The sequence below is a fragment of the Taibaiella lutea genome (assembly GCF_008629695.1).
GTDB classification, from domain to species: Bacteria; Bacteroidota; Bacteroidia; order Chitinophagales; family Chitinophagaceae; genus Taibaiella; species Taibaiella lutea.
On sequence record NZ_VWSH01000001.1, the window covers coordinates 1 to 57,671 of the forward strand.

The 57,671-nt window shown below is 38.8% G+C and carries 48 protein-coding genes and 2 riboswitches (1 of these 50 running past the window's edge); of the genes, 20 read left to right on the forward strand and 28 right to left on the reverse strand.

The features are described from left to right. Positions 1-609: 609 nt before the first annotated feature. Positions 610-1,491 carry a helix-turn-helix domain-containing protein gene (locus tag F0919_RS00005; RefSeq protein WP_150030664.1) on the forward strand — a complete coding sequence of 294 codons (882 nt, stop codon included), beginning with the start codon at positions 610-612 and terminating at the stop codon, positions 1,489-1,491. A 75-nt stretch (positions 1,492-1,566) separates the two neighbouring features. On the opposite strand, the gene F0919_RS00010 is transcribed toward F0919_RS00005, so the two are convergent. Then, on the reverse strand, positions 1,567-2,583 hold the full coding sequence (locus tag F0919_RS00010) for a Smr/MutS family protein (protein ID WP_150030665.1): 1,017 nt from the start codon (positions 2,581-2,583) through the stop codon (positions 1,567-1,569). 62 nt (positions 2,584-2,645) lie between these two features. Then, positions 2,646-2,836, forward strand: a riboswitch (cobalamin riboswitch). A gap of 137 nt (positions 2,837-2,973) precedes the next feature. Between F0919_RS00010 and F0919_RS00015 the strand changes: the two genes are divergently transcribed. The 5 genes from F0919_RS00015 to F0919_RS00035 all read left to right on the forward strand — a co-directional run bounded on the left by F0919_RS00015 (position 2,974) and on the right by F0919_RS00035 (position 8,013). After that, positions 2,974-4,215, forward strand: coding sequence for a DUF4465 domain-containing protein (locus F0919_RS00015; protein WP_150030666.1), 1,242 nt, complete (start codon positions 2,974-2,976; stop codon positions 4,213-4,215). A 54-nt stretch (positions 4,216-4,269) separates the two neighbouring features. After that, the gene (locus tag F0919_RS00020; RefSeq protein WP_150030667.1) at positions 4,270-5,262 is read left to right on the forward strand and encodes a T9SS type A sorting domain-containing protein; all 993 of its coding nucleotides are present in this window, start codon (positions 4,270-4,272) and stop codon (positions 5,260-5,262) included. Position 5,263: 1 nt separating this feature from the next. Beyond that, positions 5,264-6,355 (forward strand): YncE family protein, encoded by a 1,092-nt coding sequence (locus F0919_RS00025; RefSeq protein WP_190277186.1) that lies wholly within the window; start codon positions 5,264-5,266, stop codon positions 6,353-6,355. Positions 6,356-6,466: 111 nt separating this feature from the next. Beyond that, entirely contained in the window at positions 6,467-7,000 is a 534-nt protein-coding gene (locus tag F0919_RS00030; protein WP_150030669.1) for a hypothetical protein, read from the forward strand. 74 nt (positions 7,001-7,074) lie between these two features. Beyond that, a complete protein-coding gene (locus F0919_RS00035; protein WP_150030670.1) occupies positions 7,075-8,013 on the forward strand; it encodes a MauE/DoxX family redox-associated membrane protein in 939 nt (312 codons plus the stop codon). Between the two features lie 65 nt (positions 8,014-8,078). Here the strand turns inward: F0919_RS00035 and F0919_RS00040 are convergent, their stop codons facing one another. From F0919_RS00040 to F0919_RS00050, 3 genes are all read right to left on the reverse strand, one after another. After that, entirely contained in the window at positions 8,079-10,718 is a 2,640-nt protein-coding gene (locus F0919_RS00040; protein ID WP_150030671.1) for a M1 family metallopeptidase, read from the reverse strand. A 70-nt stretch (positions 10,719-10,788) separates the two neighbouring features. Continuing rightward, positions 10,789-11,220 carry a hypothetical protein gene (locus tag F0919_RS00045; RefSeq protein WP_150030672.1) on the reverse strand — a complete coding sequence of 144 codons (432 nt, stop codon included), beginning with the start codon at positions 11,218-11,220 and terminating at the stop codon, positions 10,789-10,791. A gap of 94 nt (positions 11,221-11,314) precedes the next feature. Continuing rightward, complete coding sequence (locus tag F0919_RS00050) at positions 11,315-11,815, reverse strand: NADPH-dependent FMN reductase (RefSeq protein WP_150030673.1); 501 nt, start codon at positions 11,813-11,815, stop codon at positions 11,315-11,317. Between the two features lie 177 nt (positions 11,816-11,992). On the opposite strand from F0919_RS00050, the gene ccsA reads away from it, so the two are divergent. The 4 genes from ccsA to F0919_RS00070 all read left to right on the forward strand — a co-directional run bounded on the left by ccsA (position 11,993) and on the right by F0919_RS00070 (position 15,508). Continuing rightward, the gene (gene ccsA / locus F0919_RS00055; RefSeq protein ID WP_150030674.1) at positions 11,993-12,694 is read left to right on the forward strand and encodes a cytochrome c biogenesis protein CcsA; all 702 of its coding nucleotides are present in this window, start codon (positions 11,993-11,995) and stop codon (positions 12,692-12,694) included. Then, a complete protein-coding gene (locus F0919_RS18780; protein WP_394349697.1) occupies positions 12,651-12,893 on the forward strand; it encodes a CcmD family protein in 243 nt (80 codons plus the stop codon). The genes ccsA and F0919_RS18780 overlap by 44 nt, the downstream gene beginning before the upstream one ends. A gap of 47 nt (positions 12,894-12,940) precedes the next feature. Beyond that, positions 12,941-14,386: a Glu/Leu/Phe/Val family dehydrogenase gene (locus tag F0919_RS00065; RefSeq protein ID WP_150030675.1), complete on the forward strand. Its 1,446-nt coding sequence runs from the start codon at positions 12,941-12,943 to the stop codon at positions 14,384-14,386. Between the two features lie 273 nt (positions 14,387-14,659). Further along, positions 14,660-15,508, forward strand: a complete 849-nt coding sequence (locus F0919_RS00070) for an NAD(P)-dependent oxidoreductase (RefSeq protein WP_150030676.1) — start codon at positions 14,660-14,662, stop codon at positions 15,506-15,508. 89 nt (positions 15,509-15,597) lie between these two features. Here F0919_RS00070 and F0919_RS00075 read toward each other — a convergent pair whose 3' ends face one another. From F0919_RS00075 to F0919_RS00140, 13 genes are all read right to left on the reverse strand, one after another. Next, complete coding sequence (locus tag F0919_RS00075) at positions 15,598-16,149, reverse strand: ferritin (protein ID WP_150030677.1); 552 nt, start codon at positions 16,147-16,149, stop codon at positions 15,598-15,600. 141 nt (positions 16,150-16,290) lie between these two features. Continuing rightward, positions 16,291-17,019, reverse strand: a complete 729-nt coding sequence (locus tag F0919_RS00080) for an alpha/beta hydrolase (protein WP_150030678.1) — start codon at positions 17,017-17,019, stop codon at positions 16,291-16,293. 1,281 nt (positions 17,020-18,300) lie between these two features. Beyond that, positions 18,301-19,284, reverse strand: coding sequence for an HmuY family protein (locus F0919_RS00090; protein WP_190277188.1), 984 nt, complete (start codon positions 19,282-19,284; stop codon positions 18,301-18,303). A 10-nt stretch (positions 19,285-19,294) separates the two neighbouring features. Further along, the gene (locus F0919_RS00095) at positions 19,295-21,565 is read right to left on the reverse strand and encodes a TonB-dependent receptor plug domain-containing protein (RefSeq protein ID WP_150030680.1); all 2,271 of its coding nucleotides are present in this window, start codon (positions 21,563-21,565) and stop codon (positions 19,295-19,297) included. Positions 21,566-21,576: 11 nt separating this feature from the next. Next, on the reverse strand, positions 21,577-22,017 hold the full coding sequence (locus tag F0919_RS00100) for a hypothetical protein (protein ID WP_150030681.1): 441 nt from the start codon (positions 22,015-22,017) through the stop codon (positions 21,577-21,579). A gap of 61 nt (positions 22,018-22,078) precedes the next feature. Continuing rightward, entirely contained in the window at positions 22,079-23,002 is a 924-nt protein-coding gene (locus tag F0919_RS00105) for a DUF6607 family protein (protein ID WP_150030682.1), read from the reverse strand. 42 nt (positions 23,003-23,044) lie between these two features. Continuing rightward, a complete protein-coding gene (locus F0919_RS00110) occupies positions 23,045-24,343 on the reverse strand; it encodes a T9SS type A sorting domain-containing protein (protein WP_150030683.1) in 1,299 nt (432 codons plus the stop codon). Between the two features lie 241 nt (positions 24,344-24,584). Beyond that, positions 24,585-25,247, reverse strand: a complete 663-nt coding sequence (locus F0919_RS00115) for a LuxR C-terminal-related transcriptional regulator (protein ID WP_150030684.1) — start codon at positions 25,245-25,247, stop codon at positions 24,585-24,587. A 186-nt stretch (positions 25,248-25,433) separates the two neighbouring features. Further along, entirely contained in the window at positions 25,434-26,771 is a 1,338-nt protein-coding gene (locus F0919_RS00120) for a glycosyltransferase 87 family protein (protein WP_190277193.1), read from the reverse strand. 75 nt (positions 26,772-26,846) lie between these two features. Then, a complete protein-coding gene (locus tag F0919_RS00125; RefSeq protein WP_150030686.1) occupies positions 26,847-28,208 on the reverse strand; it encodes a glycosyltransferase 87 family protein in 1,362 nt (453 codons plus the stop codon). Positions 28,209-28,282: 74 nt separating this feature from the next. Then, the gene (gene atpG, locus F0919_RS00130) at positions 28,283-29,164 is read right to left on the reverse strand and encodes an ATP synthase F1 subunit gamma (protein WP_150030687.1); all 882 of its coding nucleotides are present in this window, start codon (positions 29,162-29,164) and stop codon (positions 28,283-28,285) included. A gap of 69 nt (positions 29,165-29,233) precedes the next feature. Continuing rightward, positions 29,234-30,499, reverse strand: a complete 1,266-nt coding sequence (gene kynU / locus F0919_RS00135; protein ID WP_150030688.1) for a kynureninase — start codon at positions 30,497-30,499, stop codon at positions 29,234-29,236. Between the two features lie 116 nt (positions 30,500-30,615). Then, the gene (locus F0919_RS00140) at positions 30,616-31,293 is read right to left on the reverse strand and encodes a lipoprotein signal peptidase (protein WP_150030689.1); all 678 of its coding nucleotides are present in this window, start codon (positions 31,291-31,293) and stop codon (positions 30,616-30,618) included. A 163-nt stretch (positions 31,294-31,456) separates the two neighbouring features. Between F0919_RS00140 and F0919_RS00145 the strand changes: the two genes are divergently transcribed. The 6 genes from F0919_RS00145 to F0919_RS00170 all read left to right on the forward strand — a co-directional run bounded on the left by F0919_RS00145 (position 31,457) and on the right by F0919_RS00170 (position 38,821). Continuing rightward, entirely contained in the window at positions 31,457-32,023 is a 567-nt protein-coding gene (locus F0919_RS00145) for a zinc ribbon domain-containing protein (protein WP_150030690.1), read from the forward strand. A 68-nt stretch (positions 32,024-32,091) separates the two neighbouring features. Further along, positions 32,092-32,194: riboswitch (SAM riboswitch) on the forward strand. Between the two features lie 157 nt (positions 32,195-32,351). Next, a complete protein-coding gene (locus F0919_RS00150; RefSeq protein ID WP_150030691.1) occupies positions 32,352-33,527 on the forward strand; it encodes a trans-sulfuration enzyme family protein in 1,176 nt (391 codons plus the stop codon). A gap of 354 nt (positions 33,528-33,881) precedes the next feature. Continuing rightward, positions 33,882-34,337, forward strand: a complete 456-nt coding sequence (locus tag F0919_RS00155; protein ID WP_150030692.1) for an OsmC family protein — start codon at positions 33,882-33,884, stop codon at positions 34,335-34,337. Between the two features lie 137 nt (positions 34,338-34,474). Further along, positions 34,475-35,737: a homoserine dehydrogenase gene (locus F0919_RS00160; protein WP_150030693.1), complete on the forward strand. Its 1,263-nt coding sequence runs from the start codon at positions 34,475-34,477 to the stop codon at positions 35,735-35,737. A 184-nt stretch (positions 35,738-35,921) separates the two neighbouring features. Further along, a complete protein-coding gene (locus F0919_RS00165; protein WP_150030694.1) occupies positions 35,922-37,871 on the forward strand; it encodes a KUP/HAK/KT family potassium transporter in 1,950 nt (649 codons plus the stop codon). Positions 37,872-37,897: 26 nt separating this feature from the next. Next, positions 37,898-38,821, forward strand: coding sequence for a bifunctional riboflavin kinase/FAD synthetase (locus F0919_RS00170; RefSeq protein WP_150030695.1), 924 nt, complete (start codon positions 37,898-37,900; stop codon positions 38,819-38,821). 11 nt (positions 38,822-38,832) lie between these two features. Here the strand turns inward: F0919_RS00170 and F0919_RS00175 are convergent, their stop codons facing one another. From F0919_RS00175 to F0919_RS00225, 11 genes are all read right to left on the reverse strand, one after another. Then, on the reverse strand, positions 38,833-40,017 hold the full coding sequence (locus F0919_RS00175; RefSeq protein ID WP_150030696.1) for a M20 metallopeptidase family protein: 1,185 nt from the start codon (positions 40,015-40,017) through the stop codon (positions 38,833-38,835). After that, on the reverse strand, positions 40,010-40,462 hold the full coding sequence (locus F0919_RS00180; protein WP_150030697.1) for an SPOR domain-containing protein: 453 nt from the start codon (positions 40,460-40,462) through the stop codon (positions 40,010-40,012). Before F0919_RS00180 ends, F0919_RS00175 begins: the two co-directional genes overlap by 8 nt. A 17-nt stretch (positions 40,463-40,479) precedes the next feature. Further along, positions 40,480-41,133: a deoxyribose-phosphate aldolase gene (deoC, locus tag F0919_RS00185; RefSeq protein WP_150030698.1), complete on the reverse strand. Its 654-nt coding sequence runs from the start codon at positions 41,131-41,133 to the stop codon at positions 40,480-40,482. A 109-nt stretch (positions 41,134-41,242) separates the two neighbouring features. Then, positions 41,243-42,538 carry a phenylacetate--CoA ligase family protein gene (locus tag F0919_RS00190; RefSeq protein WP_150032061.1) on the reverse strand — a complete coding sequence of 432 codons (1,296 nt, stop codon included), beginning with the start codon at positions 42,536-42,538 and terminating at the stop codon, positions 41,243-41,245. A 66-nt stretch (positions 42,539-42,604) separates the two neighbouring features. Beyond that, positions 42,605-43,006 (reverse strand): helix-turn-helix domain-containing protein, encoded by a 402-nt coding sequence (locus F0919_RS00195; protein WP_150030699.1) that lies wholly within the window; start codon positions 43,004-43,006, stop codon positions 42,605-42,607. Positions 43,007-43,117: 111 nt separating this feature from the next. After that, positions 43,118-43,582 (reverse strand): response regulator, encoded by a 465-nt coding sequence (locus F0919_RS00200; protein ID WP_190277195.1) that lies wholly within the window; start codon positions 43,580-43,582, stop codon positions 43,118-43,120. A gap of 250 nt (positions 43,583-43,832) precedes the next feature. Beyond that, complete coding sequence (locus F0919_RS00205; RefSeq protein ID WP_150030701.1) at positions 43,833-45,968, reverse strand: sensor histidine kinase; 2,136 nt, start codon at positions 45,966-45,968, stop codon at positions 43,833-43,835. Positions 45,969-45,986: 18 nt separating this feature from the next. Further along, positions 45,987-46,751, reverse strand: a complete 765-nt coding sequence (locus F0919_RS00210; RefSeq protein ID WP_150030702.1) for a methyltransferase domain-containing protein — start codon at positions 46,749-46,751, stop codon at positions 45,987-45,989. A gap of 94 nt (positions 46,752-46,845) precedes the next feature. Then, on the reverse strand, positions 46,846-47,655 hold the full coding sequence (locus tag F0919_RS00215; RefSeq protein ID WP_150030703.1) for a hypothetical protein: 810 nt from the start codon (positions 47,653-47,655) through the stop codon (positions 46,846-46,848). Between the two features lie 275 nt (positions 47,656-47,930). After that, positions 47,931-48,575 (reverse strand): response regulator, encoded by a 645-nt coding sequence (locus tag F0919_RS00220; protein ID WP_150030704.1) that lies wholly within the window; start codon positions 48,573-48,575, stop codon positions 47,931-47,933. Positions 48,576-48,587: 12 nt separating this feature from the next. After that, positions 48,588-50,630 (reverse strand): ATP-binding protein, encoded by a 2,043-nt coding sequence (locus F0919_RS00225; protein WP_150030705.1) that lies wholly within the window; start codon positions 50,628-50,630, stop codon positions 48,588-48,590. Positions 50,631-50,810: 180 nt separating this feature from the next. Between F0919_RS00225 and F0919_RS00230 the strand changes: the two genes are divergently transcribed. The 4 genes from F0919_RS00230 to F0919_RS00245 all read left to right on the forward strand — a co-directional run. After that, entirely contained in the window at positions 50,811-53,627 is a 2,817-nt protein-coding gene (locus tag F0919_RS00230; protein ID WP_190277197.1) for a DUF7948 domain-containing protein, read from the forward strand. 308 nt (positions 53,628-53,935) lie between these two features. Beyond that, positions 53,936-56,365 (forward strand): outer membrane beta-barrel family protein, encoded by a 2,430-nt coding sequence (locus tag F0919_RS00235; RefSeq protein WP_150030707.1) that lies wholly within the window; start codon positions 53,936-53,938, stop codon positions 56,363-56,365. A gap of 44 nt (positions 56,366-56,409) precedes the next feature. After that, positions 56,410-57,315: an ABC transporter ATP-binding protein gene (locus F0919_RS00240; protein ID WP_150030708.1), complete on the forward strand. Its 906-nt coding sequence runs from the start codon at positions 56,410-56,412 to the stop codon at positions 57,313-57,315. Positions 57,316-57,318: 3 nt separating this feature from the next. After that, positions 57,319-57,671: the 5' portion of an ABC transporter permease gene (locus F0919_RS00245; RefSeq protein ID WP_150030709.1), read on the forward strand. The gene runs 415 nt beyond the window's last position; only the first 353 of its 768 coding nucleotides appear in the window; its start codon is at positions 57,319-57,321; its stop codon lies beyond the right edge, outside the window.

The following is a 57,671-nucleotide window of genomic DNA, read 5'->3' on the forward strand; positions in this document are numbered from 1 at the left end:
ACTGAACTCTTAAACTAAGAAAGTAGCAGCGACGCGGCTTTCAGGATGAAATTCCTACCATTTTCTAAGAACTTTGTCCGCTGCCTTTATCTCTCAGCGGGGTGCAAAAGTAGGACCTCATTTCCAATCGGCAAAATCTTTTTGTTAATTATTTGCATTAATAAACATCGACAATCCAGTGAAATGCAATGTCACAGCCATTCTCAGGCCAGATATTTATTTAAAACAATCTGTAGACTCGTTTGTTACCGCCTGATTAGCAGGCATATCATCGACTTTTGGCAAGGTTTATGAAAAGAAACTTTCAGCGCAGGAGCATTATCTTCCCCGCAGAGGCACCAAAGCGCGGGAGGAAGGTGGTTTGAAGGTAAAAAACGTGAAGGGGTTAGCGTAAGGGATAGCAGTGTAAATCCTTTTTTGGAAGGCAACGAACCCAAAAAGATTGAAACGGATAGCCCGACCCCTTGCGTAGCTTGGGGCTACGTCAAAAAACAAAAAGATGATATTGATTAACAACCATAAATAAAGCTACTATTATGATACAATATCATCCCAACGAGCAACCTGTATTTTGTCGTCTTACAATAAACAGACAGATACAAAAGCATTATGATTCCTATTCATGATTTTGCGACAGATACGGTAGAAAAAACGCCTTTTAAATTTATTCCATTAAATCAAAGGTCGGATTATGATACAACAAAGGCACATCGTCACAGATACTATGAGATATTTCTGTTTGCAAAAGGCGGAGGTTACCATGAAATTGACTTCAATGCTTATAATATAACAGATTGCAGTATCCATTTTGTTTCTCCAGGACAGGTGCATAAGGTAAGGAGGGAGCCTGATTCTTTCGGTTCCATTTTGTTATTTTCAAGCGACTTTTATTATTTTGGCACGAAGGTGAATTTGCCATTATATGAATTTTCATTTCTGAATACACATACACAAGGCTCTCCCATTGTTCAACTTAATGAACATCAATTTGATGAATTGTTAAATCTATCAAGGATGATGGGAGCAGAAAAATCATTGAACGATGTTTCGGGAAGAGAGGTTATCCGGACTTATCTTCATGCTTTCCTCCTGAAATGCCACCAATACCAGTCTCATCAAAATCCGCAACAACATCTGGATGGTCATGGTTTGTTTCTGAAATTTAAAAGTCTGCTGGAAGATTCTTATACCAAGGAGCATTTGTCCTCTTTTTACGCAAATGCACTTTATGTCTCAAACAAAAAATTGAATGAACTTTGTAAGACTTTTGCGGGCTCAACGCTTAGTGATTTAATTAAGGAAAGGTTATTACTGGAGGCTAAACGGCTGTTGCTTCATTCCAATAATAGTGTAAAGGAAATAAGTTATCATCTTGGATTTGAAGATCCGGCTTATTTTAATAGATTTTTCAGGAAACATCTTGAAATGTCTCCTGTTCTTTTCAAGAAAAGCCATTTAGAGCCTGAGAGGATGGAAGATGAGTTAGCTTAATCTTTACAAATACACGAAACAATAAACAATATAAACCCTGTCAGATATCTGGCAGGGTTTATTATTTAGGTAAAGCTATTGTCTGAAAAATATTTCAGTGGCTCCATAACCATATCTCGGATTCCATTCGCTTTGGAAAAAATCTACTTCGTGAACAGACTTTAACAATGAATGAATTTCTTCTTTTAGCCTTCCTTTTCCAACACCATGAATAACTACAAGAGATTGTTGATGGTGGCGAATTGCATTATCCAATGCATCTTCAAAGGCGTTCAATTGAATACTCAGCATTTCGTAATTGCTAAGACTATTGATATCATCTACTAATTTCTCAATGTGCAAATCTATTTCCTGCTTTGGTTTGGAGGTTTTTGAATATTTCAATTCTTCTACCATTTTTGCCAAAGATTCTTTTGACTTATAGTCTTCCTGAATATCTTTAATATCCGATTCGTTTGAAAAATCATCAGCGAGCTTGATATGGAACATCGGATGGTTTTCCTGTTGCAGTTTATTGATAAACCCAAACAGCTTCTTCGGTTTGATTCTTATTGTGTCTTTTAAAGGTTTGGCGGGCGACAAGACACTTGTCTGCTCTATAACCCATGAAAAGCGTGGCTGTTCATGCATTTCACTAAATGGAATATCATGAAGGTAGAAATGTGCAAATGGCTGCAATGTTGCTTTATGAGAAAATAGAGAACCGGCATGGCCTGTGCACTCGTAATGTAGTGTGATGTTATAATTGGTTTGATTAATGAAATAAGCTTTCAGTTTATCAACCACGTCTTCAAACTCATCAAATTTAAAAACAGGCAGGAAAGAAAGATGAAAACCGGAGCTAACACCGTGTTCGACTTTTTTCTTATGTTTTTCTACAGGGATATCATCAATATGTTTAATCGTAGCTGGTTTTGCTTTTCTCTGTTCTGTAAACCATTTTAAATACGGATGGTCCACTTCGTCCAAAAAAACAGGAAAATGCGTGCCGCCAACTTCAACTTCCACCATATCATTATTCAAAATACCTACAACCCTGCCCTCTTCGCCGGTCCTCTTCAGTAAAACAATATCTCCAATCGAAAATTTCATGAATGTCCTTTCTTTTATAAATCTGTGATATAAGGCCACGACTTACAAATTTCGCTACATTTTTTTATTATGCGGCCATTTATATTTTTTTTACCTTTGCTCCGCAATCAGAACAGGGAATCCGGTGTGAATCCGGAACAGTACCCGCTGCTGTAAGTTCCATTATATTATTACAAATCATGCCACTGTAAAGTTTTACGGGAAGGCTGTAATAAAGGGAACGAGTCAGAAGACCTCCTGGTCGCATTTTAACAATCCATCGCTTTCGGGAATAAAAGTGAAGATAAGAGACGTTGATGGCTGTATTCCGTGAGCCAAATTCCAACTTATTTTTCCTGCATTGCTCAAAAGGGTCGATTTTATTCATTTTTAAAATTGTCAATCTTTTTTATGCAACAAAAATTACAAAGATTTTTCGCAGTAACGGCGTTAACATTAGGCAGCGTATCATTACAGGCACAAACTATTTCAACTTTAGACGACCTTATTTTACCGTCTCCAAACAGCGATTTTGCGGGCACGCAAACTGCGGCGGGAGATTATGAATTCCAGAGCGGGCATGTAAAATTCTTTGGAACACTTGAAAGCTGGGGGGGATACGGAAGATTCAATTATACCAATGTAGTTGACAGTACCAATCCGTCATTTACAAATGACAAAGCAGCCATAACCGGCAAAGGTTATGACAATTCAGATAATTACGGTGTAGTTTACCTGACTCAGGACTACCCTGCACATCCAACACAAAGCCTGCTGATAGGCGCAAAGTTGCAGGGGGCAGCAGCCGGAAGCAAAGTACTTGGAACATACCTGACCAATACTACTTATGCTTACTTGTATATGAAAGACAATTACACAACCGGAGATTTTCTGAAATTAGTTATCAGAGGTTACTTAAATAATGTAAAAACTACAGATAGTGTAATATTTGATTTGGCAAAATATACTGCAACAGATACTGTTCTTGTAAAAAACTGGGAATGGGTCAACCTGCTTCCTTTAGGCAATGTAGATAGCATCAATTTCCAGATATTATCTTCAGATGACTTTACGCCTTATTATGCTGCGTTCGACAATTTCACTACTCTGGATGGTGTATGCCCGCACGCTGCAGGCATTATCGCTTCCACATTGAATGAAAACAGTGTGACCATTACCTGGAACGGAAGTGTAGAAAACCTTACAACTGATTATGAAGTTGCGGTGGATGTTTCCAATACATTAGCTCCTACAGCAACTGCCGTAACGGTTACTGCCCCAACATATTCAAAAAATGCATTGGTTCCCAATACAACTTATTACGCACATATAAGAGCTACTTGTCCTGACGGTGGGTTTTCTGACTGGGATACTGCAAGTTTTAAGACATTACCGGTTACCGGCATTTCAAATGCCAACGGCAATGAAATGAAGATCGTTTTAAGTCCTAATCCTGCAAATGATTTCATTCATTTACAAACAGCTATTTCTGTTGATGCAGATATTTATAATCTGGAAGGCAGATTATTGCGGCATATTGAAAATGCAAAACAAGTTGATATCCGTAATTTAGCAGCGGGCACTTATTTGTTAAGGGTTGTAAATGATAAAAATGCAAGCCAGCAATCAACTTTACGGTTCATAAAGAATTAAATAACCAACAAACCCGCAGGCCATTTTTGCGGGTTTGTTTCATTAAGATAAGCTATGTATAGATTTCTATCTTCAACTATTTTATTGTTTGCAATGCTATCTGCAAAGGCTCAGTATGCTCCGCAAACTCCCTTGCAAGGCAACACAGCTATTCCTCAAAACGACAGCAGAATTGTTGACTGGGCGGCGACCTGTTCTATAGAAAGAGGCTGGCTGGACATTGCGGATACAAGCCTGGGGCATCCGACATTGGGTTCAGAATCTGATGCCGTCGGCATTCCGGGTAGTGGTGTTGTAAGTCTGGGCGACAGCGGCGTTGCTGTATTGACATTTAATTACCATATTTATAACGGAAGCGGAGCTGATTTTGCTGTATTTGAAAACGGATTTTCCAATCCTGAAAATGATTCGTTTGCCTATCTGGAATTGGCCTTTGTAGAAGTGAGTTCTGATGGTATTCACTATTTCCGTTTCCCTGCTTCATCTGCTATGCAGGATACTGTTCAGATTGATAATTTTACTTATTCCCTTGCTTCCAAGTATCATAACCTTGCAGGTAAATATGTAAGTGGTTACGGCACTCCTTTTGATCTGGAAGATTTAAAAAATATACAAGGTTTAGACATTAATAATATCAGCCACGTTCGCCTTGTGGATGTAATCGGTTCTATTAATCCTTTATATGCCAGCATGGACAAAGACAATCATATTATAAATGAAGCTTACCCTTCTCCTTATCCTTCGGCCGGTTTTGATTTGAATGGCGTTGGCGTCATTAACAGCTTAAAACCAACATCTGTAAAGGAACTCAATAACTCTGTTTCAATAAAAATTTATCCCAACCCTACTAATGATATAGTTTATATAATCAGTGAAAACGGGAATAAGGTTCATTATTCATTAAAGGATATAACGGGTAAAGAAATTTGTAATGGTTCTTTTTCAGGACAAACATTTTTATCCTTAAAAGAAAGAAACAAAGGGTTTTATTTCCTTTATCTTGAGTATGGGAACGAACATTTTGTTCAAAAAATCATCAAATATTAGCATGTTCGCATTGCTTCAAAAGAAAAGCTTTTTAATATTACTATTGTCAGTTATGATGATGGATATTGCCTGTGTCAGAGATAAACCGGAACCGTCCAATCCAGGCAATAATAACTCTGAAGGGAGAAAAGTATTCATTGCAAATGAAGGAAGCCTTGGCAATGGCAATGCTTCTTTTTCATTCTATAATATTGATAAAGACAGCGTATATAACAATATTTATGAAACGGCAAACGGACAAGGACCGGGTGATGTTTTACAGAGCGTATTAATTGATAATGACCGCATTTACCTGGCTGTTAATAACTCTGACAAGGTGGCTGTCATCGATAAAAGCAATTATACATTATTGGGCAATATTCAGGTGCCTAAACCGAGATATTTATTAAAATTAAGCGCTGATAAAATGTACGTCAGCAGCCTTTATAATGCACAAATCAATATCGTGAATCCATCAAATTTCCAGGTAACCGGAAAGATTGATGTTGATTATAAAAATTCTGAAGGATTAACAGCTTTGAATGACAAAGTATATGCCTGCAACTGGGATACGGCTTGTAATTACATTTATGAAATTGATGCTGCAACAGATGCCATTACTGCAAGAATCCATATTGCGGGAAAGGCATCGCAGCAGGTATTAGTAGATAAAAATAAAATGCTTTGGGTATTGGCAGGTAATGTTTACAAAGGAAAAACGGCTTCGTTAACCCAAATAAATCCTGCTACAAAAACTATAATCAAAAGTTTTTTATTTCCTGCGGGCGCGGATATTATGAAGCCTTGCTGGAATCCGACAAATGATACTTTATATTTTCTTGGTGTGAATTATAATGGAGGAACGGATTATAATGGTGTTTACAGAATGTCTATAGATGACAATGCCATACCTTCTGCTCTCTTTATTCCCGCACAACCGTTACAATATTTCTGGGGGTTGGCGGTCGATTCTGTTAAAAATCAGATATATGTTGCGGATCCGAAAGGCTTTATTCAAAACGGCACCATTTCTATATACCAAACCAATGGGATTCAATTAAAGTCTTTCAATGTGGGAATCGGGCCGGGTTTTTTTAGTTTCGATAACCGGTAGCGATAAAAATAATTTCATTTTTTTGAAAGATGTGTTTTGAATTTAGCGGCTAAATTATATCTTTACGCTAATTCTGAAAATTCATTCAAAGACAAAACATCATATATTAGCATGAGAAAAATTCTTCAATTAGGACTTGTATGTGCAGGTATCGGAATTATTGCTGCAGCATCTTCCTGCTCAAAGCCTTATAATTCGGGGCCATATCCTGGTCAGGATACTACAAAAAACAGCTTTAGGGGAACGTTTACAGCCACTATTGACGGAGAAGCTTTTTCTGCTGAAAATAAATGGGCAAGCGACAAAAAAGATGACAACGGCATCAGAACTGTAACTATTTCAGGTGTTATGGATAGTAAAGCTAAAGATCCTTCTACTAATCAGAGCATTTCACTTTCTATTTATGATTATAAAGGCCCGGGTTTTTATCCAATTCAATTTGGTACAGCCGGCAGCTATATTATGCTTAACAAAGGAACTGCAACCTCTTATCTGGCTAAAACAGGCGATACGCTTGCCCTGATCCAGATTACAAATGATGCAGGCACACTGGACGGTACATTCAATTTTGTAGTTGCTCCGGGTGGCATTGGCGAATCTGACAATCATAATATCAACAACGGTGCGTTCAGCGTTCCGAAATAAGCATTATAATATTTAACACTGTAATTAACATACAGCCGGCATTCATTTACGAATGCCGGTTTTATTTTTGACCCATGAACGAAACCAATAAACTAAAGAAAATCCTGTTAGTATCCTTATCGGTAATTTTAGGAGCCCTTTTCATTTTTTCAGCGTGGAGCAAAACCCAACCTAACCTTCAGCTTTTTGAATTTATAATAGAAAGCCAGGTACATTTGTCAAAACAGCTTTCTGCAGTTCTTGCAAGGTTTTTTATTGGTATTGAAGGCGGGTTAGGACTATTATTATTTGCCAATATTTTCGGTTATGGCAGATGGGTCTTAAAAGTTTGCATCGGGCTATTAATTGTATTCTCCATTCATCTTTTGTATCTTCTTATATCGCATGGAAATGATGTCAATTGCGGATGTATGGGCGATATTGTACCAATGACTCCTGTTGAATCTTTATTGAAGAATGTTGGCTTGCTTGCAGGTTTACTGGTTCTTCTTAAATGGCATAAAACGAAAGATGGCGTTCTTCTTGATTACGGTTCGTTTATCCTGTGCGGCATAATTGTTGCAGTGCCGTTTTTTATTTTCCCGTTTACAAAAGAAACGCAGATGCCTTTGTCGAAATTATACACAACAACAAGGTCAGAACATCCAACGGTAGAATTAAGAAAAGGGAAACATATCCTTTGTTTCATGAGCTTAAGCTGCTCGCATTGCAGAGATGCTGCCAAAAAAATCGCCATCCTTAAGAAGGAAAACCCTACGCTGCCATTTTATTTTGCATTGGCTTCCGGCACTGACAGCACAAGGGCTAAGCGTTTTAACGATTTCCTTACGGATACAAAAGTAAAAGACATTCCTTATCATTTCCTTGAACAAAAAGATTTTGTGGATATGGTCAAAGCAGCGGGAAATATGGGTGTTCCTGTTATTCTTTGGATGCAGGATACAACGGCAGTAAGAAATGTAAATTTAGATGAATTAAATATGGCAGATTTAAATGCCTGGCTGTCTCAATAAAAGTACAAAAAGCAAAACGGGCATTATTTTCTTCAGATAATGCCCGTTTTTATATAATAGCATCGTCAATCTTCTTTTTCGACCTGAGCAGCAGCTTCTTTTAGATCTTCATCAGCAATGGCAGATTTATAGGAAGCCCATGCATTTTGTGCTGTAAATGCCCTTAATTGCCATTTTTCCATCTGTTCTTTGTCTGTAGCAATCTTTGCCTGACTTTGGGCATATTTCTGAAGATTACGGATAATTTCAGCGTAATAAAGTCCATCAATAGCAGCTATATTCTTTATGGCGTATTCTTTTATAAAATCAATGCCTGCAGTATATGTTTCATTCTCTTTTGCTTTTATAAGATAGGACTGGAATGCATTTAAGAAAGTTTTTCTGTCTCTTTCAAAAACATGCATTGTTTTGTCTTTGAAGAATTCAAAATCATTTGTTTCACCATCCATACTTATTACAGTAGCTGCGCTGAAAAGCAGCGCATTGGCTTTTGAATTTTCCGGATGCAAAGCTCTGGCGAAGGTTACAGCTCTTTTGTGGTTCACTTTATTCAAAGCATATAAAGCGTCGGCGGCAACTCTGTAGGAACTATCATTAATGCTTATCTCATAAGTGTTGATAAATTCTTTTTCTTCCAAATCCCCTAATGCATGCAAAGCTTTAGAACGCACTTTTGAATCAGCATCGTTTGCCGCCATTCTACCAAGAAGGTTTTTCCATGAATCTGAAATTTTTGGTTTGTTTTCATACTGATATAAGCCTATTGCAAGCGCCCTGATAACAGGATCTTTATCTTCCAAAGCCATTTCATAAACCATCTTTGTGGTATCGCTTCCTTTATAAGCAGCTAATGCAGTCAATGCAAAACGTTTACTGATATGGTCTCCGGCATTTTTATATTGAATATACCATTCGCGCGGCTGTTTGTTTTCCTTCCATTCGCCTAAAATCCAGTGCGCTACGTCTGGCACTACTACAGGCTTTTGTCCGTTTTTATAATCGACAGTAAATGTATCGATCTTATGCTGGCTGATCCACCATGTTTCATTTGTTTCATTGTCATTTATAATAAGCGTTTTCATCGGCAATATATAAAGGCCTATAGAATCAGGCTGCACCTGAGATATAACCACTTTTAGCTTTTGGCCGGGATCATCATATAAATATTCGACATTGAGTACAGGATGGCCGCCTTTATAATACCACTGATTGAAGAACCAGTTCCAGTCTTGCCCTGTAACTTTTTCAAATGCCATTCTTAATTGCGGTACTTCTGCATTCTGGTAAGCATTTTGACTAAGGTAAAGATGCAGGGCATTGTAAAAAGCTTTGTCGCCTGCCAAAGACCTCAGATAATGCAAGATCAAACCGCCTTTTGAATAGCTGATTCTATCAAATAAATCTTCCTGAGACATATAATGGAAGCGCAATAAAGCAGGATCGTTATATTTTGCCTGCTTCATATATTTTGCCAGCCCCTGCATCCAGTATGCTGCGCGCGCATCTTCACCGTATTTATATTCTGTCCAGAGTTGTTCGCTGTAATCTGCAAAAGATTCATTTAAAGTCAGGTTGCTCCATGATTCTGCCGTTACATAATCGCCAAACCATTGGTGAAACAATTCATGCGCCACAATGAAATCATTGTTATCATCATCCAATTCTCTTCTGTCTTTCAGATTAAAAGCGCCGAACAAACTTGCAGAGACATTTTCCATTGCACCGGAAACATATTGGTAACCTATAACCTGCGCATATTTATTCCAGGGGTAATCGACACCTAATTTATTTGAAAAGAATTCCATCATTTCGGGTGTGTGCTGAAAGATATCTTTAGCATAAGCACCGTATTCCTGCGGCACATAATAACTTACTTCCCGGCCCCTCCAGCTTTCTTTGGATATGGCGTAATTGCCTGCAGCCATCATTGCCAGATAGGTGGATATCGGCAAGTCCTGTTTCCATACATCTTTACGCATATCACCGGCTTCTTTTACAGATTCGACCAATGTGCCGTTGCTTAAGGTTTTGAAAGAATCGGGCACATGCATGGTTATGGAAAAGGTGCTCTTAAAGACAGGGTTATCAAAAGTGGGGAACCAATGACTGTTAGCTTCCGATTCGCCTTGCGTCCATATCTGAACAGGCAAATAAGGCTCTTCATGATTAGTGTTGATAAAATACAAACCTCTGTCTTCATTTATGGCACTGCTTCCGCCGGCTTTGCTCAGGTAGGGCATTGCTTTATACGCAATTGTCAAGAACAAAGTGTCTGATTGGCTATACACTTTCGGAAGATGAATCGTCAGCTTTAAGCTATCATAGGAAAAAGCAAGCTTGTTGTTTTTATTGTCAGAAACACTATGAATCAACATGTCTTTTGCATCAAGCACCACGCTGTGCACACTATAAAAATAAGGATGCAATGAAAGCCGTGTGGTGGCATCAGCGGTTCTTTCCGGCAAATTGAAATGAATATCAATAGCAGTATTAACCAGTTCCCATTCTTTGGTTCTTGATGCACGATAGAGCTTCAATGCACTGTTTGAATCCGTTTCAGCGGCTTCTGAAACTGCAGTAGGCGCCGGGGTTGTATTGTTTTTAAAAAGCTTGCAGGAATTAAAAATCAATAAAACCGGGCATAACAATACTGATAAAACATTTTTCATCGACATACCTGCAAAGTTGGAAATTATGTGGAGCATTTCAATAACCCATGACGGGTGAATTTGTTGAAAGCGAAAAGCAAAAGGTAAATTCGATTTTGAAGATAGATCACTTATCGTTTTGTCGTTTCCAAATTCCGGCTACTTTTTCAACCTGGATATTTGTCATACTATTAATTCTGTTTATTGTCCTTACGCCATGTATCATAACCATTGATGCTTTGCCTGTTTCGATGAAGTATCTTAATATAGCTCCATTGGGCAATTGAATGCGTCCGAATGTATGTAATGAATCTTCGTATCCCTTGAAATCACCATATGATTTATCTACTGAACCCATTATTCTTCCTGAAATCAAGATGCTATTTTCATTAGTGATTAACCTTTGTGTTGTCAATATAGAATAGTTGGCCAAATCAATAATAGTAGAACAAATAATTAGTTCTTCTTCAAAAAGATCAATTGAAATATTAGGATATAAATCATTAAAACCGGCATTTGTATCATAAAATTTTGTCCATTTAAAATCATACGGTTTCATAGTGCTCCTTTTTATCGAAGCAATACAAATATTGTGTATTGATTTATCAGACTTCTTCATTGAATCTTTATTAGTAGTAACTTCTTTTTCTTTTTTAATATTCTATAAAGCCATTCAACTGCTCTTCAATAGCTTTGAGGGTCAATTGATTAATGAAATGCCCTTCTGCATCCATTTCTTCATTGATTCTGGAAAGGGGCAATTTGTTATAATGTACATTCATTCGCAGGTAATGCAGGATATTGGTCATGTGTTCTATGCCACGCAGATTGCCGCCACGGCCGTCTGCAACACCAACTAATAACGCTTTTTTATACCACCAGCATTTTCTGATGTCGGTATTATCAAGGAGTGCTTTTAAAACGCCGGGGAAGCTTCCGTTATATTCCGGCATTATGAAAATGATTTTCGGGGAAGGTATCAATAAGTCATTTTCAATTTGTAATATTTGCTCATTCCTGCTTAATACATTCAGGCCTTCCAGTGAAAACATATAGACATCCTGTTGCTGCTGCTTTAAAAAATTGTAATAATAATTTGCAACCTGCAAAGTTCTGCTGTCTTTTCTGTTTGTTCCTGAAATGATAGTTATCATGCTTTGAAATGAAAATTGGAATGTACAAATGTAATCCTCAGAATGATGAATTAAGGTGATTAAGGTTATTTTTTTTATGACTCAAAAATGACGATGCCATAGTATTTATTTCGATAAAGCCATTACCTTTGCGCAAAATTAACAGGTAGTATTTTCACTATCATTTAAAAATTGCCAATGCAGAAGTCCTGGTGGAAAATTCTTTGCGTTTTATTATTGGGATACTCCATAGTCGGGGGATTTCTGTTTACCGCTCCTCACCTTCCCATCATCCACGAAACTATCCGGAATTTGTATTTCCATGTCCCCATGTGGTTCTCGATGATGACGATGTTTACCGTAAGCCTTGTTTATTCCATTAAATATTTAAGAAGCAATAACCTTAAAGACGATTTGTTTGCCGTTCAGTTTATCAATATCGGGTTGCTGTTTGGCACTCTCGGATTAATAACCGGCATGGAATGGGCAAATTTCACCTGGGGTGAGCCCTGGAGTAACGATCCGAAACAATTGGGTGCTGCCCTGAGCATGTTGACTTATTTTGCATATATAGCATTAAGGGGTTCCATAGCTGACTATGACAAAAAAGCTAAAATAAGCGCGGTCTATAACATTTTTGCTTTTGCACTGATGATTCCGTTTATATGGATTCTACCAAGCCTTGCAGATTCTTTACATCCCGGAAGCGGTGGCAACGCAGGCTTCAATGCTTATGATCTGGATAATCACATGCGCCTGGTTTTTTATCCGGCTGTAATAGGCTGGATATTGATGGGTGTCTGGATAAGCTCATTGATGATACGCTTAAATTTAATCGACAAAAAAGATATATTTAATGAAGAACAAAACCTCAAAAATCAATTCGATATCACTTTGTAAGTATTTACTTACTTTGTTGTTATTTTTACCATTTTTAGGTCATGCCCAACAAAATGTGGAGATGGCTGACGCTTTCAGATCGAATGGTAAAATTTATGTTGTGGTATTGGTAATTTGCACTATTTTTGCGGGCATTATTTTATTTCTGGTCTTTTTGGAACGTAAAATCAAAAGATTAGAGAGAAATCAACTGAATTAAAATCCAAATACAAACAAGAAAGTAATTCATCACTTATTTAAAGTTTTATGGCTTCTACGGCAACTGTAACGACCACTTCAGGTCACACTGAGTACAGCTTCTTCCAAGGCGTTGAACGCAATTTCGACAAAGCTGCTAAATTCACTCGCTTCGAGAAAGGTATTCTTGAACAAATCAAAGCTTGTAACTCTATTCTTCAGATTAAGTTTCCGGTTCGTATCGGTGATGGCGTTGAAGTAATCGAAGCTTACCGTGTACAACATTCTCATCATAAATTACCATGTAAAGGCGGTATCCGTTTCAGCATGGACGTGAACCAGGATGAAGTTATGGCGCTTGCTGCTCTGATGACTTACAAATGTGCTATCGTAAACGTTCCGTTTGGTGGTGGTAAAGGTGGTATCAAAATCGATCCGAAGAAATATTCTCCGTTCGAGCTTGAAAAAATCACCCGTCGTTACACTTCTGAATTAGCTAAGAAAAACTTTATCGGACCCGGCATCGATGTTCCTGCTCCTGATTATGGTACAGGCGCACGTGAAATGAGCTGGATCGTTGATACTTATGCTTCTCTGAATCCGGGCGAATTGAATGCTCAGGCTTGCGTTACAGGTAAACCTGTTGCTCAAGGCGGTGTTCGCGGACGTACAGAGGCTACAGGTCTTGGTGTTTATTATGGTATCCGTGAATTGTGCAATGTTGCTGAAGATATGAAAAACCTTGGCTTGACTACAGGTCTTGCAGGTAAAAAAGTGGTTGTTCAGGGTCTTGGTAATGTTGGTTATTATGCTGCAAAATATTTCCAGAATGCCGGTGCATTGCTGGTAGGTCTTGCTGAATATGAAGGTGCTATTTCAAACCCTAATGGTTTGGATCTTGAACAAGTAATTGCTCACCGTAAAGAAACAGGTTCTATCCTTAACTTCCCTGGTGCTACAAATATACCTGTCAGTGCACATGCATTGGAACTGGAATGCGATATCCTGATTCCTGCTGCACTGGAAGCGGTTATCCACGGTGGAAATGCTGCTAACATTAAAGCAAAAATCGTTGGTGAGGCTGCAAACGGTCCATTGACTCCTGATGCGGATGTTATCCTGAATCAAAAAGGTGTTATCGTTGTTCCTGACATGTATTTGAATGCAGGTGGCGTAACAGTATCTTATTTCGAGTGGTTGAAAAACTTAAGCCACGTTCGTTACGGTCGTTTGGAAAAACGCTTCAGCGAGAATATGTATGGTGAAATCGTTCACGCGATGGAAAGCATGACCGGCAAACGCGTTACAGAAATGGAACGTAAAGTATTGTTGCATGGTCCTGATGAAGTTGATTTGGTTTACTCAGGTCTTGAGGATACAATGATTACTTCTTACCATGAAATCCGTGAGGCATTAAAATCACATTCAGGTGTTGAAGATATGCGTACTGCTGCTTTCATTTGCTCTATCAACAAAGTTGGTTCTGCTTATGAAGAATTGGGTATCTTCCCTTAGTAGTAGATTTGCAAGTTCAGGAAAATGCCGGTTTCACCAGAAGCCGGCATTTTTTGTTTTCCAGAGGCGTCCCACACTTTAGTATAGATGTCCCACACTTTTGAAGTGTGGGACATCTATACAGCTTTCTATCTACAAATTGTAATAAACATTTCACGTTCTCTCCATCTTTGTAAATAGTATCTTTACGCAACAATCAAATACACAAGTACCCTGTATGACACATTTTCAAAATGTGTCATACAGGGTACACACTCAAAACAATCAAACCAAATGAAAGCATTTTTAGGAATGGGGCACTTAGGCTCCAATTTTGTAAAGGCCATGATAAACAAAGGCGAAGAGGTGCAGGTGTGGAACCGTACGGCTTCAAAGGCCCAGGCATTGGAAAGCGTTGGTGCAAAAGCTTTTGAAGAAATTACCGATGCCGTAAGGAATGCAGATGTCATCCACCTTACTTTAAAAGATGATGCGGCCGTAAACGAAGTACTGGATAAAGCAAGCAGCGCCTTTAAGCCGGGCGTTATTATTATGGATCATACAACCACATCGGTTGAAGGCTCTGTTGAAAGAACAAAAGAATGGAAAGCGCGTGGTTATACTTACCTGCATGTACCGGTTTTTATGGGGCCGCAAAATGCATTGGAAAGCACCGGAAGTATGTTGGTTTCGGGGGATCAGGAACTGATTCAATCCGTTCAGCCACAGCTTGAAAAAATGACGGGAAAGGTTATCAATTTCGGGGATAAGGCGGGCATGGCTGCGGGCATGAAATTATTAGGCAATCATATGCTTATTGCTATTACCGCAGGATTGACAGATACATTTGCGTTGGCTAAAGCGATGAATATTTCAAAGGAAGATTTAAGCGCTTTGTTTGATTCCTGGAATCCTGCCACATCTTTCCCTGCAAGGTTAAAGAAGATATCAGGCGGTGATTTTGATAACCCTACCTGGGAATTGTCAATGGCAAGAAAGGATGCGGGGCTTATGATGGCTGAGGCTAAAGCAGGTGATACCGATTTGATGGTGCTACCACATGTAATTGCATCAATGGACAACTGGATTAGTAAAGGTCATGGAAAAGATGACTGGACTATTATAGCTAAAGATGCTTTATAATATTTAAACCGGGAGTTTAATATAAAATAGATTTGACAACTTTTAAAGGTTGTCAAATCTATAAAATTTTCAAATTTATATTGAACAAACTAAGGTTTTTCTACGGTTTTGTTTTCCGCAAGCTCTGCTTCGTCCGGTTCTTTTTCCATATCTCTGTCCAGGGTGTAAAGCGCTTCGGGTGTTGCACTTGTACCGCCTGCAATTTTTATTTTATCCAGCAGGTTCAATGCCAGTGTTTCTTCTTCCGTTTGTTCCTTTACAAACCATTGCATGAAATGCCATGTAGCCCAATCTCCTTCATCGTGGCTCAGTTTCACTAACCTGTAAATGCTTGTTGTATTATCTACTTCCTGCTTAAACACTTGTTCAAAACAGTCCTGGACATTGGACGGATCTTGCGGAGGTTTGGCAATGGCATCAATATTTACTTTGCCGCCTCTTTCCAGGATGTATTCCAGGAATTTCATCATGTGGTTACGCTCTTCATTGGCATGCCTGAAAAGAAAATTAGCAATGCCGTTGTATCCTTCGCTTGCAGCCCATGCAGCATAGGATAAATAAACTTGTGCGGCCCAAGCTTCCTGGGTCATTTGTTTATTTAGTCCCGATTCCATTTCGGGAGAAAGCCTGTTTCTGTTCATGATTGTGATTTTTTGATTATTATAACAATCTAAACACAGAAAAAAGATAAAAGATTAATAACGAACTGCTTTTAAAGAGTTTTTTGAATACCTTAACTTATTGACATAAAGATTTCAGGGGCGGATTATTGATAAGAAAAATCAATCCCGAAAGTAATTCATGATTATTTTACTGATCGTATCGGCTTTATTATAAACCATCAGATGTCCGCCGCCTTTAATTTTATAATCAGGATGAGAAAGCCTGCAGGCGATGATCTTGTCGGCTGTTCCATGAATCTCTATGGTGCGCTCCGGCATTTCCACATTATCCCAAAAGGCTATGCTTTTCAATGCCCAGCGAAAAAGCTTTATATCTGTTCCATTCAATAAATGTGTGAGGGCTTTTTTATCCGTTGGCGTATGGGTGCCGAAATAGGTATAGGTGAGAAAATTAGTATGTCTCAGGAAGGAACCGGGAATGATTTTATATAAACCCAATCTCATGAAAAAAGCCTGAAACCGGCTCAAATCATCCTTTGTTCTGGCCGAGGAAATCAATACCATTTTCTCTACTTCTATTTGTTTGGAGACTTCTACGGCTACCATACCCCCGAAGGAAAGCCCGATTATATAAGGATTTTTAACTGTAATCTGCTCTTTTAACCTTCCTGCATAGTGTGCCAATGTTTCATCGGGCAAAGGCGGAATCCAGGAAATGTAAACTTTATTATAACCGGGCAGATCCAGGTTTGAGAATGGACTTGAATCGGCTCCGATACCGCTAAAAAGATAAATAGTTTTTTGATTTTGCTGAATTGTGTCCTCCGGGGTTTGGGAAAAACACAAAAAGCCACTTAATATTAATATAATAGAAAAACACGTTTTCATTCTGTACGCTATAAATTTCATTTGCTTTTTACCGGTATAATACTCGTATTGGTTTATGAGTTTACGATATTGATGCAAAAAAGTTCAATTATTAAGGTATAAAATTCAACTTTTTAATGCCGGGGTTTTGACGACGCAATATTAATATGGTTTAGTTTCCCGCACAAATTATATTGGCTGAATTATAGGTAAGGTTGAAATTGTCTTTTCCTTAAAAAGGAGATTGGGGTTTGACTGAAATTATTACGGGGCAGCAAAAAAGTACACGGGAGTTGATAAGTGTACAGAGGTGTTTGATTTTGCGTCAAAGGTATTTGATTTTGCATCAGAGGTGTTTGATTTTGTGTAAGAGGTGTTTGATTTTGTGTAAGAGGTGTTTGATTCGGTGTCAGAGGTCTTCGATTCTGTGTCAGAGGTGTTTGATTTTGTATCAGAGGTGTTTAATTCTGTGTAAGAGGTGTTTGATTCGGTGTCAGAGGTCTTTGATTTGGTGTCAGAGGTCTTCGATTTTGATTATATTAAAACCGATTATATGCATGAGGGGTTCGCAGGGATGCATGGGAGGTTCGCAGAGATGAATGAAAGTCTTACAGAAAATTGCGGGAGTTTAGATTTAATGTAAATGACTGATTATTAATCATTTTACATTATAGATTGATGTAAAATGATACTCGCGTGTACGAATAAGAGATTTGCAAATGAGAATATATAATTGAATTAATGACAAGGGGGTTTTGAACTTTTGAATCACTAATTAGATTTTCATCCTATTATTAGTGGATAGGGTTTTACGGAATTATTAGTGGATAGGGTTTCACGGAATTAAGCAGATAGGGTTTCACCCTATCCTATTTTCTTTCGCCCTTTCAGGGCTTGTAGAGAAAGGTATAATCAACGGAAGGGGGTTTCTTTATGTTGTTAACTTAGGCGTTTAATTAAACCCTATGAGGTTTTTAAAACCTCATAGGTTCCTAAATGCAATCAGCGGATAGGGTTTAAGTAGATAGGGTTGCACCCTATCCTATTTTCTTTCGCCCTTTCAGGGCTTGTAGAGAGGGAGTGTGTACAGTTAATTAAACCTGTGAGGTTTTGAAAACCTCACAGGTTTCCTGAAATAAATCAGCGGATAGGGTTGCATTCAATTATTAGCGGATAGGTTTTCATCCTATCCTGTTCTTTTTCGCCCTTTCAGGGCTTACCGGAGAGCTATTGCATTTGCCTTAGAATAAAAAAAGGCGCTGTAAGAATACAGCACCGTTGGTCAGAAAGTGTATGAAAAACTTATAATTGCTGATATTCAAAAGAGGGACTTCCTTTTTCGCCGCTTGTATTGAAGAAGCTAATGAAATGCATTTTATAGTAAAGTCCTTTTCGGTTACGGATAATGTAGTTCCAGCTTTTATTCACTACATATGTTGAGCCGGTATAGGTTTTCCAGTCATATCCGATAGTGTTAATGGCATTGGAAAACGTTGCGCTTTCTGCATTTTGCAGATTAATATCGGAAAACGAGCTTAGAGTATCTTTAATCGCAGTAGTTTTATATCTGTTCAGCAGGCAGCCTGTTACAAGATATGGTAAGGGCCCCGATTCTTCTTCAAAAACGTGTGTGTACTGTGTAAAAGCGATATCCCATGTATCCTTCGGCGGCTCCACGGCAACGGTTGCTCCATCGGTCAGGGACATAAAGATAAAGTTGTAGTCGTCGTTTTTTGTAATGGTTTTTTCCACCAGATTACTGCCATTGATGTCTGCCATTTTCAGGTGATAGGTATTGGCATCTACCTGAATGAACTGCACTTTTTTATGGCCTTGCTGATTGGCATCTTCATCGTAGCCGCGATCGATAATATACACTTCACCTGCAGTACGCCAGTCGCCGACAGCAGTGGAATCGAGATTGCCCGATGATGCATCCCAAAGCTTCGCACCCAATTTTCCGACGGTATCTGTCAATGATGCAAAATCAGTTACATGGGTATTATAGGCAAACATTGATTTTGAAGAATTGAGTATAATATGGAAACCGTCTGCACCACATTCAAATCCCAAATCCCAGACTTTCTTGGCGTTTTGAGCAACGGCTTTGTTTGTTTCAAGATCGAAGAAGATCTGATATTTATAATTATTGCCCATTGCTACTTGGTTGTTGGCAACTCCGGGTTTGACAGCAGGTTTAGGCACAGCTTTTTCATCTATCTCGCAGGAGCTTAGGAGTGTGACAAATAAAGACAAGCAACCTATATATAAAATACTTTTTTTCATTACCATAAATTTATTTTGATGCAAAATGAAAAGCTAACCTTGCAAAATAGCTTCTGCCGGAACCAATGGAAGACGAGCCTCCTGCCAGTGAATGGGCTCCGGAAACTGCGCCGGAAGTAATAGTTGTAACGTCAAATATGTTTTTAACGCCAAGGGTAAGGTCTATTTTCTTTTGAAAAAGGGATTTGGAAACAGATGCATCGGCCCAGCTATATGCGCTGTTGTCTGCCTGCACTATATTCCCTTTATCATCTACTCTATAGCTTGGTATTCTTCCATTGTATTTATAAAAGGCGGCGAAGGTCATACCTTGCTCATGCCAGTCATAATATACATTGAACCTGAAGTCGGGGGAGTATAAAAACGCGCCGGTGTTGTTTTCTTTGCTGAAAGAATTGTAACGGCCTAAATAATACAAGCCTGCTGTCGCTTTTATATGTCGGAAACCAATAGATTGCTGAATCTGGAAGCCTAAGGTTTTAAAATTATCCAGATTAAAATAAATAAAAGCAGTTCCGCTGGAATCAGTTGCAGCCAAAGAAATCTGATTATCTATATTGTTGTAGTAAGCTAATACTTCTGTTTTAAGGCTGAGGTCGCCGCTTGTATGAATATAATTTGCAGAAAAATCAAAGTAATCGGAATTTTCTGCTTTTAAATCTTTGTTACCTACAATGTTGTGATTGATGTCCACAAAATCGAAATAGAGCTCTTTTAAAGAAGGCGCCCTGAATCCTTTTGAATAAGAGGCCCTGAATGTAACCATATCATTTGCCGAGGTATGGACACCATATTTTAGATTTAATGAGGGTATCAGCGGCGCATCAAATTTGCTGTTGTATCCTGCACGCAAACCGGGGCGGATAGTCAGGTCTGCAAGAGGCGTCCATTCGGCATTGGCAAATACAGCAATATCATCCATACTTTGTTTTAAATCTTCGATACGGGCCCCACGCGAATAATCATGCCGCAGGTCATACCCGAATTCATAATTCAATTTAGAGGATTTATTTACATTGCTGATGGTTGCTCTTGACATCAACGATGTAAAAACGGAAGTATCCTGCGAGCCATCACTGATGGAAAGTGACTCCTGTAAATCGGTAAGGTCTTTTACATAAGTATTTTTATTTCTTTTGAAATAGTTGAATGCTACCACTCCATTTATCCGGAAGTTCTTGCTTAGCATACCGGAAAGCGAAATACTGTTATTGACTCTGTAAGTATTGTAATAATCATCTAAAGCGACAATGGTGGTGGGGGAAGAATCTGGCAATCCTTTATTATGAATGGATTCGTAAAAATAATCGAGGTTGTAATCGAATTTCAATTTCTTAAAATCATAACCATAATTAAACCCGCCAAAGTATTGCTCTTTTGGTTTCCAGGTCTGCACTCTTGATGCATCGGCTACCGGATTGAAATCGAAATAGAATTGCTTGTCTCCGGCACTCCAGCCGTCAAAATAATTACGTCCGCCGTTAACCTGAAAACGATGGTTCTTCAGGGCAAATCCTGCATTTGCATTAAGGTTATACTTACCGATACTTTCGTAATAGCCTTCGGTATTAAATGTAAAACTGCGGTTGGTATTCTTCTTGGTAATAATATTGATAGTGCCGGCTAATGCATCTGTACCATAACTTACAGCCAAAGGCCCCTGTACAATTTCAATGCGTTCTACGTTGTTCATGTTAATCTGCGAAGGATCGACATTATCTGCCGTACGTCCGATAACGGGTACGCCATTAATCAGTATCTTGACATTCTGTCCTTGTATGCCTTGTAAACTAAAGCCACTGCCTAATACAGCATCTTCCGTAACGGTTACGTTGGCTTCATTCATCATTACATCGCGTAAATTAACAGCGCCCATGGCTGCTATTTTCTTTTGATCGATGATTCTGATATTGTGTACTGCCTTTTCGGGGCTGTTAGGTGCAAACTGTGCTGTAACGACAACTTCATTTATTGAAGTCTGCTCTTTAGTAAGAAAATAGGTTTTGTTTACATTCCCTTTTACGGTCTCTGTTATTTTCCGGAAGCCAAGTTGGTATATAGTAATCTCATAGTTGTTGCCTGCAACCATTTCAGGGAAGGCAACCTTTCCGTTTAAATCTGTAAAATAAATCTTCTCTGCTTTCGTAAGTATATCACGGCAGAAAACATGTGCACCGACTACAGCAACTGAATCTTCTTCAAAAACCGCTATTGTCTGGGCCGACACATCTGAACAGGTAAATAAAAATGCTGATAATAATATGGCGTAAATAAATTTCATTCAGGTATTGTTTAATTGATTCGGGCATTGAATAATGTTCCTATTTTTTTACTGTAAGCCAGCAGCAGTAATAGGTTCAATGTGAAGAAAATGCCTGTTTCTATGTTTTCATCCATTCTGTTATCCATAAATAAATGGATGAAAAATATATTGAGTGTGACAGGCAATAAGAAAATCAGGCCTCCCAATCGTGTTTTAGGAAATAATATTAAAAGGCCGGAGAGAATCTGTAATACACCGACCATTTTCAGGAATCCGGAAACCTTCAGCATCTTCACGGCAAGTTTAAAGGGAACAGGGCTTGCATAATGGTCGTTCTGAATGGCGGCTACCAATTCCGACTTTGCCGAGGGATTGGGCGTCTGTTCTTTAGGCAGAAACTTCTTTACACCTGCATAGATAAAAAACAAGGCCAGACCTGCACTTAGTATGAAGTGTATTATACTTTTCATCTTTGATATTTTAAAAAAGCCAAAGGAATTTGAATTTCAAACCTTTGGCTTTTTTATAGGATTATTTTGTCATAAATGACTCAATTACTTTCCTGATTTCATCCTGTGCAGCTTTGTGGTCATAGCTTTCAAGCGCAGAGTATTTATCGTCAATGGCAAAAAGCTTTTCATAGAGAGATTCGTTATCGACTTGCTTTTTCAGATTCAGCACATTTACTTTGGCATAAATATCAGCCCAGACGGTGCGGACATCTTTCCAGTAACTTTGATGTTTCTTCCACCAGTCTTCGCCTTCTTTACAGTCATAATCGCCTTTAAAGAATTTCTCATAACCCTTTTCTCCGCATAATAGCTGATCACCGGCATTAGTTCTGATGGTCTTGTCATTATCTTGTTCAAGCATCCAGCCAAAATTGGTGATTTCCATTTTACTGTGTCTTACAAGCACATTATAATCATCACGTTTGGTGTACTCTCTTCTTGGTAAAGGTGCGTCTGCAACGCTTTCCCAGAAATGGCGGCCATCTACATGGTTCCATGTTCCGAAGCCTTCGTAGCGGGGACTGTCGTCAACCTGATAAACTTTTTGTGTCCAGGTGCCCTTAGCGGTTTTGCTGTCAATTGTTTTTTTCTTCCAGACATTATCTCTGTCATAAACCAACAGGTTTGTTTCTTCGTAAACCCAATCCTGCCTCCAGTGTTTGACGATCATACCACCACCGACTAACAATAAATGTTGAAAGGAAATTTTCTTGTCTGTTGCTTCAAGAAGAATTACATATTCGATGCCCCATTCTGTTTTGCGTTCATGATATTTGTAATTAGAATCAGGCGCAAAGGTTTCGGCAAAATCAAAAGTAACTTTATAGCAACCTGCCATAGATACGATAGCTGCTTTATCTTGTTCAAACTTGCTTGTTGGCGCTGCATTTGCAGTAAAAGACAATAAGAATACTGCACAAATGGCGCTCAATAAATGTTTCATTTAAAATGGTTTGTTTATGATGAAATTTAGATGTTGGGAAAATTACCGGATACTTACTTTCTGAATGGCAGTGCTTCCATTTACATCCAGGGCAACAACGTACAATCCTGCTCTAAGTCCGGAGGTCGGTACAGCAAAAGCTTTCAGGCCTGTCTGGTTATTAACTTTGGTTTTGAAAACCTGTTTGCCTGTAATATCATACATAATAACATTTACAGTTGTGTTTGCCTGCATCAGGTTTACTACGACGTTAAGGTCCGTACCTTTTGCAATCGGATTAGGATACAATGATAAAGTAGCAATGTTATTCATTTCATTGATACCTGTCGGAGGCGGAGGTGTTACAGGAGCACTTTTCAATTTTTCTTTAGAGAAAATAAAGTTACCATTTGTGCTACCGCCAAAACCTGTCATTACAACTTTCCAGATAGCGCTGTCTTTTGCCTGAACAAAGAAAACGGTGCTGTCGTTTACAGTATATACACCGGCTCCCATATCATAGGTTTTCCAATTCCAACCGATAGTGTTGATTTCAGATTTATAAGTCTGCGTCTGATAGTTATCATAATTGTCAACATCAGCTACATTCTCAACTTTTGCAGTCAATACACCACTATTAGCAAGAATACCGGTAGCAGTGCTCATATAGCCACCGCCAAGATCTGCCGTATATTGAGTGAAAACCAAATCCCAGTTAGTATTTGCTACCGGCTCGTGGTCAACTGCTGCATTACCGGATAAAGAATAGTAACCAAAGTTTTTAGTTGCATAAGCTGATTTTGCAAGCGCAACAGTTTGTTCGCCTGTACCGTCCAGATTAGCATAAACAAAATTGTAAGTGCCATTGGCAAGATTCTTAACCCATAATTTTTTGAAATCGCCGTTAACCAATTTAACTACAAACATAGAATCACCTGTTACGAAGTGGGTATTCAGGTCATAAACGCCCCAGCCCAAATCGAAATCATTTGTAAGGTCTGCGTTCTGATTGAAAGCGCCCCAGCTCCAGGTAGTTTCACTGTTGTACATTTTAGGCCATGTGCTTAAACCTGCGGTATCAAAAGTTACAGCCCAGTTCGTGGCATTTGCAGTCGCATTAGGATAAGTGTATAATGCAGCACCGGAATAAGAGTTAATACTTATGGCATAGCCCATAGAGCCGCCTGTCTGAAAGGCAATATCCCATTCGTTTTTAGGAGCGGTAGTTTCAGTGCCTGTGCTTAATTGGTAGTAATTCTGATTAGCATAACCTGCGCCGACAGAAACGGTATCAGTTACCTGAGCGTTGGCTTGCATATTAAGAAGGGAGATTACGGAACCAAGTAGAAGTATCCTTTTCATTTGAAATATATTGTTAGGTTGAGATTTGAAATGCAAAATTGAGACTTAATGCAGCATCTGACAATCGCTGTTAACATGTAATTTCAAGTAACGCAAATAAGGTATTGCCTGATACCGCTTTCATGAATTGCAACCTTCATTGCGCTATAGATAATTATAGCCACCGGAAATATTTCTCCGATGGCTATAAAATGACTAATAGGATTTACACCCTATTCTATTTTGTGTATAGTTGTCAAACTTAATTCGCTTTGGCAGTGATAATACCTTTTCTAAGGGAATGAATAATAAGTTCGGAGGAATTCCTGACATTCAGTTTCCTGAAAATATTCCTTCTGTGTGTACCAACGGTATGGAAGCTTAAATATAATTGCTGGGCAATATCCTTAGTGGTAAAACCGTCTGCTATAAGCTGTATAATTTCAATTTCGCGTTCACTAAGGGTGGAAGAATTCAGCAACTCTTCTTCAACTTCATCTTTTCTGATAACCTTATGCAGCAATGCGCCCATTACATGTCCGCAGTAAAATTTTTCATCTTTTTTTACTGCTTTCACTGCATTTAAGAATTCGTCCTCATCGCATTCGTTTAATAAAAATGCATCTACTTCATAGGCCAGTACATCCATTAGTTTCTCATTGGACAATAATGAAGAAAGTATGATAAGCCTTATATGAGGATAATTTGATTTAATCTGCGCTATCTGTTCCAAATCAAAGTTCCCGTCTTCCTGAAAGCTTAAAACCACCACATCGGGTACTTCAAATTGCAATTGCTTACTTAGTTCCTGTTCATTTTTGGCAACACCTATAATCTCCAAATCCTCTCTTTTGAGCAAAATGGCTTTAATTCCTTCACGTCTTAATGTTTGTGCGTCTGCAATCAATATCTTGGTACTGCTCATGGTTGTTGCGGCGCTTATGTATATCCAATACCGCACGCTGCAAAGTAATACCAAAGATTTGCTTTTGCCATACCGCAAAACCGTTATTATCAAATTGTGACCAAGAAATTACAATTGAAAAACAGCATGATATTCAGACAATTAATTGAATCAAAATAAATAACCCAATGACGTGAAATACTACGATTATTTAATCTTCCCGGTTACTATTTTTTCAGATTCAGCATTAAGCGCCCATCTTCCACGAAAAATAGCGCCTATAGCAGCTACCATACAAATCATTTCGCAGGCTGCATGTTTACCGGGAAAATCGGGGATATACCTGAGATTAATAAAGATACCCATTAAAAGGAGCAACAGAAATACATTAGGGATCTTCTTGTATTCCATTATAAAAATTGCCGCAACAGCCATCCACTGCACCATCTGATATGGAGGAGAATTAATGGGGGCGAAAAAGTTAGCTATAAAGTAAAAAACGAATCCTGCTAATATCAATGGCTGAACGGGCAAGGGAGCTGTTGCTTTTTTCCTGTTCATTTTATAAATAAAGAAAATAAGAAGGGCAAGGGATGACAATGTCAAAAATTCAAGCAAGGCTGTCGGTGGAAATTTACCACCGGTAAACTTTTTATAAACATGCATGAAATTGGTAACTACCGGGTTCACCCACTCGTCTTCGATACCCAGGCGCTTTTGCTCCTGTATGTTTTCTCCTTCAAATACAGCAGGCAATACAGCATCCATATCAAAATTACCGGGTGGGTACACTACTTTCATCTGATGGATAGCGGCATGTTCCTTGATGGAGCCGAAATATTCCACCCAATTTGATTTTTCAAACGGAAGGAAGCAAACTATCAAAGCATAAACAGACAAAAGCATTCCGGAACCTAACAGGAATTTCCTGTATGTTTTAAAATACAGGAAAAAAGGAATCAGGAATATAATACAACTGGGCTTGAATAATATTGCCAATGCCAGGAAAAGAGCCGCAGCATACATTTTGCCTTTTAACAAGGTGTATGCCGCCATAAAAAGCAGGAAACCGAATAAAAGGTAGTATTGAGATAATTGGATATGGTGCAACCAGCCATCCGTAAAAAGAAAAGGAACAAAGAAAAGGAGGACCAGCAATGGATTCCTGCTTTCATACCACGCTATTATTGCCATAAAAAACAATAAAGCATAGTTGAAGAAGAAGAAACATTTTACTATATCGGGTTCATTGTAATTTGCGACAGGCGATAAAATTCTATGAAAAAATGGTGATGCCGAAATGATGGATACATGCCTGAAACGATTGGTATCTATTGTACGTTGTACTACATATTTAAGGTTATCGCCCGGATGCCAGTGATAATGGTAAGGCAAAATACCGTCTTTCATTAATCTTGCTCCCACCACACGATTGCGCATATCAGTAAAAACATGCACTTTCTGAACAAAAAAAGTTTTATAAATGCCAAAGCAACCTAAAATTATCAGAAAGAAAATAATACAGTTGCGTTGTGTCTTGTTCATAAATAAATTCATTTATACAAATTACAAAAACGGCATCAACTTAAATAAAAACGATTATTGCTTATAGCGATAAGTTCACCTCAGATTTGAATCAATGTTTTTATTCCAGTCGCTTTTTATAATTATCAGGAAAGTTGAAAACATGAATATTACATCGGAAATAGCATGTTTACCTCTGATGTTCGGGAAATAGACCAGGTCAACAAATATGCCCAAAAAGAAAAAGACAATCAGCCACCGCGGTATTTTTCTATTGAATATAATTATCAAAGCAGCAACCGTCATCCATTGAGGCATCTGATAAGGATTAGAAATGATGGGCGAAAAGAAACACGACAAACCATAAAACAATAAGCCTGTAAGCAATACTTGTTCTATGGAAATGTTGTAATCTTTCTGTTTTCGTTTTACGAAAAAGAAAGCAGCAATTACACTTAAATAACAGAAACCCAATAAGCCATTCAATAACAAAACAGGTGGCTGCCGTTTTAATATGAATTTATAAATCAGGGAAAAATTGGAAGCCTCCGGGTTGACCCATGTCGATGGCGTGTGCTGCCTTTTTATTTCCATTGCGGCAAAATTTTCGCCTTCAAAAGGAAATGGCAATAAAGAGTCGATATTGTAATAGCGCTGTTCATGCGGAAGCTGGCCAAGATGAACTTTTGTATGCTCCTGCAAGGCACTGAAATATTCTGTCCAGTTTTTTCTTTCAAAAGGGAAGAAGGCTAATATGGAAACGTAAATCAATAAGCCGGATGCAAGTCCCAAAATGAAGTGTTTATATTGCCTGAACAGTAAAATAAAGGGAATGGCAAACACGATACTATTCAGCCTGAACAAAAACAGCAGTGCAAAAAGCAGGCCTGCAAAGAAATAATGTTTCTTCAGTATTGTAAAAGAAACAAGAAAAAAAAGGAATCCAAAGAGAAAGTAGTTCTGAACTAAAGTGATGTGATGGCACCAACCGTCGGAAAACAGAAAGGGTACGAAGAATAATAAAGTCAGTAATAAATTTTTGCTTTTATACCAGGTCAGTAATGCCATGATGACAAGAAAAGCATAAAACAAAATAAAGATGCCTCTGTCAATGACTGGTTCATTATAATCGGCAAAGGGCCCTAAAACCCGGTGAAACAAAGGAGAGGACGTACACATGGAAACCCTGCGCCGATGGCTTGTGTCAATATCGTGTTCGCTTACGTAACGCACCGGATCGCCGGGATGCCAATGATAATAATAAGGTATGATACCATCTTTCATTAACCTCGCTCCCTGAACCCTGTTACGGAAATCGCCGCTACCGGCACTGCGTTGAATAGTATTGGTTCTTATAATACCCAATACTCCCACTATCAGTAAAAGTGCAATTAGTATTTTCTTGTAAAGATTCTGAGGCATTTTCAAAAGTACGAATGAAGTCTTTGAAATAATCATTTCAATCAGATGACAAAAAAATACTCATCCGGTAACCGAATGAGTGTTTTCTTTAAAATTTATTGAAACGATGCTTAACCATTCAACGCTGCTGCACCACTTACAATCTCTGTAAGTTCTGTAGTAATAGCTGCCTGACGCGCACGGTTATAAGAAATTTTCAGGCTGCGCAGGATTTCAGCAGCATTTTCCGTTGCTTTATCCATTGCTGTCATACGGGCGCCATGCTCGGAAGCATTGGCATCCAATATTGCTTTGTAAACTTGTGTATTCAATATTTTCGGCATCAATTCTTCAATCAAAACTTCTTTGGAAGGTTCGAAGATGAAGTCTGTTTGTTTTGCATTTTCTGCTGCTTCCACTTTTGGAATAGGCAAATAGGGCTCGCTTACAAAAAGTTGGGTAGCTGCATTTTTAAACTGGCTGTAAACCAGTTCAACACGGTCATATTCTTTTCTCAGAAATGCTTCCTGTGCATAAACAGCAGCACGTTTCACATTTTCAAAACCCAAGTCAGAAAACATATTCCAGAAATTGTCTACCAAATTATAACCATGACGCTGGAAATATTCATAACCTTTTTTACCCATTGGCAAAATAGTTACATTTCCCTTTGCTTTCTGAGATGGGTATTTTGTATCAATGGTCTTGATAGCAGCTTTAATAACGTTTGCGTTATAAGCCCCGCAAGTACCACGATCACTTGTAATAGGAATAATCAAAACCCTTTCAGCAGTACGTTCTTCTGCCAATGGAAGATGCATATCGCCGCTTAAACTGCTAACGATATTACCTAACATTTCCTGCATTTTTTGCGTGTAAGGGCGCATTTGCAAGATAGCATCCTGTGCTCTGCGCAATTTAGCAGCACTCACCATTTTCATGGCTCTCGTGATTTGCTGTGTAGAGGTTACAGACTGTATGCGTAAACGAACTTCTTTAAGTTGTCCGGACATATAATATAAATATTTTTAATTTCACTAATCGGGTGCAAATGTACGAAGGGAATGCGGGATGTGCAAATTTTAAACTGCAAGGTTTTTTAGAATCTCATAAAAACTATACACATCTTCAAAAGTATTGTACATCGGAACCGGAGCAATACGGATTACATTGGGCTCCCTCCAGTCGGCAATAACACCTTCGTTGGTCAATGCATCGAAAACTTTGCGGCCGTCTTTGCCAAACAATAATGACAATTGCGCGCCTCGGCGGTGTGGCTCGGATGGCGTAATGATTTCAAATTCAAGGTGGGTTAATTGCTTCAGCAGGAATTCGCAGTATGCAGTTAATGTCAGGCTTTTATTGCGTAAGGTCTGAACAGAAGTTTTATCAAAAATATCCAGAGAAGCTTTATGCGCAATCATGTTAAATACCGGTGCATTGCTCATCTGCCAGCTTGCAGCGCCTTTTGAAGGAATAAAGCCTTTCTTCATTTTAAAGCGGGTGCTTTCCTCATTGCCCCACCAGCCTGCAAGGCGGAAAGTATCAGGATTATTACCATGCGTTTCATGAACAAAAATACCACCTACCCCACCCGGACCGGAATTCAGGTATTTATAAGAACACCAGCAGGCAAAATCAACCTTCCAATCGTGTAACTGCATAGGGACATTACCCATAGCATGTGCCAAATCGAAACCACAAATAGCGCCCGTTTTATGTGCTGCTTCTGTAATATCTTTTAAATTGTAAAATTGACCTGTATAATAATTTACCGCTCCAATCATAACAGTCGCGAGGCTGTCTCCCGCATCAGATATGGCTGTCAGAATATCTTCATCACGCAAAGTGTATTCACCATCGCGCGGTGTCAGTTCAATAATAGCATCATCAGGATTGTAACCATGCATACGTACCTGGGTTTCGATGGCATATTGGTCCGAAGGAAAAGCTCCGGCTTCCATGATGATTTTGTAACGTTCTTTTGTTGGCCTGTAGAATGACATCAAAAGCAAATGTAAATTCACTGTCAATGTATTCATTGCCACAACCTCTTCTTCTTTAGCTCCAACAATTTTTGCCAGAGAAGTGGAAAAAGGTTTCTGATAGCTGAACCATGGATGATCTGCATTGAAATGCCCTTCGACTCCCCATTTTGCCCAATCGCTTAATTCCCTGTCAAAAAGGTAACGGGCACTTTTAGGTTGAAGACCTAATGAATTTCCACAAAAATACACAACATCTTTACCGTTGTGTTGCGGGAAATGAAAACGTTCGCGGAAGGGATACAGAATGTCTATATCGTCCTGCGACTGGGCATATTCTAAATTTGCTTCGAAATTGTTCACGCTATTAAAAAGAGGTTTGAAAATATTATTGTCCGATATGTTAATTAGAATATCCGGAATGTCATTCCCGACATTATTTTGATTGCACAGAAACAGCAATGGCGATATTGCAGCGGTTAAGCTTTCCCTTCAACAATATCCTTTGGTTCAACAACAGGTTGCTGCATTGTCTTGGAATTCTGATGATTAGCCAAAAATTTCTTTTGAAATACCAATAAAGTAATAACACCTGTAGAAATTGCAGCGTCGGCCAAATTAAAAATGGGTTCAAAGAAACGCAAAGCGTGACCGCCTACAAACGGTACCCACTGTGGCCATACGGTATTTACCATTGGAAAATAAAACATATCAACCACTTTGCCATGAAGGAAAGAGCCGTAACCTTTACCCGGGCTTACTACTTGTGCTATCTGCATAAAATCGCTTTCTGTGAAAATAAGCCCATAGAACATACTATCTATTAAATTTCCTGCCGCACCAGCCAGAATCAGGGCAGCGCAAATCAAAAGACCTTTGCTGTAACCTTTTTGTACCAATTTCTTAACCCAGAAAAAACCAAAAGTAACTGCTACCAAACGGAACAAAGTCAATATCACTTTGCCTAAAGGATTGTCCATAATTGTCATTCCGAAAGCCATGCCTTCATTTTCTATAAAACAAAGCTGCGCCCAGTTCCCGGCCAAATGAACAGCACCCGGATCTCCGATTAGAAAATGCGTTTTTACATAGATTTTAATAATCTGGTCGAGGATTAAAATCAGGATTACTATAAAAAGGAGGTGCTTATATTTCACGAAGGAATGTTGTTAAATAAAAATTGCTTGCAAAAATAGCTTTATAGTTTGTAAAAACAGTCACAGGATTGTAGAAAATAATTAAACATCGACGGAACAAAATTGCACAATTATTTATTAACGTATATTTTAGCAAAAATTTCCACACCTTAATCCCTGAAATATGATAGAGAAAAAATGCCCTAATTGCCAAACAAACAATATTTCAAATGCCAGATACTGTTCCGGATGCGGCTATGAGCTTCCAAAAATTGAGCAGGAAATTCCGAATGACTCAAAAGTAAATGTCTTACCATCGGCTTCGAAATCAGAAAAAACAAAAAAGAGGATGGCGCTAATCTTCGGTATAATCGGCGCGGCTTTCGGGTCTTTTGTAGCACAGCATTATTTCTTTGACAACTCATCTTTTGATAAAAAAATGATGCAGGTGGCGAGTGAAATAAATAAAACATGCCCGATAATGGTTGACCAGTTTACGCGTTTGGATAATACGCTATCGCTGCCCAATAATACATTTCAGTATAATTACACAATTGTTGGCGTTGCTAAATCAGAAGTAAATATTGATACGGTAAAGAAATACATTGAGCCGACCTTGCTTAATAATGTCAAAACCAGTCCTGATATGAAAATATTCAGAGACAATAAAATGACGTTGGTTTATAATTACCGGGACAAAAACGGTGAACATGTGTGGAAATTTTCTGTTACACCGGAGATGTACAGATAAAAATAAATTTGGTAAAGTAAAAACTTCACCTTTATCTTTGCACCCGAAGTTCTTTTTCAAATTATTGCTACTTATCCAGAAAGGTGGAGGGACATGGCCCGACGATACCTTAGCAACCTATACTCGATATAAGGTGCTAATTCCAACTCAAGAAATTGAGATAGATAAGTCAGGTCAAGCTTTTAATCGGTCTATTATCAAACTCATTATACAGCTCATCTGATTTATCAGGTGAGCTTTTTTTATGCTCGTCTGATAAATAATCTTTCCGGGAGGTCAGCAAAATGTTTAATCAAAATTTTCATTAACTGTCTAATCCAAAAGAAAGATGAGCACAAGCACTCAGATTCTCAACAGCATTCCTGTTGACCCGCAAACAGGCGCTATCAGCGTTCCCATTTATCAAACCGCAACCTTCGTGCAGGAAGCACCCGGTGTAAACAAAGGTTATGATTATTCACGTAGTAACAATCCGACAAGATCCGCGCTGGAAAGTGTTTTGGCTGCATTGGAAAACGGCAGCACAGGTCTTGCTTTCGCCAGTGGCTTAGCCGCAATTGATGCTGTTCTTAAGCTATTGCAGGCCGGCGATGAAATTATTGCAGTCGATGATATTTATGGCGGCGCTTACCGTTTGTTTACGCATGTTTACGAAAAATTCGGCATCAAAATTAAATATGTCGACACGACAGATGTCTTGAATGTAGCAAATGCAATCGGCCCTGACACAAAACTGATCTGGCTGGAATCGCCTACGAACCCTACATTAAAAATATCGGATATTGCAGCTATTGCAAAGCTCTCCAAACAATGCGGGGCTTTGCTTTGTGTAGATAATACTTTTGCATCCCCCATCCTTCAAAAGCCTTTGGATTTGGGTGCGGATATTGTTATCCATAGCGCCACCAAATACTTGGGCGGCCATAGCGATTTGATTGCAGGTGCGTTAATTGCAAAAGATGCGGAGTTGGGCGCCAAACTTAAGTTTCTCCAAAATGCTGCAGGAAATGTATTGGGGCCTTTTGACAGCTGGTTAGTACTTCGTGGTATTGAAACCCTTTCGCTCCGTGTGTTTCAACAATCCAACTCCGCACTTGCCGTGGCAAAATACCTGGAACAACATCCGGAAGTTGCAGCAGTTTATTATCCGGGATTATCTTCCCACCCTAATCATCTATTAGCAAAATCACAATTAAAAGCTTTTGGCAGCATTATAAGCTTCCGCTTGAAAAATGACACAAAAGCCGCAGCTACAGCCTTTCTTCAAAATACAACATTATTTCATCTTGCTGAAAGTTTAGGCGGTGTCAAAAGCCTTAGCTGCCTGCCTTGTGAGATGACGCACAAATCTGTTCCTGAAACAAAACGAAGGGAAGTAGGCATTACGGATGGCTTTATCAGATTGTCTGTAGGTATAGAAGAAACCGAAGATTTAATAGCGGATCTAGCAGCGGGATTAAAAGTTATAAGTCAATCGAGGATCAAGGAACTGGCTTTGGCTTAATTACCTTCCCATGTAAGGTTTGACAACTTTTAAAAAGTTGTCAAAGCTACAAACAGGACGAATGTATTGCCAAATAAAATTTATGGTTAATTAAAAGATAAAAGAGGATGAGCATTATTAATTTCATTAGCTTTGTTTCACTTGCAAACATTGCAAAATCAATGAAGCCAACAACTATTCATACTACACATATCCATCTGATGCATCGACGCGTCATGTGTAGCTATTGTTGTAATTGGCAGTAATACATCTATTACAATCTTCCTTTTTAATTTTTCTTTTGAGTTTTAAAATACTTGCGCTGCAAGGTTTTACTCTCTTTTTACCAACAATTTTTTAATCGTTTTTTACGTCATGGCTAAGCTAAATTTTTCTTTTGCAGGAGAAAGTATTCAATCTTCTAAACTGGAATCCAAGACCCGCAAGTTCGACCTTGAATTTGAAAGCAATACTTATTTGTCATTTATAAAGAATCCTACTTTTTCAGTAGAATATTTCTTTTCCATCAATAACTACGCTGAAAATTTAAGCGATGCTTTTCACATGGCTGCTAAAGAAGCAGGTATTGAAGTGGCTCAGTTTAATGTCATTATAACAGGCAATCTTGATTCCAATTTAACCCATAAAGAAAATTTCAATAACAGCATTTTTAATAAGATAGATGTTTCATTGTCTATTAAATCCAATGCGCCTGATGAAGCTCTGGAACAGCTTTTGAAGCTTGCCAATGAACTAAATCCGATTGAAGAAAGCATCGCCAATCAGGTAAGATTTCAATTTTCGTTGAACTCGGTTATTCATCTGAATTAGTAGTGAATAGTGAATGGTCAATTGTGAATAGTGAATGTGTAGCAGTGAATAGAAAGTTCGTCCTTCTCAATTCAAAAAAATAATAACGACTTCCAAAGTTTTAAAATCTAATATCTAACATCTAAAAATCTAAAAAAATGTCTAAGCAAAACAAATTAACCATTGGCCTGTTCGGCTTTGGTGTGGTAGGAGAAGGTCTTTACAAGGTATTACAACAAACGCCGAGCCTGAATGCAAACTTGAAAAAGGTTTGTATTAAACATGCCGACAAAGAAAGAAATGCACCCGCAGCGCTCTTCACAACTGATAAGAATGACATCTTAAATGATGCCGAAATAAATGTAGTTGTCGAAGTTATTGATGATGCCGATGCCGCATTTGAAATTATAACAACAGCTTTTAAAAATGGCAAGGCCGTGGTAAGCGCTAATAAGAAAACGATTGCGGAACATTTACCGGAATTTTTGAAGATACAACAGGAAACAGGTTTACCATTTTTATATGAATCTGCAGCATGCGCTTCCATTCCAGTTATAAGAAATCTGGAAGAGTATTATGATAATGACTTATTACATTCCATTAAAGCAATTGTAAATGGTTCTACAAATTATATTCTGACCAAAATATTTGAAGAAAACCTGGAATTCAATGTTGCCCTGAAACAAGCGCAGGATTTAGGCTTTGCTGAAAGCAATCCCAAACTTGATGTGGAGGGTTTTGATGCTGCCAATAAATGGACATTCCTTTTGACCCATGCCTATGGAATTGTAGAAGCTACGGAAAACATACTTTTTAATGGCATCCAGAATATTCAGTTGAGCGACGCGAAAGTGGCTAAAGAAAAAGGTTATGAAGTAAAATTAGTTGCGCAGGCAAAGAAATTATCAAACGGTAAAGTGGCAGCGTTGGTATTACCTCAGTTTGTTTCAAAAGAAAATCCTTTGGCTTTGGTGAAGAATGAATATAACGGTGTGGTTATTGAAAGCGGATTTGCTGATGAACAATTCTTTTATGGAAAAGGTGCGGGAAGCTTTCCGACTGCATCAGCGGTATTGAGCGATATTTCGGCGTTGCGTTACGACTACAGATATGAATATAAAAAACTATATCACCATCAACCATTTGGCTTATCCAATGATTATTATCTAAGTGTATTTGTAAGTGCAGCATCCTGGAACAATATTCCGATTGATGATTTTGAATGGATTGATGAAAGTTATGCTGCCAAAAACAGGTGTTATATTACCGGTGTAATCCATTACAGCAAGTTAAAAGATGATAACTGGTGGAAACATAATGGCATTTCTTTAATACTGGATGCCAATGCGGTAATTGAACCGGAATCATTAGAAGCAATCAGACCCGAAAAAGCTATTACTTTCTTAGAACAGGTATTGTAAAATCAATACTCACATCCCGTGAAAAATCCATTTTATTATATGAATTCCATTTTAAGGATTCAAATAATAGAATGGATTTATGCTTTATAGATATTATTGTGAATTTGGTATCTGATTCATTTAAATTGAAATTTGATATTGAGTAAACTACTACCTTTGCCTTCTTAAATAAATAAAATTTGTAGTGGGAGCTCATCTTAAGAAAGCAAGTTTAGCCGGAATTATAATTGCATTAGGAATTGTATTTGGAGATATTGGTACTTCGCCGCTTTATGCAATGAATGCAATTGTCAGGGACAAAACTATTTCTGACTTATTAGTTATCGGCGGTGTATCATGCGTCATCTGGACACTTACATTACAAACCACTATTAAATATGTAATACTTACGCTACGGGCCGATAACAATGGGGAAGGCGGCATTTTTTCCCTTTTTGCATTGGTCAGGCGACATGCCAAATGGATTGTCTTTTTTGCCATGATTGGAGGTGCTGCCTTATTAGCCGATGGCTTAATTACGCCACCCATTACGGTGACTTCAGCTATTGAAGGTCTTGATCTGCAAAGTGAAAAGACCAATATGATTGTTGTACTTGTTATTATTGCCGGTATCTTTTTCATGCAGCAATTTGGCACGCAATCCATCGGAAAGCTTTTCGGGCCTATAATGGTGCTCTGGTTTATGATGATGGCCGTTACAGGCACTATGCATTTAGGCGACAATCCACATATCTTCAGTGCATTTAATCCTTACTGGGCTATAAAATTATTGACACAATATCCTCAGGGATTTTGGCTTTTGGGTTCCGTATTTCTTTGTACAACGGGTGCGGAAGCACTTTATTCCGATTTGGGACACGTGGGTAAAGGTAATATCCGGGCTTCCTGGATTTTCGTAAAAATATGCCTGATATTAAATTATATCGGCCAGGGTTCATGGCTTTTAAGTCACCATAAAGGTGGCATATTACGCAATGATATCAACATTTTCTTCGCTCTAATTCCGGAAGGTCCGTGGCGTATTGCTGCGATTGTAATTGCAACGCTGGCAGCTATTATTGCTTCTCAGGCTTTGATTTCAGGTTCTTTTACTTTGGTAAACGAAGCAATCAAACTGAATCTCTGGCCAAAAATGAAAATCAATTTCCCTACAACGGAAAAAGGACAATTATTTATTCCGGGTATTAATTTCATGTTGTGGCTGGGTTGTACGGCAGTAGTCATTTTCTTTCAGGCTTCTTCGGCAGCAATGGAAGGCGCTTATGGCTTATCCATTACCATTACCATGATCATGACTTCTTTGCTTTTAAGTTTTTACCTGTTCACACTTCGTGTTCCGAGAATATGGATTGGATTATATCTGGCTGTTTATTTAAGTATTGAAGTCAGCTTCCTGATTGCCAATCTGAGCAAATTCCCGCCACCACATAATGGCTTTGTAACGGTATTCATCGCAGGTGGTATTTTCAGTATTATGTTCATGTGGTACAGGGCAAGAAAGATTAAAAACCGTTACGTTGAATTTGTAAGGCTGGAAGATTACGTTCCCATCATACAGGAATTAAGTAATGACCGTACTATTCCGAAATATGCTACGCATCTGGTTTATATGACGAGCGCCAATTTCAATAAAGAAATTGAACATAAAATCATTTTCTCAATTTTATATAAAAAGCCCAAACGTGCAGACATTTATTGGTTTGTGCATGTGGATGTTGTGGATGAACCTTATACAATGGAATATGTGGTTCAAACTGTTATTCCAAATGAGATAATACGCATTGAATTCAGGCTTGGGTTCAGGGTGGAACATCGCATCCAAATGATGTTTAAGAAAGTGGTGGAAGAAATGGTAGCAAACAAGGAAGTGAATGTAACCAGCAGATACGAGTCGTTAAGCAAGAATAATGTTCGCGGTGATTTCCGCTTCATTGTATTGGAAAAATTCCTTTCGAGAGATAATGCTTTGCCTATTTTCGATAAGATAATTATGCGTGGCTATTTCATTCTGAAGAAATTGAGCTTATCCGAAGAACGCAGTTTCGGCCTGGACATGAGCGATGTTACAACGGAAAAATTCCCGTTAATAGTTTCCAAAACAAACGATATTAAATTGCAACGTGTGGGTGAATAAATTGCACAGCACACCTATTTCAATTCATGGCTGTATTTCATCAATTAAATAACCTGCCTTCTTTTACTAAACCGGTTTTAACTATCGGCTCTTTTGACGGTGTACATCATGGTCATAAAGTTATTTTATCGGAAGTAGTAAAAGCGGCGAAAGATATCGGCGGCGAAAGCATTCTCATAACTTTTGAGCCGCATCCCAGAAAAATCATACATCCTGAACAACCTTTGGGATTGCTGACGGCACCCGAGCAAAAGATAGATTTAATACTTGCTACCGGCATAGACCACATTGTTGTAGTGCCTTTCAACCGCGACTTCTCCATGCTTTCTGCAACAGAATATGTAGAAGATTTTCTGTTGAAAAATTTCAATCCGCATACTATCATTATCGGTTATGATCATCATTTCGGACATAGCAGGGAAGGTAATATTGACTTATTAAAAAAGTTAGTTCCGCCGGAAGTTACTATTGTGGAGATATCCGCACAACTTATTGAACAGGCTGCGGTAAGCTCTACCAAAATCAGGAATGCACTGTTAAACGGCGGTATTCATATAGCTGCTGAAATGCTGGAACGTTCCTATTCCTACAAAGCTACAGTAGTGCATGGCGATAAGATAGGCCGTACTATCGGCTACCCTACAGCCAACTTAAAACCTGTTTACAGCGATATACTTATTCCGGGTATTGGCATTTATGCTGTAATGGCGGAATGGAAGGGTAATCTGTTCAAAGGAATGATGAGCATAGGTTACAGGCCTACAGTTACGGAAGAAAAGATATTGACCTGCGAAGTGAATATCCTGGATTTTAATGAGGATTTGTATGGACAAGTGCTTACAGTACACTTTGTGCAATACATACGTGGTGAAGAAAAATTTGAATCTTTAGACGATTTGAAAAAACAAATCGCTTTGGATGAAATGCATACCAGGTTGATTTTGGGATAATTTTTTACTCTTTAGCTTTTCATCATATTCAAGGCAATATAGCTCATCGTTCCTGCGCCAATTTTCAATGCCTCTTCATCAATATTAAATCGGGAATTATGGACCGGTAATGTAAACGCTTCGTTGTTTCTATTAGTTCCGATTCTGAAAAAGCAGCCCTTGGTATGCAAGGTATAAAAACTGAAATCTTCAGCACCCATGCGCATTTCAAGGTCATGAACCTTTTCATTTCCCAAATATTCCTGCGCAAAAATCCTTGCCGCTTCTGTTGTTTGCGGATCGTTAAACAAAGAAGGATAACCCTCCGGAATATGGATAATTGCTTCAGCTCCGTAAGCTTGTGCAATATGAATTGTCATTGTTTTGATATGTTCGATAGCTTCCTTTCTCCAAGTCTCATCAAAAGTACGCAAGGTTCCCATCAGTTCTACTGTCTCCGGAATGACATTGGTGGTAGCGCCACCCTGAATTTTACCGAAGGTCAAGACGGTAGGAGATAACGGATTGCTTTTGCGTGACACCAATTGCTGCAGTCCGGTTATAATCATTGCTGTTACTGCAATAGGGTCAACGGTTTGTTGAGGTAAAGCAGCATGGCCTCCCTTTCCCTTTACGGTTATATAAATTTCATCTGCACTAGCCATGTATTGTCCCGAACGGAAACCAACGGTTCCGGCAGGTAACTGAGGATATACATGCAACCCGAAAATAGCTTCCGGTTTGGGATTTTCCAAAGCTCCGGCAGCAATCATCAAACTTGCACCACCCGGGCTTTTCTCTTCTCCGGGTTGAAAAATTAATTTTATAGTCCCTTCAAAATTATCTTTTTGCTGCATTAAAATCCTTGCAGCGCCTAATAAACAAGTAGTATGTACATCGTGTCCGCAGGCATGCATCACGCCTTCGTTTCTCGATTTGTAATCAATATCATTTGCTTCCAGGATCGGCAATGCATCCATATCCGCACGAAGTGCAATGCATTTTTTTTCAGGATGCAGCCCTTCAATCAATGCTACCAAACCTGTACCTGCAACTCCTTTTGTATAAGGGACAGCCAGTTTATCTAATTCGGCCGCAACAAAATTCATGGTATTATATTCCTGATAAGAGAGTTCAGGATTAGCATGAATATGCCTCCTGATACTAATCAAATCAGGATAAATGGACTCAGTTAACTGCTTTATGGTATTAATCATCGGAGCCAGATGTTTCGGTTGCAGATGTCGGTTTTCTTGGCGTGGCGTAGTTAATTACATCAGGAACAATCATACATGGATTGAATTTCAGGCTTGCCTTATTAAACAATTGCATAGCCTCTCCCCTTGTTTTGAAATCACCCACTCTTACCCTGAACTGCGGATTATTATAAATAAGGTAGGAACGCACTCCCGGGAAGGCCTTCATGAAATCAAGCTTCGACTGATTGGCTTTCTTCCTGTCGTTACCATTATAAATCTGTACTCTGAAACCTCTTATTTTTCCTACAAATCCGCTTTTCTGAACAGGCTTATTTACTATCAATGCCAGCCGCGGATCAGCGTTTATATGTACCGTAACGGAATCCGATGCTGCATCATGGGAGGTTTGCGCCTTGCCCATTAAACTTATTAAAAGAAATAAGAGGGTAAATAAATGTTTCATGAATGTGTATTATACTGCTAAGTTGCCTGCGATACAATTGCTATACTTGCCGACGCGCCAATGCGGTTGGCACCTGCTGCAATTAATTCATTTGCAAACGCAAATGTACGAATACCACCCGAAGCTTTAATGTTAATATCTTCAGGAAGGTTTTGCCTCATAAGCCTGACAGCTTCCACACTTGCGCCTTTCTCGGCGTATCCTGTAGAGGTCTTCATAAAATCTACTTTATGTCTGGCATATAAATCACAACAAGCTATGATTTTATCATCTGATAAAATGCCACTTTCTATAATAACCTTTACTACACGCCGATTCAATCGAATGGGCTGCAGGCAGGCAATAATTTCTTTTGACAAATAATCAAAATCGTCATTGAACAATGCTGAAATATTTATCACAATATCCAGTTCATCCGCACCATCTTTAATAGCCTGGTGCACTTCTTCAACTTTAGCCTGAATGGTGCTGTAACCAAATGGGAATCCTATAACAGTAGCTGTTTTAACATCGGAATCTTTTGTCAATTCCTTAGCTAAGAATACAAAATTGGGTGGTACGCATACAGCCGCAAATTGATATTCAAGCGCTTCGGAACATAGTTTTTCAATATCGGAACGTAAAGTTGCGGGCTTTAAAATAGTATGATCGATATAGGAGGCAATATTCATTTTCTTTAATTCAAATTAAAAAATAAAAGGAAGAGGGATAAAATTAGTTAACTAAATGATTTTATAAAATAACCAAATCATCAATTCTTTTTGTGCATCAGGATTTCCGCTAATTCCTCAAATCCCGAAAGCGTTGCGGCTTACGGGAATTATCTGCAAAATGTAAAGCTTGTATTTCAGCGGCAGAGCAATAAATAATATGAGGCACTACACGCCATTTATGTTGAAATACAGGTTTTATCAATTGATTACAATCACTATCCTGCATTTCCGTATAAACATACAGGATTAATTTGTCTTGTCCTGTTTCATCGGCAGAAAGTGTAACAGCATAATCCTTTATTGCTTCAAGATTATTTAGAACATCAAACAGCTGCGGCGGATAAATGGTTGTTCCTTTGAATTTTATCATTTGTTGCTTACGGCCTAAAACAGGACCTAATCGCATGGTATTTCTGCCACAGGAACAAGGTTCATAATAAGCTTTTGCAATATCGCCGGTCCGGTATCTTAATAAAGGCATGGCTTCCACACCAAGCGTCGTAATGGTAATTTCTCCGGCTTCACCTTTTTGAACCTGATTACCGTTTTCATCCAATATTTCAACAATAATTAATTCCGGATGATGGTGTCCGCCTTTGCCTGCGTTGCATTCCGTAAATGCAGTCTGCATTTCGGTAGAAGCGTAGGTCGAATATAATTCAATATTCCATTTGCTTTTTATTCTTTGTGCTAAAGCATTCGGTTCAAGGTTGTCATCCCTCAAACTTTCGCCGATGGCCAATATTTTTTTTGCTTTGAAATCCCGGAAAGGAATATGCTGCTCTTCTGCGAAGTCCAGCATTTTTGTAATAAAAGAAGGAACTGCTACCAATCCGGTGACATCCAAAGCCTTCATTGTTTCCCACTGTAATGCAGGCAAACCGGGACCCGAGCGGATAACGGCCGCACCGATTTCTGAAAGGCCGGAGTAGTAGGCTATGCCTGCCATAAACTGGCGGTCGAGGGTAAGCATTAATTGAAAAACATCGTTTTCATCTACTTCCATGCAATGAAAAGAAAGCATTTCATTATAGGCCAATCGTTCCAGGTCATTGGATGAAAGAGCTATAAAAACAGGACTCCCCAAGGTGCCGGAGGTGGACATAATTTCCCTTATATCCTTTTTAGGAATACAAAGGAAATCCCAGTTGTGTTGTTGTAAATCTTCTTTAGTTGTAACAGGTAAGGACTGCAGGTCAGACAAAGACCGAATGTTTTCAATTTGTGCTTCAAAAGCATTCAGGTGGCCGGCATAAAAAGCGCTATTTGCTTTTATATAAGCTATTACTTCTTTTAATTTGCGAAGCTGGAATGTGTTTTGTTCCTCTGATTGCTGTTTTTCTATTTCAGGTATGAATACCATCAAAAGCCGGGATAATTATTTTCGTATAAAGAAGAAACCGAAATACTGAACCAAACTTGTAATAGCTTAGCTATTGGTTTCAGTTTGTGATGCGGTCTTACTTGTAGCCAACTGATTAATGAGATTATATAATTTTTCAATATCGATTTCCAACCGGCTGATTGTTTGCTCATACATACGTTTTTCAAACGAGCTAAGCGTCGGAGGCACATTGGAGTGCATCATTTCATTTGCAACGGAATTTCCGTTGTATATATTTTCACTTACGTTTACAAGTTCAGCAGGAGTAGTACTATACAATGTAGCCAAAACCTCGATCCTGTCCAGTGTTATTTTGGTTGTCCCTTTTTCCAATAAGCTATAGGCATTCTGAGAAATATCTAACACACGTGCAACATATTCCTGCGTGTAGTTATTTACTTCACGAAGAATTTTAAGCTTCTTTGAGAATTTTTGAGTAAGAGTCATATTCTCTAAAATATTAGGTGGTCTTAAAAAATAAAGTACCCTTTTACAGGTAAGAACCAATCTACCGGTGGAAGATTACAGCAAATCGGATAAAAGGCGTCAGGTACTTTCTTACGAAAGTAATTTCTGACGTAACAAAAATTCAAGTTGGCTATTCGATACTTCCAGCTTTTCATTCATCTGCTTTATCTTCTCTCTTTCAAGAAAGATATCGTAGGCACGGGCGATGGTCTTGTCCAGTTCTTCTTCGTTCCAGGGCTTAGTCAGATAGTGGAAAATTTTGCCTTTGTTTATGGCATCCACCACTGCGTTCATATCGGTATAACCCGTTAATAAAATTCTGATGGGATCAGTAAATTTCTCAATTACTTTTTCAAGAAATTCAACGCCCGTCATGTTCGGCATTCTTTGATCTGTAATAATTACATGAATGAGATTCTCCTCTAAAATTTTAATGGCATCCGCTCCGCTTATTGCGGTGAACACCTTATATTTTAGCCTAAAGGTAGCCTTAAAGGAAATAAGGTTGTTTTCCTCATCATCTACATACAGAATAGAAATTTTTTCATTATTCATCGATGTGATTATTATTTAATTTTAAATAATGGAGCATGTTGTTGATAAGGGTTGTCATTCGCGTACCGTAAAGGTAAGTCTATTTTCAATTTAATGTATCTAATTTAATCTTAGCTAATTGAATATATTTTATAATTATACCTAAAGACTTTTAATTGCATCTTTTTTAATTAAAATGTTGCAATTAAACGATACATAAATACTACTAAATAAAAGATTTAAAATAAGTGGGCGCATTCTTCCTCTTAATTTATTCTAATTCATGAATGGGAAGTATTATATTAAAAGTCGTGCCAATACCCATTTCTGTATCTACTTGTATATTGCCGTCGTGCTTTTGAATGGTATTAAATGCTATGGACATACCCAAACCTGTTCCCTGCCCTACGTCTTTTGTAGTATAAAAAGGATCAAACATTTTACGTTTGGTTTCGGCTGACATTCCCGTTCCGTTATCTGATATGGAAATGAGCACCTGATTATGATCCAGTTTCGTAATGATTTTCAATTCACCGCCTTCTTCCTCTTTAAACTTCTCCCCGATAGCATATATCCCATTGGATATGACATTCAAAAACACCTGATTCAATTTTCCGGGATAGCAATTTACCAGTGGTAAATCATCATATTCCTTTATCACATTAATCTTATTGAGCATATTATTGACGATAATAAGCGTGGAATCCAGCCCTTCATTAAGATTGGCCTGCTTGATATCATCTTCATCCAGACGTGAAAATATACGAAGGCTTTTCACTATCTCTGCCGTACGGCTGGCACCTTCATGAATACCTTTCAGCAAATGGCTGATTTCCGTTTTTAGGTAATCAAAATCCACATCTTCTTTGAATTGCCTGATTTTCCTGGCTTTTTCTTCTTTGGAACTATCATCCTGGCTAAAGGTTTCCAACATATCGATTGTCTCCAATAAAGCGCCCACATCACGTTTCAAAGGACCTATATTGCCTGTTACGAAATTAATAGGATTATTAATTTCGTGTGCAATACCTGCTGTCAACTGACCCAAAGACGCCATTTTCTCAGATTCCACCAATTGCATTTGCGCTTCTTGTAAATCATTCATCGCAACGTTCAATGTGTCATTCTTTTGTTCCAATTCCTCCGTTCTTTCTTTTACTTTTTGCTCAAGTATTACGTTTTGTTGTTTGATGATCTGACTGTTTTCCTTTGCGATTCTCAGAGCGGCTAAACGGGACTGATCTTTCTCTTGTTTCATTATATTGATCCTGTTGGCAAGACCGAAAGAAAGTAACGCCATTTCAATTGCGGAAGCAGCCTGGGCTGAAGAACTGGTAATATTATTATAAGGCAGAATACCGGTATCTTTCAGCAGAAAAATGATTGAACCGGCTAACAAGGCCGACCATGCAATGAAGAAAAATTTGGCCGGTGAATAACCTTTTCTCATTACAAACCAGGAAATGAAAAACACACTTAAAAGGAAGACTGTAGTTGCAAGCTGCATCAGCAGAAAGCCCGCCTGATCTTTATTCAGAAATATCAACAGGATGCTGACAACAAAGGTGAATACCAGTATTTTTATAAAAGTATTTATCCTTGGATAATTGTTCTTTATCTGAAGGAAATCCCTGGCAAAGAATAAAGCTGCAATGGCGCATAAAGAAGCGAACAGCACAATACTTTTAGATTCAAAATACGGCAAATCAGGCCATAAGTATTTATAAGTATATCCTTTGATGCCAATCTGGGTAAGGCCCGCAAGAAATACGTAAATGGCATAATAAACATATCCTTTGTCTTTCACGGAGAAAAACAGGAACAGGTTATATATTCCCATTATAAGCACAATACCTATATATATGCCTGATATGATACTTTGCTTATCTAATTCTTCCCACAGCGGTATCGGTACATTGATATAAACGGGCAAAATAATTTGTTCGGAGCTTTTAACCCTGATATAGTAAGTGTATGTGGTATTGGCCGGCTGATTTATATCAAGAATAAAATTGGGATATTGGTAACTCCTTTGCTTGAAAGGGATACTTTCTCCCAATACCTTTCTTGTATAATTACCTGCTGCATCAGGAATATAGATTTCTACTTCATCCAATATGGGATAAGCGAGCTCCAGCAGGAAATGATTTTGATTGCTACGGTTGTTCATATCAAATTTCAACCATATACCGTTAGCCTCCGTACCTAAATTGGGAATGTCAGTTTTAATTGCTTCAAACTTTGTTGAATGCAATACATCTCTGAATTGTATTTCCTTGTCACTGCGCAACATCGACATGCTTTTGCCAATAGGCATTCTTCCCAGGGAATCTGTAATAATTACGGCACTAAAGCAATTTACCGACAGTAAAAAACAAAGGACAAAGCAATATAAAAGTTTAGACATAAATTTAGGTTAGGCTTACTATTTGATACAGGAAGCAACTACAATATTAATGGCACAACCAAAATGTTGTTGTGCATCGGCATTTTTCAGCGCTTCCATAAATACCTCATGTTCTGAACCGCTAATGTAATTCTTTTCAGCCATTTCGTTTACCATCCGGTCGATCCAGATATAGTCACAAGCCTCTTTGTATGTCCTGAGTACAAAAGGAAATATTTCCAATCTGATATCTCTGAAACCGCCCTGTTCCAGATAAGATGTCAGTTTTTTAGCCGCAAGTCCATTGTTTATCTTTTCTTCTGTGAGGTATTGGGTTATCTTTTTTTCTGTAACAGGATCGCCATTATAAAATGACAAGCTCTGCCAATCTGTTTCTACAATCACAAAAGGCGCATCAACTGCCAAAACACGTTTGATTTCGGCTATTACGGTCTCTGTATTTTTTAAATGCTGCAATAATCTTTCGGCCCTGATACCGGACAATGCTACATTTTCATAAGAAAGCGGATAAACTTCAGACAAGACGAAATCCACATTTTCAACATCGGCAGAAGAAGATTTTGCTTTTTCTATCATCTGAGGATCGTGATCAACACCAATTACTTGAACCTGCGGATCCATCATTTTAGCCATATTGATGGCATCAATGCCTGTTCCGCAGCCAAGATCTGCTATAGTGCCATTGGTAATTTGTTGAAAGGGCTGGTAAGAGTGCTTTTTAAGATTGCCAAGTAATTTTGCAGTATCTTCAAGGTAACTGATATCGTAATGTTTTTGTGACATAAAAAGGAGGGAAGATTTTAAAATAATCTTATTTGGTTTGTTTGGGTGTTGAAAAGATGGCAGTAAATTTAATTGTTATTGGTTTTAATAGCAATTAAAGGAAAGAAATATTTTTTTCGCTTGATTTTGCAGTCTTGTATTGTCGCCTGGCGTTTTCGATCGTATCGGCCAGACTCCATGACTCAAGTTTTGGAATAGCAATATCATAGTGAATAGTCATCTGCTTTTTGCGTAATTCCTCTACAATTACAACCTGTAAGTTTTCTCTTAATTTAAAAATAGCATCTCTGTCTTCCTGTATGGCCGTGTCCATGGAAACAATATCACGATTGCAAACGGCTGTAGCCAGCAAATCAAGCTTCGGATAATAAAAGGTGCCTTCATTACCCACACTGTACAATACTTCAAAACCGACGTTTTGAGCCATTTTAAGCGTATAAGGAGCGCAAAGGCCGAATAAGGACGTCAAACCTATTTGTGTGGAAATGGCAACTGCAGCGCGAAATAAAAAAATGCTTCCTATACCGTAGCCGGCAATCAACCTGGAATTCCATAATCCACAGCATTCGCCGGTGCCTCTTAATGCATATTCAAAAACATGATCTTCTATTGTGGGATCAAAAGCAAGTGTAGCGGCTTCGATGGGCAATGGTTCCGTACCGCCGGCAACATGAACGCGGGCCCCGCCATAAACAACAGAACCATCCAACGATTCCACAATCAGAACAAACGCGGCAGGATTAAACATCCATGAATTGTTGGAGGAAGTAACTTTCTTAACACCAATGCTTGTTAAAACCTGTTCATGTCCCTTCAAAAAAAGCTCACAAGTCGCAGGATCATCAATTGCTCTAAAAGCCCTTAGTCGAACCTCGGGCTTTTCCTTATTTAAAGAAGCATCCATCTTAGATTGTCCATTGTATTTTCAGCTTAATAAATTGAAAATCAAGCTGCTATGATTGTGTGATTGTTCATTGGTTAAAAAAAGAACCTAAATATAGCGTATTTATGCGGCAAAGATAACTCAATGCCCAAAAATCATAAAATCTTTATTGAAATAGCTTTTCAGCAAATAGCCGGGTCAAAATATATCCTTTTATAAGGCATTCGTTACAAACGAATGCATACTTACATAAACACCAAACTTCATTTGTTCAGGCATAAATGAATTTGTTCCGATCATTCCGCCAATCCTAAACGCACAGCTATTCCCACTAATTCTGCCGTATTTTTTGCATACATTTTTTTTAGCAATGTCAACCTGTGTGTTTCAGCAGTACGTGGACTGATGGATAATTTATCAGCTATTTCCTGTGTGGTATTGCCTTGTACAATAAGCTGCAGAATCTCCTGCTCCCTTTTAGTCAGTTCGTAAGGAATATTCAATCCGGCTTTCTGAGGCTTGAACATATTCTGTAATAAGTGTTCTTTTAGTGAAGGCTCTATAAACTCCTCTTTATTATAAGCATGATGTATAGCTGTAATCAATGTTTGCTGATCAGTTCCTTTCAGCAGATAACCAATACATCCGTTATATAACATGCTTTTCACCATGGCAGGAGCATCAAGGCTGGTAAGAGCCACCATTCTTATTTCAGGGTATTGTTTTACAATAATAGCAGCCAACTCGTGACCTGAAAAATCCGGCAGTAATACATCCAGCAGCAAAATATCGGGCTGTTCGGCTGCAAGTCCTTCCAGTAAATCTTTGCCTGAATGATAGGCATTCCTGACCTCCATATCTTTTTGTTCAGCAAGCATCATCCTGATGCCATTTACAGCAAGCGGATGATCATCAACAATGGCAATTTTAATAGGTGTCAAATTCACTGAATTTTAAGGCTGTTGTGAAGATAATATTTCGAATTCAATATGGATGGATGTTCCACTCTTTTCATTGCTTTGAATATCCATTATTCCATTCATAACACGCAATCTGTTTTTAATACTCATCAATCCCATACCATTACTTCCGGCTTCCACATTAAAGCCTTTTCCGTCATCTTCAATAGTTATGGACAGCACATTTCCGACACTTGCCATCTGCAATATTACTTTAGATGCATGCGCGTGTTTGATGATATTCTGCATCAGCTCCTGTATAATCCGGTAAACAGATAATTCAAATTCGGCATCAAGCCTGTCTATTGTTCCGTGCAATTGAAAGTCTATGCACAATTGCGTATTCTTTTTTATGGTATTACAAAAATAAAAGACAGCCTCTGCCAACCCTCCTTGTAACAGCATATCAGGCATCAGATTGTGAGCAGTGCTTCTCAATTCTGTTGTAGCTGTTTCCATGCTGTCTATCAGCTCACGGTAATAATCTGTTTCAAAAAATACCTCGCTGCTTATTTTCCTGTAACTGTCCGGAATCACTTTCATCCCCATCTTAATGGTAGAGAATTGCACCATAATGCCATCGTGAATTTCCCTTGCAAGCCTTGCCCTTTCCTGCTCTTCGCCTTTTATCATAGCACGCAGGTAATTTATCTCCCGGTCTTTCTGAATATCATTCAATTCTTTTAACTGAAGCCTTTGTTTATTTTTACTATTGCGATAAAAAGATGCCAGCAATACAATGAATATTATTGCTCCGAATGCAATGACAATAATCCAGAATGTACGTTCCTTCAGTTTATTGTTGGTTTGCGCAAGTAACAATTTGTTGGTGGCAATTGCCTTGTCCCTGTTTGCAATTTCCAATTGCGATTCCAGATCATAAACAGAAATCATCTTTTCTTTAACCTTCATGGAATCCAGTAATTCCAGGCTTCTCTTCTCCAAATCATAAGCAAGCTGATAATTTCCGTTTAAAGCCTTGATGGCAGACAAAGTCTGATAGGCCTGATAAGTATAAGACAAATCATTATCGCCTTGATTACCTGATTCCTTTACTACTTCATTCAGCAAAACCTCCGCTTCATTGTACTTTTTCTGATCATAATACAAAATACCCAATACGGATTTTGCATAAAGATTATTGGTGTAATCATGCGCCTTTACAGTAAATATTATTGCCTGTTGCAATAACGTAACAGCTTCATCGGGTCTGGACTCTTTTACTGCTATTTTACCAAGTGTAATCAATGTAAGCGGATTATCGGGATAATATTTCAGCGATAAATTCAATAAATATTTTGCTGAATCCAGTTGCTCATTCTCGAAATAAATCAGCCCTATATTGGAGTTAAGGTTAGCTTCCGTTAATCGGAGCGCCGTGCTTTTCTTACTGAATGAGGTAACTACGTTTTTTGCTTTCTGCAAATAAAGAGCCGACTTTTTAAAATTATTTACCCCACTCCATAATATACCCAGATTATTATAGATAGAACTGACATCGACCACTTCACCTTCAGACTTGCATTTTATACCTGATACTATTTGTTCCGCTTTGGAAGAATAATAATACATAGAATCATACATCGCAAGCCGGAAGTAAGGAGCGCTCATGCAGGTATAAAACATAGCCAATGAGGTTCTGTTCCTTAATCCTTTAATGGCATACGGAAGTGCTTTACGGTAATAAAGAATAGCCTTTTGATAATTACCTTCAATAGTATTTACATAACCGATATCTGCAAGTGCCGTAGCTATGCCGCAATCGTAATTTAAATAAAGGCTTTTACTCAATGCATCCCTAAGCAGGTATCTGGTGCTGTCGGGTTCACGCCTTACAATAGTCAATGAATAATTGATCTGATTACGTATCGGAATCGTGTCTGACTGTTGCAGTTTTCTATAACCTTCAGGTTGCAGCTGTAAGCCATAGTCAAAGCCTTCATCATCGTTTAAGTACTGAGCTGCCGGTTGGCAAATACCCTGATTTACGTATATCGCAAAACAAAAAATTAAGAAAATAAATTTCCTGAAAATCATCTTTAAATATACTTAGGGAACGAAGGCGGTTAACTACGGGAAAATACTGATTTTCAAAAATAGCGTATTTCTCCCGATTTCATGCATGGCCTGTTGCATCTATCTTTACAGCAATCAGTATTGTCAGTAACCACTTACTTTTCCTTTTATCAATCAATTTTTCATAATAAAAACACGACAATGAAAAGGATTCTTTTACTTTCTGCTTGCCTGCTTGCCGGACGATGTTCGTTCGCAAAATCTCCGTCAGAGTCATGGCATCAGCAAAATCATTTGTTACTTATTGAAAATAAAGGTCAGATTACTGACCAAAACGGGCATCCAAGATCCGATATTCAGTTCAGAATGGAAACCCCGGAAGTCAATGTGCTGATTGGAAATGCATCTTTACACTATCAATGGCAACAACATGATGCTATCAATACCAAAGACATCCAATCCTTGCTTAATAAGAAGAGCAATACGTATCGCATGGATGTTTCCCTTGTAGGTGCCAATCCTGATGCCTCTGTCATAAAAGAGGGAACTCAGCCTTATTTTGAAAAATATTACCTCGCTCATTTAGGACTGAACGGCACCATTGCTCATTCTTATAGTAAAGTTACTTATCAGAATGTGTATCCTGATATTGATTGGGTAATCTACGCCAACCGTGATGCAAATGGCGCAGAAGTTTTGAAGTATGACTTTGTCGTGCATCCCGGTGGCAATGCGGCTTTAATCCAACTGAAATACGAAGGAAGCACATCACTGAAATTAAATGAAGACGGGAGCCTTCAGGCATTTACGCCTATGGGCAATATCAAAGAACAAGCTCCTTATTCCTACAGCATTAATGAAAACACCAAGACCACGGTATCATCTGAATTCCAATTAAAAAACAATGTGCTGAGTTTTAAACTGGCTGCATATAAAGGTACTTTGATTATTGACCCTTCTTTGGAATGGGCTACCTATTATGGCGGCGCAGGTTTTGATTTGGGTACTGTATTAACCTGCGATAACAGCGGGCATGTATATGTTACAGGTGCCTCCTGGATGAGCATGGATATAGCAACAGTTGGCAGCTATCAATATACGAATGCAGGAGACTTTGATGCCTTTCTTGCAAAATTCGATAGTGATGGCAACAGGTTATGGGCAACTTATTATGGCGGCCCGACACTGGATTACAGTTTTGGACTTGCCTGCGACCAGCATGACAGGGTTTATATCTCAGGTATTACTTTGAGTACAACCGGGATATCTACAGCAGGAAGCGCACAAGCAACTTATGCAGGTGGCGGCGGAGATGATTATCTTGCCCGGTTTGACAGCTCAGGCAGCTTAATATGGGCTACATACTGCGGCAGTTCAGGCGATGAATATAATGGTTTATGTGCAGCAGATGAATTCGGCCATGTCTATCTTACAGGATATACAACAGGTAATGACAATATATACAGCAACGGTCATCAAAGCACCAATGGCGGCGGCCCTAAAGACGCATTCCTTGTGCAATATGATACATCCGGTATTAAACAATGGGGAACGTTTTATGGTGGCTCCGGAGATGATCAGGGTGATGGTGTTGCATGCGATCGTTTAGGGTTTGTTTATATGGAAGGCCATACCAATAGTGCTTCCGCTATCTCTACAAGCGGCAGTCATCAACCTGCAAATGGCGGTGGCTTCGATGATTTCCTCGTTAAATTCAATAGTGCGGGTGTAAGGCAATGGGCTACTTATTATGGTGGCACTGCCGATGAAAACAATGGCAATATGCGTCCTGTAGCCTGCGATAAAAATAACAATGTATATATTTCCGGACAAACACCCAGTACAACCGGAATTGCAACATCCGGCAGCTATCAGTCTGCATCCGGAGGGGGCACAGATGCTTTCCTTGTGAAATTTAATTCTGCAGGCACCAGAACCTGGGGTACTTATTATGGCGGTAGCGGAAATGAAAACGGAGGTTCGATAGCTTGTGACCTTTCAAATAATATTTTCTGGTGCGGCTTTACTACAAGCACTGATAGTATAGCAACTCCGGGAAGCCACCAGACAACTTTCGGCGGCGGACAGGATGATGTTTTCCTGACAAAATTTGATGAAAGTGGCAACCAGATTTTCGGCACCTATTATGGTGGCAATTCTTTAGATGAAGGCATAGCTGTGGGATTTGACAATATAGGGAATGCCTACATTTCAGGTGGCACGGCAAGCCCGAATAACATAGCAACACCGGGTAGCTTCTCTACCACATATGCAGGTGGCATTGCCGTATTTCTTGCTAAATTCTGTACTTCCGTAAATGCCATATCATTAAACGGCCCTGACAGCATCTGCGCCAACAGCACTCAACTTTATACTACTACGGCAATAGCAGGAGCTGATGGCTACATCTGGACAATACCTGCCGGATGGTCCGGCGCAAGTGATTCCAACAGTATAAGTGTGACTTCAAATGGTACAGGCGGACAGATAACGGTAAAGGTGATCAGATGTGATACCAGCACTGCATTACAATTCAATGTATATGTACGCCCCGTTCTTCCGGCGGTTATAACAGCTAATGGTTTTGTATTAAGTACGGTGAATACCCATACAAGCTATCAATGGTTCTTTAACGGGCAAATCATAAACGGTGCTCAGAATCCGACCTATACGGTAACACAGAATGGCAACTATACGGTCGTGGTGACAAACCCGGGTGGCTGCACAGACACTTCGGATGTATTTGCAATAAGCAATGTGGTTGCCATACAGAATGTAGAGCAACTAAAGAACAGTATTCAAATTTATCCGAATCCGGCTAATTCCATTTTGAATATTCTTTCACCGGTTGCTTTAAACATCAACATTACCGGTATGGATGGCAGAGTTTTTATCAATAAGGATAATGTAAAAGCAATAGACATCAGCAACCTTTCAAATGGTGTTTACATGATCCGGTTTACAGACAAGGATGGCCATTTTATTAAAACAGAAAAATTCACAAAGCTCAGCTTGTAGTATAAATAAATTTAAATTTCAGGACAGGCCGCTTTTAAAGCGGCCTGTCCTGAATTATTTTAAGGCCGCGCTGAAATATCAAATCCAATTGATTAAAAGGGAAAAACATACCTATTAAGCAAGTATGCCACTTAAAGCGCAGTGTATTTGTGTGAAGGAGCGCTATTGAAGAGCAACAAATAGACCCCGGCATTTTTGAACTTGCAGATTAAAAGCAGGGACTTGCAGACAAACAGGGCTTGTTGGCATATCACTAAAAATAAAACATCTGCTTCGTTCTATTTTCGAATTCTAAATCACTATTTACAATGATTATTCGAAAATATCTGGGCGGTCTGTTAGTATTATCAGCTATCACTACAGCCAATGCACAAAGCTCCATACAAGGCAATGTTGCTTTAGAAGCTGCCACTACTCCTGCCGGACATTGCATGGTAGCATTGATGCGGATGCAAGACAGTCTGGAGATGCAGAAAGAGGAGACAAGCGAAAATGGAAACTTCCATTTTGATGCAATAGCCGATGGCAATTATTTTCTGCAAATAAACTACCCTTCCTTTTATAATTACACTTCCGCTATTATTACATTAAAGGACAGTACAAAAATTGCGCTGCCCGACATTGTATTACATCTGAAAACAACCTCCTTAAACGAGGTTTCAATAAATGCGTTAAAATCCGGGTTGTCATTTAAAGATGGCAAGATTATTTTATCTACTGCCAATAATCCTTTAGCATCGGGCAGCACAGTTATTGAGTTACTTAAAACTTTGCCGGGCGTGATATTGGACGCAGATAACAATATTACGGTTAATGCTAAAGCAGGCGTGCGCTTTATGATTAATGGCGTACTGCAACAAATCCCGGAAGCACAAATGATGTTGCTGTTAAGTAACATGAGCACAGAATCTGTAGCTTCTCTTGAACTGATTAAAAACCCGCCAGCTAAGTACGATGCCGCCGGAACAGCAGGCCTGATTAATATTGTAACGAAGCAATCAAAGATTAAAGGATATAACGGCAGCATTATGACAAGCCTTGGCATGGGCAAACGTTTTGGCGGCGGCGCAAATGCATCGCTCAATTTCAGATCAGATAAACTTAGCTTATTCAGCAATATAAGTTACCTGCGTCGTAACCCCTTAACTGATTTCAGCATGAACAGGACCATAGGTACTGCCAATGATTTGCAGTCTATCCGTACAACAGGCAGCGATAATACTCAACTACATTCCATTAATATAAATGCAGAGCTGGAATACGAACTAAGTCCCAAAACCATGATGAGCCTCAATTTCCGAACCTCACCGGGAAAAAGCTCCGATCATTTTTTAGCTGAAACAAATTTACATAACGCCCCTCTCCCCTATAACCAAACGGACTTTACAACGGAAAACGTTGATAAATATAATAGTCCGTCAATTACTCTTTACGCCCGGCATTTATTTGATACCTCCGGCACTCAAGTCTCCTTTACAGCAGATTATACCAATTTCAGGTACAATGAATCCCGGGCTAATGAAAATGTGTTTTATGACAGCAATCATTCCGAAAGCTTACCCGACAAAGCCTACAATAATTTAATGGATTTGAACTTTCAGGTATTTACACAGAAACTGGATTTCACCAAAACACTTTTCAATACATGGGTACTGGAATCGGGGTTGAAGTCGAGCTTTGTACAAAATAACAGCGACAACAACTTGTTGCGTAGCTATCCGGGAACAGACCAGTTTTATAATGACCCTGCGTTTTCAAGCATATACCGTTACAAAGAGCAAATTTTTGCAGGCTATGTAAATGCAATGAAATCGTTCGGAAACATTTCCCTGCAAGGCGGGCTGAGAGCAGAACAGACCTTAGTGAATGCTGTTAATAAAACAAATGAAGAAAAGCTGCATCGCAATTACTTCAACCTATTTCCAAGCATGAGCCTCGCCTATAAGCAAAGCGAAAAAAACAGTTTCCAATTTACCTATAGCTATCGCATCGACAGGCCTGCTTACGATCAATTGAATCCTATCAGATTGTTTTTCAGCGAACTGAATTACGGAACGGGCAATTCCAATTTGTTACCGCAGTACAGTCATAACCTGACGTTGGATTACAACTACAATAACTTGCTGATCAGCAGCATCGGCCTTACTAAATACAGTAATAGTATATATCGTTACACCTATTCCGATGAAGCGGCAGGCGTACAGATCGACACGATTGATAACCTTGCATCGCGCACCATTCTATCGTATAGCCTTACGTTTCAAAAACAATGGGGCAATGCGTTTAATCTACAGCTATCAGGTATGACAGCATTCTGCAATTCAAAAGGCGTCATTAATCAGACAAGTATTGACCAGCATTCATTGATGGGCTATTTGTCTGCTAACAGCGATCTTTTATTACTGCAAAAAATGAGGCTTCAATTAAATGCGCGCTATTCTACACCATATATCGACGGCATTCAACATTATTCCCAAAGAGGCTCAGTAGATCTGGCATTGCAAAGAAGGTTCATGGCAGATAAACTGAATGTTGTGCTGGGAATTTACGATTTGCTCTACACCGATTATGGCAGTATAAAAAGCAATTTACCAAATCAGACTTATTATGAATATGCCAAGAATGATTCGAGAAGAGTGCGCCTGAACATTACTTACAGGTTTGGCAATATGCGCATCAACAGGCAATTCAACAATAAACAGGAAGAAGAAAACACACGTATTAAAAAGGTAGAATAAGTATCCATCGGTATTCCATTACATCAACTTAAATAAAAAAAATTATGAATTGCATAGAGGCCAAAGCGCTTACGTACCATTTTTCTGAGGGCGAAGCTGTTTTAAATAATATCGACTTAAATATTCCCAATGGATCAATTTACGGATTTTTAGGCGCCAATGGCGCAGGCAAGACAACAACCATGAAACTCCTGCTGGGCCTGCTTAAAAAGCAACAGGGCGACATCCGTATCTTCAATCAATCCTTGCATGAAAACAGACAAAACATATTAAGGAGAACGGGCACTTTCATTGAATCACCTTCTTTATACGGGCATTTAACTGCAGAGGAAAACCTGAAGATATGGCGCAGGATATATCAATGTTCTGCATCAAATATAAAAGAAGTGCTGGAGCTTGTCGGGCTGAGTAGTACAGGAAAGAAAAAGACCGCCAAATTTTCCTTAGGGATGAAACAACGGCTGGGAATAGCGATAGCATTGCTTCATAAACCACAGTTATTGATACTGGACGAACCTACAAATGGCCTGGACCCTACCGGAATGATTGAAATCCGCGATTTACTGAAGCGGCTGAATAAAGAATCAGGCACAACCATTCTTATTTCGAGCCATTTGCTTAGTGAGGTTGAAAAACTCGTTACCGATGTAGGGATCATTCATAAAGGCAATCTTTTATTTCAGGGAACCATGCAGGCATTACAGGCCAGGCAGCAACAGGCCACAAATATATCCATCGATACAAATGACGGGCAACGGGCGCTTGAAATTGTCAGCCGCAATAATATAAAAGCAAGTTTGCAAAACGGACAGCTGATATTACCCGTAACAGAACGGGAAGTGATGTCGCGGCTTAATGAACAATTTGTAAACGAACAGATAGAAGTATATCAGATTAAGATAGTAAACAACGATTTGGAATCCATATTCATAGACCTCACAAAAAACTAACAAATGAACTTTATAAACAGTTTGCAAAGCGAATGGATGAAAACCAGAAGGAGTGCGGCTTCATGGCTATGCATTATCGGCGCTTCTTTTCTGCCGGTTTTGTTTATAGTATCTTTTTTAAAAGACCATAGCACTATTAACGATATACACGGGCAGCAGAATGTATGGAAAATATACTTCTTCCAGATATGGAGGTTTATGGCTATGGCTATTCTGCCATTCGGCGTAATACTTAGCAGCACTTTAATTGCGCAGATAGAATACAGGAATAACACATGGAAACAATTGCATACAACACCGCAAAGCCTGACAACCATATTTACTGCCAAACTTTTGGCCATCATCTTAATGGTTGT

Bases quoted from the DNA above. Each gene is read 5' to 3' on its own strand.
- F0919_RS00005 (WP_150030664.1), top strand. From the start codon at position 610: ATGATTCCTATTCATGATTTTGCGACAGATACGGTAGAAAAAACGCCT.
- F0919_RS00010 (WP_150030665.1), bottom strand. From the start codon at position 2,583: ATGAAATTTTCGATTGGAGATATTGTTTTACTGAAGAGGACCGGCGAA.
- F0919_RS00015 (WP_150030666.1), top strand. From the start codon at position 2,974: ATGCAACAAAAATTACAAAGATTTTTCGCAGTAACGGCGTTAACATTA.
- F0919_RS00020 (WP_150030667.1), top strand. From the start codon at position 4,270: ATGTATAGATTTCTATCTTCAACTATTTTATTGTTTGCAATGCTATCT.
- F0919_RS00025 (WP_190277186.1), top strand. From the start codon at position 5,264: ATGTTCGCATTGCTTCAAAAGAAAAGCTTTTTAATATTACTATTGTCA.
- F0919_RS00030 (WP_150030669.1), top strand. From the start codon at position 6,467: ATGAGAAAAATTCTTCAATTAGGACTTGTATGTGCAGGTATCGGAATT.
- F0919_RS00035 (WP_150030670.1), top strand. From the start codon at position 7,075: ATGAACGAAACCAATAAACTAAAGAAAATCCTGTTAGTATCCTTATCG.
- F0919_RS00040 (WP_150030671.1), bottom strand. From the start codon at position 10,718: ATGCTCCACATAATTTCCAACTTTGCAGGTATGTCGATGAAAAATGTT.
- F0919_RS00045 (WP_150030672.1), bottom strand. From the start codon at position 11,220: ATGAAACCGTATGATTTTAAATGGACAAAATTTTATGATACAAATGCC.
- F0919_RS00050 (WP_150030673.1), bottom strand. From the start codon at position 11,815: ATGATAACTATCATTTCAGGAACAAACAGAAAAGACAGCAGAACTTTG.
- ccsA (WP_150030674.1), top strand. From the start codon at position 11,993: ATGCAGAAGTCCTGGTGGAAAATTCTTTGCGTTTTATTATTGGGATAC.
- F0919_RS18780 (WP_394349697.1), top strand. From the start codon at position 12,651: ATGAAGAACAAAACCTCAAAAATCAATTCGATATCACTTTGTAAGTAT.
- F0919_RS00065 (WP_150030675.1), top strand. From the start codon at position 12,941: ATGGCTTCTACGGCAACTGTAACGACCACTTCAGGTCACACTGAGTAC.
- F0919_RS00070 (WP_150030676.1), top strand. From the start codon at position 14,660: ATGAAAGCATTTTTAGGAATGGGGCACTTAGGCTCCAATTTTGTAAAG.
- F0919_RS00075 (WP_150030677.1), bottom strand. From the start codon at position 16,149: ATGAACAGAAACAGGCTTTCTCCCGAAATGGAATCGGGACTAAATAAA.
- F0919_RS00080 (WP_150030678.1), bottom strand. From the start codon at position 17,019: ATGAAAACGTGTTTTTCTATTATATTAATATTAAGTGGCTTTTTGTGT.
- F0919_RS00090 (WP_190277188.1), bottom strand. From the start codon at position 19,284: ATGAAAAAAAGTATTTTATATATAGGTTGCTTGTCTTTATTTGTCACA.
- F0919_RS00095 (WP_150030680.1), bottom strand. From the start codon at position 21,565: ATGAAATTTATTTACGCCATATTATTATCAGCATTTTTATTTACCTGT.
- F0919_RS00100 (WP_150030681.1), bottom strand. From the start codon at position 22,017: ATGAAAAGTATAATACACTTCATACTAAGTGCAGGTCTGGCCTTGTTT.
- F0919_RS00105 (WP_150030682.1), bottom strand. From the start codon at position 23,002: ATGAAACATTTATTGAGCGCCATTTGTGCAGTATTCTTATTGTCTTTT.
- F0919_RS00110 (WP_150030683.1), bottom strand. From the start codon at position 24,343: ATGAAAAGGATACTTCTACTTGGTTCCGTAATCTCCCTTCTTAATATG.
- F0919_RS00115 (WP_150030684.1), bottom strand. From the start codon at position 25,247: ATGAGCAGTACCAAGATATTGATTGCAGACGCACAAACATTAAGACGT.
- F0919_RS00120 (WP_190277193.1), bottom strand. From the start codon at position 26,771: ATGAACAAGACACAACGCAACTGTATTATTTTCTTTCTGATAATTTTA.
- F0919_RS00125 (WP_150030686.1), bottom strand. From the start codon at position 28,208: ATGATTATTTCAAAGACTTCATTCGTACTTTTGAAAATGCCTCAGAAT.
- atpG (WP_150030687.1), bottom strand. From the start codon at position 29,164: ATGTCCGGACAACTTAAAGAAGTTCGTTTACGCATACAGTCTGTAACC.
- F0919_RS00145 (WP_150030690.1), top strand. From the start codon at position 31,457: ATGATAGAGAAAAAATGCCCTAATTGCCAAACAAACAATATTTCAAAT.
- F0919_RS00150 (WP_150030691.1), top strand. From the start codon at position 32,352: ATGAGCACAAGCACTCAGATTCTCAACAGCATTCCTGTTGACCCGCAA.
- F0919_RS00155 (WP_150030692.1), top strand. From the start codon at position 33,882: ATGGCTAAGCTAAATTTTTCTTTTGCAGGAGAAAGTATTCAATCTTCT.
- F0919_RS00160 (WP_150030693.1), top strand. From the start codon at position 34,475: ATGTCTAAGCAAAACAAATTAACCATTGGCCTGTTCGGCTTTGGTGTG.
- F0919_RS00170 (WP_150030695.1), top strand. From the start codon at position 37,898: ATGGCTGTATTTCATCAATTAAATAACCTGCCTTCTTTTACTAAACCG.
- F0919_RS00175 (WP_150030696.1), bottom strand. From the start codon at position 40,017: ATGATTAATACCATAAAGCAGTTAACTGAGTCCATTTATCCTGATTTG.
- F0919_RS00180 (WP_150030697.1), bottom strand. From the start codon at position 40,462: ATGAAACATTTATTTACCCTCTTATTTCTTTTAATAAGTTTAATGGGC.
- deoC (WP_150030698.1), bottom strand. From the start codon at position 41,133: ATGAATATTGCCTCCTATATCGATCATACTATTTTAAAGCCCGCAACT.
- F0919_RS00190 (WP_150032061.1), bottom strand. From the start codon at position 42,538: ATGGTATTCATACCTGAAATAGAAAAACAGCAATCAGAGGAACAAAAC.
- F0919_RS00195 (WP_150030699.1), bottom strand. From the start codon at position 43,006: ATGACTCTTACTCAAAAATTCTCAAAGAAGCTTAAAATTCTTCGTGAA.
- F0919_RS00200 (WP_190277195.1), bottom strand. From the start codon at position 43,582: ATGAATAATGAAAAAATTTCTATTCTGTATGTAGATGATGAGGAAAAC.
- F0919_RS00205 (WP_150030701.1), bottom strand. From the start codon at position 45,968: ATGTCTAAACTTTTATATTGCTTTGTCCTTTGTTTTTTACTGTCGGTA.
- F0919_RS00210 (WP_150030702.1), bottom strand. From the start codon at position 46,751: ATGTCACAAAAACATTACGATATCAGTTACCTTGAAGATACTGCAAAA.
- F0919_RS00215 (WP_150030703.1), bottom strand. From the start codon at position 47,655: ATGGATGCTTCTTTAAATAAGGAAAAGCCCGAGGTTCGACTAAGGGCT.
- F0919_RS00225 (WP_150030705.1), bottom strand. From the start codon at position 50,630: ATGATTTTCAGGAAATTTATTTTCTTAATTTTTTGTTTTGCGATATAC.
- F0919_RS00230 (WP_190277197.1), top strand. From the start codon at position 50,811: ATGAAAAGGATTCTTTTACTTTCTGCTTGCCTGCTTGCCGGACGATGT.
- F0919_RS00235 (WP_150030707.1), top strand. From the start codon at position 53,936: ATGATTATTCGAAAATATCTGGGCGGTCTGTTAGTATTATCAGCTATC.
- F0919_RS00240 (WP_150030708.1), top strand. From the start codon at position 56,410: ATGAATTGCATAGAGGCCAAAGCGCTTACGTACCATTTTTCTGAGGGC.